This is a genomic window from Pararhizobium sp. (assembly GCF_965279435.1).
In the GTDB taxonomy this organism is placed as follows: Bacteria; Pseudomonadota; Alphaproteobacteria; order Rhizobiales; family Rhizobiaceae; genus Pararhizobium.
This window is the reverse complement of sequence record NZ_CBDIHY010000003.1, coordinates 3,783,041-3,837,143: the sequence shown is the minus strand read 5'-3', so window position 1 is coordinate 3,837,143 and position 54,103 is coordinate 3,783,041. Positions and strand designations below refer to the sequence as shown.

At 59.8% G+C, this 54,103-nt stretch carries 57 protein-coding genes and 2 pseudogenes (2 of these 59 cut by a window edge); 31 read left to right on the top strand and 28 right to left on the bottom strand.

The features are described from left to right. Positions 1-605 carry the 3' portion of a zinc ABC transporter permease subunit ZnuB gene (znuB, locus tag ACQY8Q_RS24445; protein ID WP_426236056.1) on the top strand. 229 nt of this gene lie to the left of the window's left edge, so 605 of the gene's 834 nt are visible here — the last part of the coding sequence; the start codon falls outside the window, past its left edge; it ends in the stop codon at positions 603-605. Continuing rightward, positions 605-1,009 (top strand): Fur family transcriptional regulator, encoded by a 405-nt coding sequence (locus ACQY8Q_RS24440; RefSeq protein WP_428429050.1) that lies wholly within the window; start codon positions 605-607, stop codon positions 1,007-1,009. Before znuB ends, ACQY8Q_RS24440 begins: the two co-directional genes overlap by 1 nt. An 80-nt stretch (positions 1,010-1,089) precedes the next feature. On the opposite strand, the gene ACQY8Q_RS24435 is transcribed toward ACQY8Q_RS24440, so the two are convergent. The 3 genes from ACQY8Q_RS24435 to ACQY8Q_RS24425 form a co-directional block, all read right to left on the bottom strand. Further along, positions 1,090-1,620, bottom strand: coding sequence for a gamma carbonic anhydrase family protein (locus ACQY8Q_RS24435; RefSeq protein ID WP_428429049.1), 531 nt, complete (start codon positions 1,618-1,620; stop codon positions 1,090-1,092). Positions 1,621-1,630: 10 nt separating this feature from the next. Next, entirely contained in the window at positions 1,631-2,314 is a 684-nt protein-coding gene (locus ACQY8Q_RS24430; RefSeq protein WP_428429047.1) for a fumarylacetoacetate hydrolase family protein, read from the bottom strand. 67 nt (positions 2,315-2,381) lie between these two features. Beyond that, positions 2,382-2,585 (bottom strand): hypothetical protein, encoded by a 204-nt coding sequence (locus tag ACQY8Q_RS24425; RefSeq protein ID WP_428429046.1) that lies wholly within the window; start codon positions 2,583-2,585, stop codon positions 2,382-2,384. A 259-nt stretch (positions 2,586-2,844) separates the two neighbouring features. On the opposite strand from ACQY8Q_RS24425, the gene ACQY8Q_RS24420 reads away from it, so the two are divergent. The 3 genes from ACQY8Q_RS24420 (at position 2,845) to dusA (ending at position 5,017) form a co-directional block, all read left to right on the top strand. Beyond that, positions 2,845-3,093 (top strand): hypothetical protein, encoded by a 249-nt coding sequence (locus ACQY8Q_RS24420; protein WP_428429044.1) that lies wholly within the window; start codon positions 2,845-2,847, stop codon positions 3,091-3,093. A 252-nt stretch (positions 3,094-3,345) separates the two neighbouring features. Beyond that, a complete protein-coding gene (locus ACQY8Q_RS24415) occupies positions 3,346-3,588 on the top strand; it encodes a DUF982 domain-containing protein (RefSeq protein WP_428429043.1) in 243 nt (80 codons plus the stop codon). A 322-nt stretch (positions 3,589-3,910) separates the two neighbouring features. Further along, entirely contained in the window at positions 3,911-5,017 is a 1,107-nt protein-coding gene (dusA, locus tag ACQY8Q_RS24410) for a tRNA dihydrouridine(20/20a) synthase DusA (protein ID WP_428429042.1), read from the top strand. A 142-nt stretch (positions 5,018-5,159) separates the two neighbouring features. Here the strand turns inward: dusA and ACQY8Q_RS24405 are convergent, their stop codons facing one another. Continuing rightward, complete coding sequence (locus tag ACQY8Q_RS24405) at positions 5,160-5,372, bottom strand: cold-shock protein (RefSeq protein WP_037095903.1); 213 nt, start codon at positions 5,370-5,372, stop codon at positions 5,160-5,162. 491 nt (positions 5,373-5,863) lie between these two features. Here ACQY8Q_RS24405 and ACQY8Q_RS24400 point away from each other — a divergent pair, with 491 nt between their 5' ends. Continuing rightward, complete coding sequence (locus ACQY8Q_RS24400; RefSeq protein WP_428429041.1) at positions 5,864-6,472, top strand: J domain-containing protein; 609 nt, start codon at positions 5,864-5,866, stop codon at positions 6,470-6,472. A 280-nt stretch (positions 6,473-6,752) separates the two neighbouring features. On the opposite strand, the gene ACQY8Q_RS24395 is transcribed toward ACQY8Q_RS24400, so the two are convergent. After that, complete coding sequence (locus ACQY8Q_RS24395; RefSeq protein ID WP_428429040.1) at positions 6,753-7,142, bottom strand: hypothetical protein; 390 nt, start codon at positions 7,140-7,142, stop codon at positions 6,753-6,755. Positions 7,143-8,247: 1,105 nt separating this feature from the next. Here ACQY8Q_RS24395 and ACQY8Q_RS24390 point away from each other — a divergent pair. Continuing rightward, positions 8,248-9,423 carry a hypothetical protein gene (locus ACQY8Q_RS24390; protein ID WP_428429039.1) on the top strand — a complete coding sequence of 392 codons (1,176 nt, stop codon included), beginning with the start codon at positions 8,248-8,250 and terminating at the stop codon, positions 9,421-9,423. Here the strand turns inward: ACQY8Q_RS24390 and ACQY8Q_RS24385 are convergent. The 4 genes from ACQY8Q_RS24385 to ACQY8Q_RS24370 form a co-directional block, all read right to left on the bottom strand. Then, entirely contained in the window at positions 9,396-9,737 is a 342-nt protein-coding gene (locus tag ACQY8Q_RS24385; protein ID WP_428429038.1) for a hypothetical protein, read from the bottom strand. The genes ACQY8Q_RS24390 and ACQY8Q_RS24385 overlap by 28 nt on opposite strands. A gap of 120 nt (positions 9,738-9,857) precedes the next feature. Next, positions 9,858-10,331, bottom strand: a complete 474-nt coding sequence (locus ACQY8Q_RS24380) for a DUF3828 domain-containing protein (RefSeq protein WP_428429037.1) — start codon at positions 10,329-10,331, stop codon at positions 9,858-9,860. Positions 10,332-10,846: 515 nt separating this feature from the next. Next, a complete protein-coding gene (gene uvrB, locus ACQY8Q_RS24375) occupies positions 10,847-14,197 on the bottom strand; it encodes an excinuclease ABC subunit UvrB (protein WP_428429036.1) in 3,351 nt (1,116 codons plus the stop codon). A 106-nt stretch (positions 14,198-14,303) separates the two neighbouring features. After that, on the bottom strand, positions 14,304-15,527 hold the full coding sequence (locus ACQY8Q_RS24370; RefSeq protein ID WP_428429035.1) for an MFS transporter: 1,224 nt from the start codon (positions 15,525-15,527) through the stop codon (positions 14,304-14,306). Between the two features lie 259 nt (positions 15,528-15,786). Between ACQY8Q_RS24370 and ACQY8Q_RS24365 the strand changes: the two genes are divergently transcribed. Next, positions 15,787-16,140 carry a DMT family protein gene (locus tag ACQY8Q_RS24365; protein WP_428429034.1) on the top strand — a complete coding sequence of 118 codons (354 nt, stop codon included), beginning with the start codon at positions 15,787-15,789 and terminating at the stop codon, positions 16,138-16,140. 12 nt (positions 16,141-16,152) lie between these two features. On the opposite strand, the gene ACQY8Q_RS24360 is transcribed toward ACQY8Q_RS24365, so the two are convergent. Then, complete coding sequence (locus tag ACQY8Q_RS24360; protein ID WP_428429032.1) at positions 16,153-17,037, bottom strand: RDD family protein; 885 nt, start codon at positions 17,035-17,037, stop codon at positions 16,153-16,155. Positions 17,038-17,345: 308 nt separating this feature from the next. Between ACQY8Q_RS24360 and ACQY8Q_RS24355 the strand changes: the two genes are divergently transcribed. Then, a complete protein-coding gene (locus ACQY8Q_RS24355; RefSeq protein ID WP_428429031.1) occupies positions 17,346-18,104 on the top strand; it encodes a hypothetical protein in 759 nt (252 codons plus the stop codon). A gap of 74 nt (positions 18,105-18,178) precedes the next feature. Here ACQY8Q_RS24355 and ACQY8Q_RS24350 read toward each other — a convergent pair whose 3' ends face one another. The 5 genes from ACQY8Q_RS24350 to ACQY8Q_RS24330 form a co-directional block, all read right to left on the bottom strand. Further along, positions 18,179-19,021: an N-acetylmuramoyl-L-alanine amidase gene (locus ACQY8Q_RS24350; protein ID WP_428429030.1), complete on the bottom strand. Its 843-nt coding sequence runs from the start codon at positions 19,019-19,021 to the stop codon at positions 18,179-18,181. A 234-nt stretch (positions 19,022-19,255) separates the two neighbouring features. After that, positions 19,256-20,122 carry an ATP-binding cassette domain-containing protein gene (locus ACQY8Q_RS24345; RefSeq protein WP_428429029.1) on the bottom strand — a complete coding sequence of 289 codons (867 nt, stop codon included), beginning with the start codon at positions 20,120-20,122 and terminating at the stop codon, positions 19,256-19,258. 32 nt (positions 20,123-20,154) lie between these two features. Next, positions 20,155-20,934, bottom strand: a complete 780-nt coding sequence (locus ACQY8Q_RS24340) for an ABC transporter permease subunit (RefSeq protein ID WP_428429028.1) — start codon at positions 20,932-20,934, stop codon at positions 20,155-20,157. A gap of 169 nt (positions 20,935-21,103) precedes the next feature. Continuing rightward, entirely contained in the window at positions 21,104-22,072 is a 969-nt protein-coding gene (locus tag ACQY8Q_RS24335) for a sulfonate ABC transporter substrate-binding protein (RefSeq protein ID WP_428429027.1), read from the bottom strand. Between the two features lie 159 nt (positions 22,073-22,231). Beyond that, a complete protein-coding gene (locus tag ACQY8Q_RS24330) occupies positions 22,232-23,149 on the bottom strand; it encodes an AraC family transcriptional regulator (RefSeq protein WP_428429026.1) in 918 nt (305 codons plus the stop codon). 90 nt (positions 23,150-23,239) lie between these two features. Here ACQY8Q_RS24330 and ACQY8Q_RS24325 point away from each other — a divergent pair, with 90 nt between their 5' ends. Beyond that, positions 23,240-24,070: an SDR family oxidoreductase gene (locus ACQY8Q_RS24325; RefSeq protein ID WP_428429025.1), complete on the top strand. Its 831-nt coding sequence runs from the start codon at positions 23,240-23,242 to the stop codon at positions 24,068-24,070. A gap of 38 nt (positions 24,071-24,108) precedes the next feature. Here ACQY8Q_RS24325 and ACQY8Q_RS24320 read toward each other — a convergent pair whose 3' ends face one another. Both ACQY8Q_RS24320 and ACQY8Q_RS24315 read right to left on the bottom strand, forming a co-directional pair. After that, positions 24,109-24,696, bottom strand: a complete 588-nt coding sequence (locus tag ACQY8Q_RS24320; protein WP_428429024.1) for a hypothetical protein — start codon at positions 24,694-24,696, stop codon at positions 24,109-24,111. Between the two features lie 34 nt (positions 24,697-24,730). Then, complete coding sequence (locus ACQY8Q_RS24315) at positions 24,731-25,117, bottom strand: acyl-CoA thioesterase (protein ID WP_428429023.1); 387 nt, start codon at positions 25,115-25,117, stop codon at positions 24,731-24,733. Positions 25,118-25,322: 205 nt separating this feature from the next. On the opposite strand from ACQY8Q_RS24315, the gene ACQY8Q_RS24310 reads away from it, so the two are divergent. From ACQY8Q_RS24310 to ACQY8Q_RS24260, 11 genes are all read left to right on the top strand, one after another. Then, positions 25,323-27,137 carry a methyl-accepting chemotaxis protein gene (locus ACQY8Q_RS24310; RefSeq protein WP_428429022.1) on the top strand — a complete coding sequence of 605 codons (1,815 nt, stop codon included), beginning with the start codon at positions 25,323-25,325 and terminating at the stop codon, positions 27,135-27,137. Between the two features lie 248 nt (positions 27,138-27,385). Beyond that, positions 27,386-27,985 carry a Kazal-type serine protease inhibitor domain-containing protein gene (locus ACQY8Q_RS24305; protein ID WP_428429021.1) on the top strand — a complete coding sequence of 200 codons (600 nt, stop codon included), beginning with the start codon at positions 27,386-27,388 and terminating at the stop codon, positions 27,983-27,985. A 70-nt stretch (positions 27,986-28,055) separates the two neighbouring features. Next, on the top strand, positions 28,056-28,859 hold the full coding sequence (locus tag ACQY8Q_RS24300; RefSeq protein ID WP_428429861.1) for an endonuclease/exonuclease/phosphatase family protein: 804 nt from the start codon (positions 28,056-28,058) through the stop codon (positions 28,857-28,859). Positions 28,860-28,996: 137 nt separating this feature from the next. Further along, positions 28,997-29,398 (top strand): VOC family protein, encoded by a 402-nt coding sequence (locus ACQY8Q_RS24295; protein ID WP_428429020.1) that lies wholly within the window; start codon positions 28,997-28,999, stop codon positions 29,396-29,398. Positions 29,399-29,439: 41 nt separating this feature from the next. Next, the gene (locus ACQY8Q_RS24290) at positions 29,440-29,883 is read left to right on the top strand and encodes a DUF488 family protein (protein WP_428429019.1); all 444 of its coding nucleotides are present in this window, start codon (positions 29,440-29,442) and stop codon (positions 29,881-29,883) included. Between the two features lie 218 nt (positions 29,884-30,101). Further along, on the top strand, positions 30,102-31,412 hold the full coding sequence (locus ACQY8Q_RS24285; RefSeq protein ID WP_428429018.1) for an extensin family protein: 1,311 nt from the start codon (positions 30,102-30,104) through the stop codon (positions 31,410-31,412). 107 nt (positions 31,413-31,519) lie between these two features. After that, on the top strand, positions 31,520-31,906 hold the full coding sequence (locus ACQY8Q_RS24280; RefSeq protein WP_428429017.1) for a GFA family protein: 387 nt from the start codon (positions 31,520-31,522) through the stop codon (positions 31,904-31,906). Positions 31,907-32,310: 404 nt separating this feature from the next. After that, the gene (locus tag ACQY8Q_RS24275; RefSeq protein ID WP_428429015.1) at positions 32,311-33,174 is read left to right on the top strand and encodes a hypothetical protein; all 864 of its coding nucleotides are present in this window, start codon (positions 32,311-32,313) and stop codon (positions 33,172-33,174) included. A 168-nt stretch (positions 33,175-33,342) separates the two neighbouring features. Next, the gene (locus ACQY8Q_RS24270) at positions 33,343-34,269 is read left to right on the top strand and encodes an ATP-binding cassette domain-containing protein (protein ID WP_428429014.1); all 927 of its coding nucleotides are present in this window, start codon (positions 33,343-33,345) and stop codon (positions 34,267-34,269) included. Next, positions 34,266-35,027: an ABC transporter permease gene (locus ACQY8Q_RS24265; RefSeq protein WP_428429013.1), complete on the top strand. Its 762-nt coding sequence runs from the start codon at positions 34,266-34,268 to the stop codon at positions 35,025-35,027. Before ACQY8Q_RS24270 ends, ACQY8Q_RS24265 begins: the two co-directional genes overlap by 4 nt. Positions 35,028-35,040: 13 nt before the next feature. Further along, entirely contained in the window at positions 35,041-35,493 is a 453-nt protein-coding gene (locus ACQY8Q_RS24260) for a hypothetical protein (RefSeq protein ID WP_428429012.1), read from the top strand. A gap of 133 nt (positions 35,494-35,626) precedes the next feature. On the opposite strand, the gene ACQY8Q_RS24255 is transcribed toward ACQY8Q_RS24260, so the two are convergent. The 3 genes from ACQY8Q_RS24255 to ACQY8Q_RS24245 are packed head-to-tail and all read right to left on the bottom strand — an operon-like array spanning position 35,627 to position 37,387. Beyond that, positions 35,627-36,328 (bottom strand): retropepsin-like aspartic protease family protein, encoded by a 702-nt coding sequence (locus tag ACQY8Q_RS24255; protein WP_428429011.1) that lies wholly within the window; start codon positions 36,326-36,328, stop codon positions 35,627-35,629. Beyond that, positions 36,325-36,549 carry a DUF1289 domain-containing protein gene (locus ACQY8Q_RS24250; RefSeq protein WP_428429010.1) on the bottom strand — a complete coding sequence of 75 codons (225 nt, stop codon included), beginning with the start codon at positions 36,547-36,549 and terminating at the stop codon, positions 36,325-36,327. The genes ACQY8Q_RS24255 and ACQY8Q_RS24250 overlap by 4 nt, the downstream gene beginning before the upstream one ends. Positions 36,550-36,598: 49 nt before the next feature. Then, positions 36,599-37,387, bottom strand: a complete 789-nt coding sequence (locus ACQY8Q_RS24245; RefSeq protein ID WP_428429008.1) for an adenosylcobinamide-GDP ribazoletransferase — start codon at positions 37,385-37,387, stop codon at positions 36,599-36,601. A 176-nt stretch (positions 37,388-37,563) separates the two neighbouring features. Between ACQY8Q_RS24245 and cobT the strand changes: the two genes are divergently transcribed. From cobT to ACQY8Q_RS24220, 5 genes are all read left to right on the top strand, one after another. Further along, positions 37,564-38,580: a nicotinate-nucleotide--dimethylbenzimidazole phosphoribosyltransferase gene (cobT, locus tag ACQY8Q_RS24240; RefSeq protein WP_428429007.1), complete on the top strand. Its 1,017-nt coding sequence runs from the start codon at positions 37,564-37,566 to the stop codon at positions 38,578-38,580. 274 nt (positions 38,581-38,854) lie between these two features. Continuing rightward, positions 38,855-39,271, top strand: a complete 417-nt coding sequence (locus ACQY8Q_RS24235; RefSeq protein WP_428429006.1) for a diacylglycerol kinase — start codon at positions 38,855-38,857, stop codon at positions 39,269-39,271. Positions 39,272-39,434: 163 nt separating this feature from the next. Then, complete coding sequence (locus tag ACQY8Q_RS24230; RefSeq protein WP_428429005.1) at positions 39,435-40,454, top strand: iron ABC transporter substrate-binding protein; 1,020 nt, start codon at positions 39,435-39,437, stop codon at positions 40,452-40,454. Positions 40,455-40,627: 173 nt separating this feature from the next. Then, complete coding sequence (locus tag ACQY8Q_RS24225) at positions 40,628-42,169, top strand: ABC transporter permease (RefSeq protein ID WP_428429860.1); 1,542 nt, start codon at positions 40,628-40,630, stop codon at positions 42,167-42,169. Further along, complete coding sequence (locus ACQY8Q_RS24220; RefSeq protein WP_428429004.1) at positions 42,166-43,224, top strand: ABC transporter ATP-binding protein; 1,059 nt, start codon at positions 42,166-42,168, stop codon at positions 43,222-43,224. The genes ACQY8Q_RS24225 and ACQY8Q_RS24220 overlap by 4 nt, the downstream gene beginning before the upstream one ends. A gap of 63 nt (positions 43,225-43,287) precedes the next feature. Here ACQY8Q_RS24220 and ACQY8Q_RS24215 read toward each other — a convergent pair whose 3' ends face one another. Then, positions 43,288-44,823, bottom strand: coding sequence for a sensor histidine kinase (locus ACQY8Q_RS24215; RefSeq protein ID WP_428429003.1), 1,536 nt, complete (start codon positions 44,821-44,823; stop codon positions 43,288-43,290). Positions 44,824-44,953: 130 nt separating this feature from the next. On the opposite strand from ACQY8Q_RS24215, the gene ACQY8Q_RS24210 reads away from it, so the two are divergent. The 3 genes from ACQY8Q_RS24210 (at position 44,954) to ACQY8Q_RS24200 (ending at position 46,735) form a co-directional block, all read left to right on the top strand. After that, positions 44,954-45,550 (top strand): thermonuclease family protein, encoded by a 597-nt coding sequence (locus ACQY8Q_RS24210; RefSeq protein ID WP_428429002.1) that lies wholly within the window; start codon positions 44,954-44,956, stop codon positions 45,548-45,550. After that, on the top strand, positions 45,543-46,181 hold the full coding sequence (locus ACQY8Q_RS24205) for a uracil-DNA glycosylase family protein (RefSeq protein WP_428429001.1): 639 nt from the start codon (positions 45,543-45,545) through the stop codon (positions 46,179-46,181). The genes ACQY8Q_RS24210 and ACQY8Q_RS24205 overlap by 8 nt, the downstream gene beginning before the upstream one ends. Positions 46,182-46,246: 65 nt before the next feature. Next, positions 46,247-46,735 (top strand): Lrp/AsnC family transcriptional regulator, encoded by a 489-nt coding sequence (locus tag ACQY8Q_RS24200; RefSeq protein WP_318411440.1) that lies wholly within the window; start codon positions 46,247-46,249, stop codon positions 46,733-46,735. 1 nt (position 46,736) lies between these two features. Here ACQY8Q_RS24200 and ACQY8Q_RS24195 read toward each other — a convergent pair whose 3' ends face one another. Both ACQY8Q_RS24195 and ACQY8Q_RS24190 read right to left on the bottom strand, forming a co-directional pair. Further along, complete coding sequence (locus ACQY8Q_RS24195; RefSeq protein WP_428429000.1) at positions 46,737-47,441, bottom strand: DNA alkylation repair protein; 705 nt, start codon at positions 47,439-47,441, stop codon at positions 46,737-46,739. After that, positions 47,441-48,319, bottom strand: a pseudogene (locus ACQY8Q_RS24190) (NAD(P)-dependent oxidoreductase); the annotation flags it as partial. The pseudogene ACQY8Q_RS24190 and the gene ACQY8Q_RS24195, both read right to left, overlap by 1 nt. Positions 48,320-48,566: 247 nt before the next feature. Between ACQY8Q_RS24190 and ACQY8Q_RS24185 the strand changes: the two are divergent. Next, on the top strand, positions 48,567-49,538 hold the full coding sequence (locus ACQY8Q_RS24185; protein ID WP_428428999.1) for an aliphatic sulfonate ABC transporter substrate-binding protein: 972 nt from the start codon (positions 48,567-48,569) through the stop codon (positions 49,536-49,538). A 54-nt stretch (positions 49,539-49,592) separates the two neighbouring features. Here the strand turns inward: ACQY8Q_RS24185 and ACQY8Q_RS24180 are convergent, their stop codons facing one another. Continuing rightward, positions 49,593-51,236: a hypothetical protein gene (locus tag ACQY8Q_RS24180; protein WP_428428998.1), complete on the bottom strand. Its 1,644-nt coding sequence runs from the start codon at positions 51,234-51,236 to the stop codon at positions 49,593-49,595. A gap of 249 nt (positions 51,237-51,485) precedes the next feature. On the opposite strand from ACQY8Q_RS24180, the gene ACQY8Q_RS24175 reads away from it, so the two are divergent. Next, positions 51,486-51,866: a GFA family protein gene (locus ACQY8Q_RS24175; RefSeq protein ID WP_428428997.1), complete on the top strand. Its 381-nt coding sequence runs from the start codon at positions 51,486-51,488 to the stop codon at positions 51,864-51,866. 9 nt (positions 51,867-51,875) lie between these two features. Here ACQY8Q_RS24175 and ACQY8Q_RS24170 read toward each other — a convergent pair whose 3' ends face one another. From ACQY8Q_RS24170 to ACQY8Q_RS24155, 4 genes and pseudogenes are all read right to left on the bottom strand, one after another. Further along, on the bottom strand, positions 51,876-52,688 hold the full coding sequence (locus tag ACQY8Q_RS24170) for a methyltransferase domain-containing protein (protein WP_428428996.1): 813 nt from the start codon (positions 52,686-52,688) through the stop codon (positions 51,876-51,878). A gap of 142 nt (positions 52,689-52,830) precedes the next feature. After that, positions 52,831-53,094: pseudogene (locus ACQY8Q_RS24165) on the bottom strand (usg protein); the annotation flags it as partial. A gap of 152 nt (positions 53,095-53,246) precedes the next feature. Further along, positions 53,247-54,077, bottom strand: a complete 831-nt coding sequence (locus ACQY8Q_RS24160; protein WP_428428995.1) for an ABC transporter permease — start codon at positions 54,075-54,077, stop codon at positions 53,247-53,249. After that, on the bottom strand, positions 54,074-54,103 hold the end of the coding sequence (locus ACQY8Q_RS24155; protein WP_428428994.1) for an ABC transporter permease. It continues 774 nt past the right edge of the window; 30 of the gene's 804 nt are visible here — the last part of the coding sequence; the start codon falls outside the window, past its right edge; its stop codon occupies positions 54,074-54,076. Before ACQY8Q_RS24155 ends, ACQY8Q_RS24160 begins: the two co-directional genes overlap by 4 nt.

The following is a 54,103-nucleotide window of genomic DNA, read 5'->3' as shown; positions in this document are numbered from 1 at the left end:
AGCGCGGCGCGCTGTCGACCGATGCGCTGCTCGGTATTCTCTCGCATTCGTCGCTATCGATTGGCCTCGTCATCGTCGCCTTCATGACATGGGTGCGGATTGATCTGGTCGGATTCCTGTTCGGCGATATTCTCGCTGTCTCCGAAGCCGATATCGATCTGGTCTGGGGCGGCGGCATTCTGGTGCTGGCGGCGATCGTTTATCTCTGGCGGCCGCTGCTTGCCTCCACTGTCAATCCGGAACTGGCCGAAGCCGAAGGCCTGCAGCCGGAGCGGGCGCGGCTCTATTTCATGCTGCTGATGGCGCTGGTGATTGCGATTGCCATGAAGATCGTTGGCATCCTGCTGATCACATCGCTGCTGATCATTCCGGCTGCTACCGCCCGGCGCTTTGCCACATCGCCGGAGATCATGGCCGTGCTTGCGTCGGTGATCGGCGCTCTGGCGGTCACCGGCGGCCTATTCGGCTCGCTGCATTTCGATACGCCGTCCGGCCCCTCGATCGTGGTTGCGGCGATGGGGCTTTTCGTGCTCAGTCTGCTGCCGTTCGGCCGCAACAAACAGGCAGAGACGGCGATACACTCGACGCATGGAGGACATCACTGATGGCGGCACAACAACTCACCAAGAACCAGTCGCTGGTCCTCGACACGCTCCACCATGCGGAAGGGCCGCTCAGCGCCTACACGATCCTCGACAAGCTGCGCGATCACGGGTTTCGTGCGCCGCTGCAGGTTTACCGGGCGCTCGACAAGCTGTTGGAATTCGGCCTCATCCACCGGCTCGAAAGCATGAATTCCTTCGTCGCTTGCGCCCATCCGGATCATCACCATCACCATGATCACGGCGTCACGGCCTTTGCTATCTGCGAGGATTGCGGTCAGGTCACCGAAATGCACGACGAGGCGATGGAAGAACGTTTGTCGGTGCTGGCCGGCAATCAGCATTTCAAGACCGAGAAGACCACGATCGAGATCCGCGGCCACTGCCAGAACTGCACGGCTGAATAGACGGGGCGGGCGCCTGATCCGGTTCCCCGTCGAGATATGGCAAGGACACCCGGTTCCGGATGCTTTGGCTTCGGCGTCGCCTATCCGATAACGGCAAGGCTGGTTGCAAACACCTGCCATTTTTTCACATAGCTGTCTGCCGATTTGCTCAATCCAGCGACCGCCGCCTCATCCAGCAACCGGATGGCCTTTGCCGGTGCCCCGACGATCAGCGAGTTGTCTGGAAAGACCTTGCCTTCTGTCACCAGCGCATTGGCACCCACCAGGCAATTGTTGCCGATCACGGCCCCATTGAGCACCGTCGCCCCCATGCCGATAAGCGAATTATCGCCGATGGTGCAGCCGTGCACGATGGCGCGGTGACCGATGGTGCAGCCTTGGCCGATCGTTACGGGCAGGCCGGGATCGACATGAATGACCACGCCCTCCTGGATATTGGTGCGGGCGCCAATACGGATCGGCTCGTTGTCGCCGCGCAGCACTGCGCCAAACCAGATGCCGACATCGTCGCCCAGTTCGACTTGGCCGATGACATGCGCGTCGGGAGCCACCCAATAGCGGCCTTCAGGCGGCACGGCTGGCCGGGTAGCGCCAAGAGCATAGAGCGGCATGGTTTCTCCCTCAAATGACCGTGACGGCCATCGTCGCGACGCCATCGATGCCGCACGACACCGCGTCACCGCGCAATACCGGTCCGACACCTGACGGTGTGCCGGTCATGATGATATCGCCGGGGGCGAGCGTAAACAGTTTTGACAGTTCAGCGATGATTTCCGGGATTTTCCAGATCATCTGGTTGAGATCGCCCTGCTGCTTGGTCTCGCCGTTGATCTTCAGCCAGATATTGCCGTCTGTCGGATGTCCGATAACCTCTGCCGGAACGATCTGTGATAGCGGCGCCGAATGTTCAAAGGCTTTTGCCGCCGCCCAGGGTTTGCCGGCGGCCTTCGCCTCTGCCTGCAGGTCGCGGCGGGTGAAGTCGATGCCGACGGCGTAGCCGTAGACGCAATCGAGTGCGTCTGCAGCCTCAATGGCATCGCCACCCTGTTTCAACGCGATCACCAGCTCAACCTCGTGGTGCACGTCGGTCGAAAGCGGCGGGTAGGGGAACGCGTCGCCATGGACAAGATTGTCTGGGTTTTTTTGGAAAAAGAAAGGCGGTTCGCGATCGGGATCGTGGCCCATCTCGATGGCGTGGGCGGCATAATTGCGCCCAACGCAATAGACGCGGCGGACCGGGAAAGTTTGCCCGGAATTGATCACCGGCAAAAGCACCGGTGCGGGAAGGGGGATTACAGTTGTCATCGACGTCCAGACATTCGATTGCGAATGCCGGACGATAGCACCCCATTGCGGGGCGGGGAAAGTGGCTTCAGCTGCAGACGTAGGCCTGAAGCTGGTCGCGTGTCAGAAAACCGCTGTCCGCCCGGGAATTGTATTCCGGATGGGTATATTCCAGGCTCGGGACATCTGGAAGTTCCAGCGCCTGACGGACTGTCATGATGCCGACGTCGCGGCGGTCGCTGCCGTGCTTCAAGCTGACTTCAACGATCCGATACAGATTTTCCTCTACCATGTGTTCTCTCCCGTCTCTTATTTTTTGATTCTGGGTTGTAGTAGCTACTCCGAAATTGGTTTTTATGAGGCACCTCATCTATTAGCATGCCACACATGAAGAAATCGCAACAGTGATTTTTTAGCATCTGCTTGGATTTGTGCCGGAATGAAACGCGTTACCGCAGAGCACTCCCTATCCGGTATTTGCAGACGTCATCCCCCACTTGGAACAATCTTGCAGTTCGGGTGTTTTGCAGGCAGCAGCAAAGGAGCTTGAGATGGCGAATATCAAGAATTTGCGGGCCGGCTTTACCGGCGAACTCGATGAAAGCAGCGGCGTGACGGCCAAAGCGAAACAGGCAGCCAGCTATGTCCGGGACGAGGCTTCCGCCGTCGCGAAAAGCGCTCAGGATCATCCTTCCGCCACCAGCACCGCCTTGCTGGTTTTTGGTGCAGCCGCTTTTGTCGCGGGCTATCTGATCGGCAGCGCATCCAATGGCCAGCAAACACAAAGACGTTACTGGTAACGGTTGCGTTGCATCAGATTTTATTTGATTTTTGTGCATCGCAGCATTATAGTCATATTTATCGCAGCGATTCACCTCCTCCCGAAGAGCTGCGACCGATCAGCGGTCACCTCCTCCCGACCGTGGGTCATTTTCAGAAGCCTGCCGCACCTCCTCCCGCGGCAGGCTTTTTTCGTTTTGTGCTCTGCCCAACGGGAACTAAATCGGCTATTGTGCTGTTATGGTCTGGCAAGACATTCGGAGGAGACGCTCATGCCAAATACCAAATGGTCCAATCCAGTCGAAGTGGGATTTGCACACAAGGGTTCTCAGGTGGTTCTGGGGCCGTTCGACGCACTCATTTGCCTGATGGATACCTGGCCGGATCTTCGTGGTCCGCGCTACGTTGCAGCCAGAAGCTTCTGCCGCGCCGCCATTGACGGCCGCAAGTCACTAGAGGAGGCCCGAGAGGTCTTCATTGCGGCGGCAGAGGAGGCCAAACTGCAGGCGCACTGACGCGCTCGGCAGATATAATCGATTACCAGCTGCGCATCCGCCGGCGCAGAGTGGATATGTATTTCAGTCAAAGTATCGCCGTCGTCTCCATTTGCAGACGTTGCTCCGTGTTGTTGGACTTACAGCGTCTGTTGGATACGTCACCAAATCTCCTTCTGACGACCCTTCCAAAGTTCGATCTCGCTTTCAAAACTGCTCCGCTGTATAAGGCCGAAATTGTTTAGGCCGCTTGAGCCGCGAGATATGCTTCTCCACTTGCGCGCCTGTTTCTCCAGAACATTGTACCGCCTGCAATGCGTGCGGGGATGAAAGTATTTTTTCGATGGGCAACGCAGCGATTTCGGCATCGGGTAGCACCGCTTCGGCATATTTCGGAGCGCCGGTCTTTGCCGTGGCCCCGATGATCGACTGGACCGACAGGCACTACCGCTTTTTTGCCCGGCAACTGTCCAAGCATGCTTTGCTCTATACCGAGATGATCGTCTCCGAGGCGATCCTGCGGGGTGATCGTCAGAGGCTGCTGGGGTTCGATACGGTCGAGCAGCCGGTGGCACTGCAGCTTGGTGGCAATGATCCGCGCAAGATGGCGGAAGCGGCACGTATCGGCGAGCAGTTCGGCTATGCCGAGATCAACATGAATGTCGGCTGTCCCTCCGACCGCGTGCAATCCGGCACGTTTGGCGCCTGCCTGATGCGGGAGCCTTCGGTTGTGGCGGACTGTGTCGCGGCGATGAAGGCGGCAGTGTCCATTCCTGTCACAGTCAAGTGCCGGATCGGTGTCGATGACCAAGACCCCGAAATCGCGCTTCGCGATCTGGTGTCGCGGGTGGTGGAGGCCGGGACGGATGCCGTCTGGGTTCATGCGCGAAAAGCCTGGCTGCAGGGGCTGTCGCCGAAGGAGAACCGCGATATTCCGCCGCTGGACTATGCTCTGGTTCATCGGGTCAAGGCGGAAAATCCCAGTCTTTTCATTGGCATAAATGGCGGTCTTGGCAGTTTGAATCAGGCTGTTGACGAGCTGAATCACGAAACGGTGCTGGATGGCGTCATGCTCGGACGGGCGCCTTATCATGATAGTGCGATGCTGACGGCCGTGGACGCGGCTTTTCCGCATCCGGTGACGGGAGCGGCTGCAGCCGATTTCTCGGGCGAGGCCTTTACTGCCAATGGCCACCGGCAGTCTGTGGAGTTCTGGGCCGGGGTGCGCGATGCGATGATGGGCTATGCGGCCGGGCATATCGCTACGGGCGGACGGCTGATCCATGTCACCCGCCACATGGTCGGACTGTTCCAGGGCTGGCCGGGTGCGCGGCGGTTCCGGCAGATCCTGTCGGCCGATGCGACGCGGGCAGGGGCCGGGCCAGAGGTGATCGCGGCGGCATTCGACGCCATCTTTCTGGCTGCCGAGGCAAAGCAGGCGGCGGAGTAAAAACCTTCGGCTTGCCACAGTCCCGATCGATCCATTTGATTATTGCACGGATTTTCGGCCCGGGGATAATCGACGGCCACAAAAAAAACGGCGCCCCGGGGGACGCCGTTCAATAAGTCATCGCAAGCAGTCAGATCGAGGCTTAGTCAGCCTGGATGTTGACGGCCTTCGGGCCCTTGCCCATGCGATCCGGCTCGGTGTCGAAGGTGACCTGCTGGCCGTCCTTCAAAGTCTGGAGACCAGCGGCCTGCAGCGCGGAGATGTGTACGAACACGTCCTTTGCGCCGCCTTCCGGCGTGATGAAACCAAAACCCTTGTCCTGGTTGAAGAATTTTACGGTGCCCTTGGTGGCCATGGGAGAAGTCCTTTTTCCCTTAATGATGTGTCCTCACCCCTGCCAGGGTGGAGACGTTTTTCTTTCCGGTTTTGTCTTTATTCCGGAAAGCCAGTCGGAGAAGTCGATAACGGGGAAAGAACGTCTACAGTGCCTTTCGGCACGCCCGGATTTTTCCGGGACCATACAGCCAGTCCAGTCTCCGGGATGCTAACGCCCGAACGCGGAAATATTTGCAGCAAAAAAAGAAAATAGCAAGCGTTTAATCCTTTGCACTCAACCGCCTGTCGGTACGGGCTTTGCGATGCACCACAACGGGCCATTTGCCGGTTTTCACCGGGCAGGCGATGCCGCAACCGCGCGGACCGGGGAAAACCACGCCCCGTCCCGATCTCACCACAATTTGGTCCCGCCGATGTCCGATTAAAGGGCGTTCGCGCAGCATCCGCTTTTGGGTTGAAGCGGGCTTTTAGGTTGATGCGCGCTGGGCGAACGGTTAGGTCAGGGGTGAAATGACGAATGCTGGACTGCGAGGTGGCGCTGTGATCGACCCCTATGAAACGCTTGGAATTGCCCGCGATGCCGACGAGCAGGCGATCAAGGTGGCCTATCGCAAGGTGGTCAAGGCGGCGCATCCCGACAGCGGCGGCGATACCGAGGCGTTCGGGCGGCTGCAGGCCTGCTACGATCTGTTGAAGGATCCGGTGCGCCGCAAGGTCTATGACAATACCGGCTATGATCCGCAGCTGGCCGACCCGCGCGACCTGCAGGGTATTCTGAAGCTCGAAACGCTGGTCAACGATTTCATTCTCGACGAGCGCGAGCCCGGCAGTTTCGATCCGGTCGCCGCCATGCGCCGCAAACTGTCCGACGATATCGTCAAGAGCCGTTTTCACATTCTCGAGCTGGAGCGCCACCGCGCCCGCGTGCGCCAGCATCTCGATCGCCTCGGCCGCCGCCCTGCCGCCGATATTCTCGGCTCTATGCTGCGCACCCGCTCGCAATCGATCGCCGACGCCATCCGCAGCGCCGAGGCGCAGATCGAGGCGACCGAGCAGGCCTACACGATTCTGGAGGGCTATTCGTACGAGCTGGAACAGCTGGAGGCTGCGGCGGAATAAAGCGGGTTCGGATTTTGGGTGCGTCTTGCCGCTCGTTGTTTCACGCTGGCGGCTCCCCCACACTCCGTCATTCCTGTGCTTGTCACAGGAATCCAGTGCGCCGCGTCGGCGGCGCGCAAGACCCTCTTGTGGCGGTGCGGTTGAAAGAGTCCTTTCACGGCGCGGACGCGCCGTGGCTGGATTCCTGTGACATCCCTCGGGTCAAGCCCGAGGACAGGAATGACGGAGGGTGAGGGAGGCTCTGTGGCATACGGCAAAGGCCGGGCCGGGTCGTCCTTATTCATTTCGCCACCGGCGGCGTGCGCGCCGGGATGTTTTCGCGGTCGCGGCGGAAGGCGTCGAAGCGGCGTTTGTCGTGGGGTGGGACGGCGGTGCGGGCGAGTTCGACGCAGGTGTCAAAAAAGGCCCGCTGCTCGGGATTGCCCCAGGTGTATGTCAGGCCCTGATGGCCGCCGTGTTCGAGGATGATCTGGGCCTGGCCGTAAAATTCATCAAAAATCTGGCGCTGTGCTGCGGTCAGGTTGCGCAGGCAGCAGGGTTCGCCGCTGTTTTTGAAATGCCAGTCGCAGGCGTTCTTGCGGCGGCAGTCGCGGCGGCGGCAGGCCAGATGCGGCACTGCCAGCATCTCGGCGGTGCGGGCCATCAGCCATGTCTGGAGGGAAAGGGGCATGTCTCATCTCCGTTGCCTTGTCGCGTGACTGCGGCGTGCGCCGCCATTCACGCGCGAAAAATGGTCACGCGCGAAAAATCTCGCCGTGGTTGAACGTCAGGTGGACGGGGCGCTGAAAGCTGCCGCGTTTGATAGTAGAAAGTGACACCTCTCAGCGCCCCGTTCGGCGGTTTTTGCCCGCGACTTGGGTCTCACTGAGGTCGCTAGGCGGACGGTGTTCGTCTGACCCGATGGACCCCGGCCGAACCAATTTATCGGCAACGATCCACCCGGCCGCCGCCGGATTTTTTTAACCCGGCGAAACCATCCGCTGTGCCACCCTGTGTGCCGCACAGGCACGCCCGGCGCGCTCTTTCGGGCTTCAAGAGACAAGGGCAAAACCCCCGTCTCTCCCCGTGTCGCCGGAGGGAGACCATTTTCCGCAAGCCCCGGAGGTGAGGACGTCCGTCCTGTCCTCAAACCCGGCACCGGCCCCGCCTCGCTGCCACGGCTGGCAGTGTATCCGTGGCGGGACAGGAGAAGTATGGCATGGGTTTTGGGGGCGGGGATTTTGGGGGAAACTGGGGAGGGGATCGGCGACGGGATTGAGCACGTAGCCTTTGGTTAAGGTGTTGATTTTGGGTCCTCTGCCGCAAGGGCGGATATGAAGGCGGCGCACCTTGCAAGCAAGAATGCATCCCCGCTGTAGCTCTTGAAATCAGCGCGACATCCTTAGCCTCCGTCATTCCTGTGCTTGTCACAGGAATCCAGCCACGGCGCGTCTGCGCCGTGAGAGAACTCTTTTGTTCGCGTTGTGGAAGTGGTCTTGAGCGCCGTGGACACGGCGCACTCGATTCCTGTGACAGGCACAGGAATGACGGAAGGTGAGGTGGTTTTTATGGTCAAAATCGCTCCGTATTTCCGAGCGCGGACTTGCTCACAGCCAAGCACTTATGCCATGTTTTCTTCTTCAATCGCAGGGTGTGATGTGACCAAGATTATGGGTCAATGAGGTGTGCACTGTGTTTTTGCAGGACAGTTATCTAAAGACTGCTACTTCGACATCTTTAGCATAATTATGAGGCTCCACACGGCGGCTGTCTCGTTGTTAAGAAAGTCATTTATTATGAAGATGAAGATACATTTTAAAGTTAGGTCAATTATCCGCGCCTTTGAAGAGTGGCCAATTAATGTCGGGGATTTTGTCGTTAATTATCAAATAGAAGATCATATTATTACAGGAATTAGTATAGATTTCGCGATAGCGGACGCCGATTTTCCGCAGGTAGTCGAGGACCTAAATCCATTCTCCAGAATCGCGGCCTCAATCACAATTCCAGAGGTCGCAAAGTTGAAGGAAGCGCGAGCTTTTCTTAGGCGTATCCAATCTTTTTTGAGTTCTGTTGCCCCTACCACAATAGATTTCAATTCTGAACGTTTGGAGTGGATACCTGAAAATCAAGAAGAAAAGGAACGCTTAAAATTGTATGGTTTCTCCGTATCGTCTGAAGGAACCATGTATGATGACGCGCGAGAATTGACTTTCGATTTTGTCGCAGCACTCACTTACAACTCGTATAGCGCTTCACAACAAGAGATTGCGTTGTCATTTGTTCATAAAGGAAACGCAGATTATAATGACGGAAAATATATTTCTGCCTTTTATAATTATTTTTTATCCCTAGAAACCCAATTTTTTGCGGGATATTCGGACCCCAAAAAAGTCAAAATTAAAATCAAAGCAAATGATCGTATTGCGGAAGCGCTGTCAGATCTCCGTGACGCTATTTCTTTTCAACGCCAAAACTACAAAAAACAATTTACTAAATTGAATGGAATGACCAACAATATGATTGTTGATCATATTGTCGATACTAGGGGAAATCTGCATCACCATTCTTCCCGTGGGCCCGCTTCGTGGCATCCCGACGAACCCGAGGTTTTTGAAGAGGAAGCGTTTGCATTGAAGGTGCTGTCAGGGTCTATTGCGAACACTATTGTGCTGTCCTCAACATTCTCCACAGAGCGTAGTAGTGATTTTTTTGAAATGTGCAAGAAGGCCGGTGCAGTGGTCAGTTTGATCGCTCGGGGAACTGAAATAACCTACAAAGGTGAAGCTAGAAAATTCGAATCAAAAATGAATATTCCTGGAATAAAGCCTCATGCAGCGCTTGTCGAAAGGCTTAATAATGAATTAAGGGTTCAAATAGGTCGTAGAAAAAGCTTTCCAAAGGAGTACGTTATTTCTGATTTAAACGGTGTACTTGTTGCGTCTTACAGGAGATCGGAATTGGCATCCTGAATGTTGGTTTCATAAGTGCTTATCGAATTTTCCATCGAATCTTGTAAATATATATTCCAAGATTTCAATATTCCATCGGGATAATATTTTAAATCAATTTTCTCTATTATTTTTTCTTCGGCAATGGTGACTGCGTGCCAAGGAACGCGGCCATCAAGAAGAAAATCATCCAGCGGTATGTCTTCGACATTTATATCGAATTTTTCCGTTTTAATAATTACGTCTCTTTTCCCTCCATTATGTTTGTAAAGTCTCACCTCAGCTACTGCATAGAATCTAATGCTCTTCGATTTTATCCGAGTTTCTGCTGACATATCTCTTCCATGTAAAAATTTAGTAATGTCTGTGCAGTGTATAAACTTCTAGTTTTATCTTGGATTTTCGTCAATTTAGCTAATGTCGGTCGATATGATTTTCGCCGATGAAAGATTTGGCTACCGCGCCCCATCAAACAACGCACTCAGGCTCCACGGATATTCCCCCTGCTGGTTGGCGATGTCGTCGACTTTCCAGCCGCCGTGTTCCTTGACCAAGGTGTAGTAGAGCGTCACCGGTTCGGAATTCTTAAACGTTACCTCGACCTCGGCGGTGTCGTCGAGGACGATCGGCTGGCCGACTTCGACATTGGTGGCAGCGCCATCCTGGCCGGAAATCACCGGGTCGAAATCGATGGTGCCGCTGTCGCCGGGTTCGGTGGTGTCGGCATCGTCCTGGAAGCGGGCGTTCAGCTGGTCGGAGAAGAACGGCGAATAGAGCGAAGGGGCGCTTTCGGCGGTCTGGCTGGTGTCGTAGCTGTAAAGCGCTTCGAGTAGCGCTTCCGGGGTCTTGTAGGTCTGGGCGGCGGCGGGCAGGGCCGAGAGTGCTGACAGGGCGCAGAAGGCGGACAGGAAGAGGGCGGGCAGGCGCATGGCGGGTCCTTTGGCGGCGGGTGTTGCTTGAGGAGTAGCCGATGGGCGCTGGTCTGGCCATGCAGCATTTTTGGGGATGTGGGCGGGGGCAGGCCGGATGAAAGCTCTTGGTTGACTTGCCCCTCACCCCGGCCCTCTCCCCGCGGGCGGGGAGAGGGGATGACGGAGAGTGCCGCGTCTCTGTTGGTCACAGGGCCACTTTTCAGATTGGGAGAAAGGGAGAGTTTGCCGCTTGTCCCTTCTCCCCGTTTCGACAGGGAGAAGGTGCCCGGCAGGGCGGATGAGGGGCGGCGTAGTTGAGGTGCCTTCGGCCCCTCATCCGGCGCTGTGCGCCACCTTCTCCCCGCTGGGGAGAAGAGGGAGCGGGCGGAGTTTGAGGAGGGCGCGGCACTCTGTCGGCTTTGCCGGCATCTCCCGTATAAGGGAGAGATTGGGTCCATGGGTGTGGTGGTCACCCCACCCCGGCGCTGTGCGCCGACCCTCCCCCTCAAGGGGAGGGTGTTACCGGGAGGGTATCATTGGCCGGGGCGGCCGGTCTTGCCTTTGGTTTTCTTCTGGCGCTTCAGGTCGCCGGCGTCCTCGTAGGAGCCGGCGCCGGATTTGGCGCGGATGAAGGGTTTGGGGTCGTCGGCCCCCCTCACCACGTTCGCCGAACCAATCGGCTTTGCCTCTTGGGGATCCGCTCCCCGCTGGGGCGAGGAAGGACTCTGCTTTTCCGGCTGGCCTTCGAGCAGCGGCGAGACGCGTTGTCCGGGTTCCGTCTTCGGCTTTTCCGGCAGTTTGCCCGTGGTGTTCAGTGGCTTTTCGGTGCGGCCGACGGTCATTTCGTCGAGGCTGTTCTTGCGGAACAGGCTGGTTTCCGGTCGGGCGGGGACGGCGATGTTGTGGCCGATGTCTTCCAGCGTGGGTTTGCGGAAGCCGGATTGCCCCTCGGTCGCCGTTGGGGCGATGGAGCCGTCCGATGCCGCCGGTTTGCGCGCCGGGCGGGTCATGTCGGTGCCTGGGCCCATGTCGTCGAGGGTGGGTTTGGCGAAGAGGCTTTTTCCCTCCCCCTTGTGGGGAGGGTGGCCTCCCCGGGATTTGCCTTCGGCAAACCCGAGGACAGGCTGCGGGCCGGGAGGGGGGGGGGCGACGGTCTCGGAGGATGGGGTCTGCCCCTCCCCAACCCTCCCCACGAGGGGGAGGGAGTCGAGTGAGGATGCCGGGCCCTTCCTTTTCGAGCCGGTAGGCTTGCCGCCACCTTCCATCGCCCGCGCTTCCTGGCGGGCCATCGGGTCGTCCATGACGGCGAGTTCGGCGGCCTTGAGGCGTTTGATTTCGTCGCGCAGACGGGCGGCGGTTTCGAAATCGAGGTCGGCGGCGGCGTTGCGCATCTGTTTTTCCAGCGCTTCGAGATGGGCGGCGAGATTGTTGCCGACCATGTCGGTGATACCGCCCTTGCCCCCCCTGATGCCGATATCGGCGCGGACATGGTCCTTTTCGTAGACCGAATCGAGGATGTCGGAAATGCGGGCCTTGACCGATTCCGGGGTGATGCCGTGGGCCGTGTTATAGGCCACCTGCTTTTCGCGGCGGCGCGAGGTTTCCTCCATGGCGCGCTTCATTGAGCCGGTGATGTTGTCGGCATAGAGGATGACCTTGCCATCGACATTACGCGCGGCGCGGCCGATGGTCTGGACCAGCGACGTTTCCGAGCGCAAAAAGCCTTCCTTGTCGGCATCGAGAATGGCGACGAAGCCGCATTCGGGGATGTCGAGGCCTTCGCGCAACAGGTTGATACCGACGAGCACGTCGAAGGCGCCGAGGCGCAGGTCGCGGATGATCTCGATGCGCTCCAGCGTGTCGATATCCGAGTGCATGTAGCGGACGCGAATCCCCTGTTCGTGCAGATATTCGGTGAGGTCCTCGGCCATGCGCTTGGTGAGCACGGTGACCAGCGTGCGGTAGCCGGCCAGCGCCGTCTCGCGGATTTCGCCAAGCACGTCGTCGACCTGGGATTTGGCCGGGCGGACTTCCACCGGCGGATCGATCAGGCCGGTCGGGCGGATGACCTGTTCGGCAAAGACGCCGCCGGCCTGTTCCATCTCCCACGCCGCAGGCGTTGCCGACACGGCGATGGTGTCGGGCCGCATGGCGTCCCATTCCTCGAAGCGCAAGGGACGGTTGTCCATGCAGGACGGCAGGCGGAAACCGTATTCGGCCAGCGTCGCTTTGCGCCGAAAGTCGCCCCGGTACATGCCGCCGATCTGGCTGACGGAGACGTGGCTTTCGTCGATGAACAGCAGGGCGTTGTCGGGGATATATTCGAACAAAGTCGGCGGCGGCTCGCCGGGGCTGCGGCCGGTGAGGTAGCGCGAATAGTTCTCGATGCCGGCGCAGGAGCCGGTGGCTTCCAGCATCTCGATATCGTAGCGGGTGCGCTGCTCCAGCCGCTGGGCTTCGAGCAGGCGGCCGCCCTTTTCCAGCTCGGCGAGGCGGAGCTTCAGCTCTTCCTTGATCGACTTGATCGCCTGGTTGAGTGTTGGGCGTGGCGTTACATAGTGGGAATTGGCGTAGATTTTTACCGACTTCAGGTCGTCGGTCTTCTGGCCGGTGAGCGGATCGAACTCGGTGATCCCGTCGATCTCGTCGCCGAACATCGAGATACGCCAGGCTGCGTCTTCCAGGTGGGCCGGGAAGATCTCGATGGTATCACCGCGGACGCGAAAAGAGCCGCGCTGAAAATCCATGTCGCGGCGCTTGTATTGCTGGGCGACGAGGTCGGCGAGCAATTGGCGCTGGTCGAGCCGGTCGCCGACCGTCATCTGGAAGGTCATGGCGGTATAGGTCTCGACCGAGCCGATACCGTAGATGCAGGAGACCGAGGCGACGATGATGACGTCGTCGCGCTCGATCAGCGAGCGGGTGGCCGAGTGGCGCATACGGTCGATCTGCTCGTTGATCGACGATTCCTTCTCGATGAAGGTATCGGAGCGCGGCACATAGGCTTCCGGCTGGTAATAATCGTAGTAGGAGACGAAATATTCCACCGCGTTGTCGGGAAAGAAATTCTTGAACTCGGAATAGAGCTGCGCGGCCAGGGTCTTGTTCGGCGCCAGGATGACGGCGGGGCGTTGGGTGGCCTCGATCACCTTGGCCATGGTGAAAGTCTTGCCGGAGCCGGTGACGCCGAGCAGAACCTGGGAGCGGTCACCGTTCGACAGGCCCTCGACAAGGTCTTTGATGGCGGTCGGCTGGTCGCCGGCGGGCTCGAAGTCGGATTGCATGCGGATGGCGATGCCACCTTCGGACTTTTCCGGCCGGGCGGGCCGGTGCGGCGTCCACATCTTGCCGTCCTTGAACAGCGGATTGCCCGATTCTATCAGGGCGGAGAGGGCCTCGACGGTGGCGGTGACGGCGGAGGGGGCAAGCGCATCCTCGAGCGCCGTGTCCATGCCGGCCACGGGGTTCAGCCCGGCGGCGGCGCGGGCTTTTGGATCCGAAGTGCCGCCCATCGAGGTGCCACGCGACGAGCGGCTGGCACCGACGCCCTCCTTAGCGCTCACGCTGTCGGCGCTCTGCGCCTTCGCTCCGCGAGGGCCTCGCACGGGCTCGGACGCCCGTTCGGGCTTGCGGCCTGCAGCCGATTGCGCTGCGGCCTCATTTTTCGCCTTTTGCGCCGCGATCTCCACCTTCTTGCGGTGTTTTCCGGCCTTGGAGGCGACGTCGTGGCGGGTCTCGATTGTCTCGGCCTCGGCCATGCGCTGCAGCTCGTTGGCCCAGTCGGCAACGTTTGACGACAGCGGGGCGCCTTCGAACGAGGCCTGGGGAGCTTCCTCGAAGCCGCCAAGGTCGGGATGGGGGGATTTTTTCGGTGCTTTCGACATGGGGGGAATATGGAGAGAGTCCGGGGAAATGTGAAGGGGGCGATGAGTACAAAAAGGCAACGGGGTGGTGGGCTACTGCCAGTTTCTGACAGGATTGTGCGACGGTCTATCCGGAAGCCTGCTGGTGCGGTGCGACGCCGTTGCGCCAGAGGAGAAACGGTACCAGCGCCAGGACGGCAATGCCGCCGTGTACCCAATAGGCCAGCGCAAAGCCATGGTTCTGAACCAGCCAGCCGGCAACTACATTGCTGGTCGAGGCGCCGATGCCCTGGACCGTCATGACGGCGGCCAGGCCGACATTGAAGCGGCCGGAGCCCGACAGGATGCGCTCGGCGGCGATCGGCGTGGCGATGCCGATCAGTCCGGCGCCGAGCCCGTCGAGGATCTGGACGGGATAGACCATCCAGAAATCACCGATACTGCCGGCGATCGCGCCGCGAATGGGCAGGGCGCAGAGCGCGACGATGAAGACGGCGGCAAGGCCGAAGCGGCGGATCAGAAAGGGAGCTGCGACAGCCGCGCCGATCATCGTCAGTTGTGAAACACCGGTGATCAGCGCCGTGGTGCGGAAGGGCGTTCCTAATTCGACAGAGAATTGCTGGGCGACAAGGCGGCTGATCGGCGCATTGCCGAAGTGAAAGACCAGCATGACGACGGCCAGGACCACAAGACCGGGCGTGCCGATCAGCACCGAATAGCCGGACGGGCCGGGCGCACCATCATCATGGCCGAGACCGCGGGCGACCTTGTGGTCGATCCTGGCGGGATCGATCATCAGGGTGGCGGCGACTGCACCGATGGCGGTGATGATCATCAGGGCGATGATACCGCTCATGCCGAAGAACACGGTGGCCGCGTAGACACCGGCCAGCGACACGACATTGCCGGCATGGTTCCAGAACTCGTTGCGCGACACCTGCGCCGGAAAGGCTGCCTCCCCAACGATGCCCAGTGTGAGGCCCATCAGGGCCGGGCCGATAACGGCGCCAACGATGGCTGTGACCGTCTGGCCGCCGACGACCACCGACACGTTCGGTATGGCGAGCGTCAACAGTGCCGCCACGGTGACCAGGATGACCGGCACGATGACGAGCAGGCGCTTGTACACGGTGCCATCGACCAGCGCACCGAACAAAGGTGTCGAGACCATGCCGAGAATGCCACCGAACGTGGCGATCATGCCCAGCGAAAACGGCGACCAGCCGTTCGTCGCCAGATAGGCATCGAGGAAGGGTCCTAGTCCGTCACGGGCATCTGCAAGGAAGAAGTTCAGCGCTGCAAGCGCGACCAGCGGCGTACCCGCCCTAACGGAAGTGGACGATGGCGACAAGCTAGTCTCCCGATGGCGATGAGCGAAGGGCTGGCAAGGGCAGTGTCAAGCTGGCAAGAAAGCCGTCTCTGAGGCAGGCAGGGCCTCAGCGTCCGGCAGAGACGACAATGCCGGACGCGATCAAAAGTTCCACCGTCCCGGACGGGCCTTGACCCGCTTTAAAAACCAGGCAATTGCCGGGAAAATTCTGTCTTGAAGTTGTTTACGGGAACGGTACATGCTTGCCACCGTTTACTATTGTTCTCCCAAGGATTCGAACATGCCTTTTTCACTGAATACGGCGGCTGTCTTGCCGATCGTGCTGCTCGTCCTGTCCAATATTTTCATGACCTTCGCCTGGTACGGTCATCTGAAATTCACCTCCTCGCCGCTCTACATGGCGATTATCGCCAGTTGGGGCATCGCCTTTTTCGAGTATTGCCTGGCGGTTCCGGCCAACCGGATCGGCCATGAGGTCTATTCGGCGGCGCAGTTGAAGACGATGCAGGAAGTGATCACGCTGGTGGTGTTTGCCGTTTTCTCAGTGTTCTGGCTGAAGGAATCGCTGACTTGGAACCACGCCATCGGCTTCTGCATGATCGCGGGCGGCGCGGCGTTCGTGTTCAAAGGCTAGAGTTTGCGGCTGCTAGTACTGGGACGGTGTCGGCTGGTCTTCGGTGGTGTCAGAGCGCAGCACGACACAGCCGGCGAGGCGGTCATAAATCGTCTGGCCGCGCCAGAGGATGAAGGGGCCGAACCACCAGAGGGCACCAAGGAGCCAGGCTCCGGCGCCGACGGCAAACAGTGTGCTGAAGTCTGGCGTCTGCATGTCGCGGGTGGCGTGGATGACGTCGACGAATGCGCCGGAGGCCAGTGTCGACAGTCCCGGCAGGTTTTGGGCGGCATGGATGGTGACGGCGATGCCGAGAAGGCAGGATGGCAGGAACTTCCAGATTTCTCTGGTCCGGCATTGTTTGAATGACGGCACGGTGCGCGCAACATTGAAGATGCGCAGGAACATCAAGGCCTTGCCGGGTGTGCGCCGACCGGTTGCGGTTATTCTGGCTGCGGCCAGAACGAATAGCGCCAGGAAGAAAAGCTGAAGCAGGATGGTTGACGCCGTGCTGGTCCCGGAAATGTCCAGCGGGATGGAATTTCCATCCGGATCGATGCCGATCGACACGAAGCGGCTGGAGGCTATTCCGTTTTCGGTTTTCGTGACCGTCGATATGAAGAACCGCTGCTGCATGCCGATGCTGGAATTGATGCAGATCTGGTGTGTCCGGGTTTCGTCGTCGGCCAGCGGCCATTCTGTTTCGACCTGGCGGATCAGCGGGCTGTCTGTTGTGACCTCGCATGTTGTCGATTGTCCGATATAAAAGCCGAGGTTCCAGCCGGTGACGGCCTGGAGGGGCAGGGCCAGCACCAGCAGGATGCTGTAGAAAACCGCCATATCGACAACGAACGCAACGGCACGCCGCCAGAAAAGGCGCGGTGGTCTTGCTGTGGCCATCGAAACACCAGCGTTCATCGAATTCCCCTTCAACGGCTGCTCATTCTAAGGGTTCATAGGGTGTCTGCCCTACAGCCGGCAATGGCCCAGGCGGCCTTTCGAGTGCGGTTTTTCGCGGATTGACATTTTCCAGCCGTGGCGGCATTGCGCAACATGTCCGGCCTTGGCTGGCGCTTGGCGCTGATCGCGTCCGGTCACTGCAGCAAGGCATACCAAATGCATGTGCTGGCGGCAGTGTCTGCCGTCATGGCGGCCAGGATCGTGAACAGCTTAGAATTCTCCGCTGCAAGCCATCGGCGCCTGCAGGCAGACTGAACGGGACCGGCATGCTTCTCTTGAAACTGACTTTGGTTCCCTTCTTCCTGTTTGCTGTTTCGATGGCGGCCGTACGCTGGGGACCGGGCGTGGCAGGCTGGCTTGCCGGACTGCCGATCGTGGCGGGACCGATCCTCTATCTGCTGGTGCTGGAACAGGGGCCGGTGTTTGGCGTTGGCGCCGCTGCTGCGGCCTTGTCGGCAATCTTTGCATCCGAGGCCTTCAATCTCGCCTACGCCTGGACCTGCCGCTGGTACCATTATTGCATCGCGGCGGTGATGGGGCTTGCCGCGTGGTACGCTGCGGCCATCGGCCTGACGAGCCTGCCGGGAACGCCGGCCGTTGCGCTCGGGGCGGCGCTGCTGGGCGTTGTCTCGGCGCAGACATTTCTGCCGCGCACGAATGCCGCCAGCAAGGTGATATCGATCACCCGCACCGACCTGATGATGCGCATGGTTGCCGGTGCGGTTCTGACGCTGGCCGTGACAATGCTGTCGGCCTCGCTTGGCGCACAATGGAGCGGCGTGCTGACGGTGTTCCCGCTTCTGGGATTGATCCTGTCTGTGTCATCGCAGCGCGCCTACGGGCCGGACTTCGTCGTCCGGCTGCTGCGTGGCATGGTGCTGGGGCGCTTTTCGTTCGCGGCCTTCTGCCTGTGCCTGATCTGGACGCTGCCCAGGCAGAATGCCGAGATCGCGTTTCTGGCCTCGTCGGTCGTCTCCATCACCGTTCAATGGGCGAGCAGGCAAGTGGTTGCCATGACCCGGTGAGGGCTGTCGCCGTACGGTTCGCCGCTTCCGGCTCCTGAAGCGGCGAAGGCGAAACACTGGCGGGGCGCCGTCGATCAGGCCGCGCGCAGCCAGACGCCATGAACCCAACCGGAGAAATCCGGATCACCGTTGTCGTTCAGCACCGACACATAGCGCCAGCTGCCTTCCTGCTCGTGGACAAGCACCGGCGTGCCATCCGACAGGGCGTCCGGCCGCACTTTCGGATGTTCGGCCCCAGGTCCGGAGCGGATGTTGAGGCCGGTGGGCGAGCGTACCCGCCAGATCGCACTGTCCTCGTCGGCATCGCCGACGACCCGGGTTTCGAAATCCGCCATGCTCCACGCCGGGCCTGGATCGGATTTGCGGCCGGGGGAGATGTCGTCGTGGCCTAGGATCTCGTCTATGCCATAGGCAGAGCAGATGGCCTTGGATGCAGCCACGCAGGCGTCGATCTGCGCCTGTGTGAACGTTTCCCATCCGATGACGGGACCGCCGAACTTGTGACGGGCCTGAACGACGAAACCGGGATCGACCGGAATGCCGGTCCAGGACAGCCAGCCGGTTCCTGTCCGGTTCAACGGTCCCCAATTTTCCAGCTCGATGCCGATCGAGGTGCTGTTCAGGGCCGTGTGTTTCTTTCCCGCCTTGTCCGTCCACATGCTTTTGCCGGCGTGCCAGGCCTTGACGTTGAGGGGCACGCATTGGGTAATACGGCCGGCGCGGTCGATGACCAGATGGGCCGAGACTTCGGCACTGGGCTTGGCGAAGTAACGGGCCATGTCGTTGCCAAGCCCCGACGCGGTAAAATGAATGATCAGAAACTGCGGCTCAATCTCTCCGCCGATATTGGGAGAGCGGATGAACTCGACATTGCTGCCACCTGACGAAAGCTTATGATTCTTGACGGTGTAATTCATGGTTTTCTCCCAAGTTGCGCATTCTCCGCGCGGCATGAGAGTAACAAAAAAGACGGTTGATACAACTTAATATTGTATTTGTAGTTGAGTAAATTTTAGGTTGTAGTTGGTTGTATAGTCCAACGGTTTTCGTCCAGCAGCCTTCGGGCTGCGTGAAAACAAGGGAACGGGTGGATCCGCAAAGCGCCGTCCGATCCGGCTGAGGCGCTGGGGCAGAGGCGCGGCGGAAAACCGCTATTTGTTTTCGCCAAACAGCGTGTCGAGGATTTTTCCTTCCAGTCGCGCCAGTTCCGGCGAGCCGTGACGGCGGGGACGCTCAAGCGGAATATCGAGGTCGAGCGCGATCCTGCCATGATCGATGACGATGACGCGGTCGGCCAGCGCCACCGCTTCGGCGACATCGTGGGTGACCAGAACGGCGGTGAATGTCTGCTGTTGCCAGATGCTTTCGAGCAGATGCTGCATTTCGATACGCGTCAGCGCGTCGAGCGCCCCGAGTGGTTCATCGAGTGCCAGAATATAGGGGTGGGCGACAAGGGCGCGGGCAAGGGCGACGCGCTGGCGCTGACCGCCGGAAAGGACGGACGGCCATTCTTCGGCACGGTCGGCAAGGCCGACCTCGTTGAGAATGGCGAGCGACTTTTCGCGGGCTTGCGTGCCCTTGGCGATGCCGGTCAGGCCGACCTCGACATTTTTGGCGATCTTGGCCCAGGGCAGAAGACGCGGTTCCTGAAACATGATGCGGGTGCGGTTTTCACCTTGCGCGCCCTTGTTGACGGTCAGCGTACCGGATGTTGGCTTGTCGAGGCCCGTCAGGAGGCGCAGCAACGTGCTCTTGCCGCAGCCGCTCTTGCCGATGACGGCGATGAATTGGCCGGCGGGCACATCCAGATCGATATTGTCGAGCACGGTCTTGTCGCCGAATTTTCGGCTGATGCCACGGAAGGAGAAGGCGATATCGCGGTTGTCGCGCTCGCGCGGCTGGGGGGCGGCGTAGGGAAACCATTGGCCCGGGGCCGTTTCCCGCAGCGCGCGCGCTTCCGCTGTTTCCTTGGCCGAATGAACTGGCTTGATTTTTTGATCGAGGGCGATGACGGACATTTTCGGTACTCCGTATTTCGTTTCGCGAGAAATCAGGCGGTCTGGAAGGCGGGATGCCATTGCAGCGTCAGCCGTTCCAGCAACCGGGCAAAGCTGTCGGCGAGCTTGCCGAGCAGGGCGTAGATCAGGATCGACAGGACGACGACATCGATCAGCAGGAACTCACGGGCCTGCATGGCCATGTAGCCGAGGCCGGAGGAGGCGGCGATGGTTTCGGCGACGATCAGCGTCAGCCACATGATCCCCAGTGCATACCGCAGGCCGACAAAAATGGCGGGCAGGGCGCCGGGCAGGATGACGCGGAAGAACAGCGTGGTGCGCGACATGCCGTAGACGCGGCCCATCTCGACCAGCTGCGGATCGACGCTTTGGATGCCGAGCAGCGTGTTGACATAGATCGGGAAGAACACGCCGAGCGCCACGAGGAAGAGCTTTGCTTCTTCATCGATACCGAACCAGAGGATGACCAGCGGGATCAGCGCCAGATGCGGGATGTTGCGGACCATCTGCAGCGTCGTATCGGTCAGATTGCGCGACAGGCCGGACAGGCCGTTGGCAAGGCCGAAGATCAAGCCGATCGAGCCGCCGATGACGAAGCCGGACAAAGCACGGGCGGTGCTGACGCCGATATTGCGGACAAGCTCGCCCGACAGGAGCAGACGCCAGAACGCTTCGGCTACAGCCGAGGGCGCTGCCATGACATTGGGCGAGATCAGCCCAGTGCGGGCGGCAATTTCCCAGGCAAGAACGATCAAGGCTGGAAGCAGCCAGCCGGTGCCGTTGCGGAGGATCGATTGAGCTGTGGATTTCATCGTCTAACCTTCACTCAAGCATTTCCGCTTTTCTTCGAAACGCGAAAACGTTTCATCTCTTTGTTTTACGCAATTCCGGACGCAAAACCGCAGTGCACTTTTGCTGGAATTTCTCTTCCGCGTGCCGGCCCGGATCGACCGGCACGCCGCAGCATTTCCTGGGAGGAAATCAGTTCGTCGGTGCCGTCCACACAGCATCGGCAATGGTGATCTGCTTGGGGATCAGCCCCAGCTTGAAGAACCGGTCGGCAGTCTGCTGCTGGCTGGCGATGATCTCCGGGGTGATCGGTTCGATGCCGAACACGGTGCGGTTGGCGGCAATCGTCTGCGCTTCCAGCGGCACGCCGGTGACCTCATGCAGGGCCTCGGCCACCTTTTCGCGGTTGGCATCGGCCCAGGCTGCGGCTTCCTTCAGCGCGGCGATGGTGGTGCTGACCGTTTCCGGATGCTCCTTGGCGAAGTCACGATTGGCAAGGAAGTAGGTCTTGACGTTCAGGGTCTCGGCCGAGGTGGTCAAAATGCGCGGCTTGTAGCGGGTCTCGGCGATGGCGAAGAAGGGATCCCAGACGGCCCAGGCGTCGATCTTGTCGCTGGCAAAGGCTGCGGCCGCATCGGCAGGGCTCAGATAGACCGGGGTGATATCCTTGAAATCGATGCCGGCCTTTTCCAGCGCCGCAACGACAAGATTATGGGCCGAGGTGCCTTTGCCGACGCCGATCGTTTTGCCCTTTAGGTCGGCCAGCGACTGGATCGGCGATTCCGGCTTGACGAAGATGGCTTCGCCGGCGCCGTTGGAGGGAAGAGCGGCGACATAGGTGATGGCGGAGCCTGCGGCCTGGCCGAAGATTGGCGGCGCATCGCCGGTCCAGCCGACATTGATCGAGCCGACGTTCAGCGCTTCCACCAGCGGCGGGCCGGCGGTGAATTCAACCCAGGAAACGGTGATGCCTTTCGGCTCGAGCGCCTTTTCGATGATCTTCTGCTGGCGGGCGATCACCGGCAGGCCGGTCTTCTGATAACCGATCTTGAACTCGGTCAATTCGGCGGCCGACACGCCGGTGGCAGATAGGCCGGAGGCGGCGAACAGGCTGGTGGCCAGCAGGCCAGCGCCGAACAGGCGTCTTGTCAGTGTGAACATCGATCCCTCTATGGTTGGCGGACGCTGTCCGCTTGACGTGGGATCATGCTAGTTAAATCGACTGAGATTATAGAGTTTATTTATTTTGTAGATTGAACGCGCAGGGAAACGCTTTTCCGTGACGGGAGGGCAATCGGCGGGATTTTTCCGTTGCGGTTGTCATCTGGCTTGTGGGGTATCGACGCGAGAGCGTGCAAAAGCCCCGGGCGGACAGCCGACGCGGCGGCGAAATGCGGTGCTGAAGGCGCTGGCGGATTCGTAGCCGATGTCTTCGGCCAGGCGATCGAGTGACGTGCCGCCACGGCTGAGCGTGTCCTTGGCCAGCGTCATGCGCCAGCGCGCCAGATATTCCATCGGGGCGCAACCGATCACGGCGCTGAAACGCGCGGCGAAAGCCGACCGCGACATGCCTGCCAGTTTTGCCAAATCCGCCACGGTCCATCCGGCGCTGATTTCGGCATGCATCGCATTGAGTGCACGGGCAAGTGCTGCATCCTGCATTCCGGCGAGCAGGCCGGTGGGCAGGGTAGTGGCCGCAGCGCCAGGCCAGCGCAGGCATTCCATCAGCAGTACCTCAAGCAGTCGTTCGAGGATCATGTCACGGCCGGGCCGGCTGGCTGCGCATTCTTCCATGATCAGATCGATGACTACGGCGAGCCGCCCCGTGCTGCCATTGGCGGCGCTGATGCGGATGATCTTCGGCAGAAGGGCGACGAGAAGCGGTGCATTGACCGGATTGAGCCGAAAACTGCCACCGAGCATGCGGAAATCGGGCTCGCCGTCGGGATCACCATGGCGGATGTCAGTAGCGGACGGCTGGCCGGCGACGCATCGCGCACCCGGCCGGCTGAGCATGTCGAAGGCGGGCGAGGCTGGCAGCAGGACAAAGTCGCTACGTGCGAGCAACACCGGATCGTCCTTTTCGACCGCCAGCCAGCACTGGCCGGACAGAACGATGGCAAAACCCGGAGCCCCATAGGCCGGATAGCGGACGCCCCATTCTCCCTTGCCGGTGATCGGCTTTGAGAAGACGGCATGTGGGCGAAGCAGGCTGATGATATCGCTGAAAGGGTCCATTTGGACGATCCGTAATGAATTGTGGATTTATGATTATATATCGTCTCACCGTTTTGTCTATCTTGAGGACAACAGATTATGGAGACCTGAATGACCAAGACCATCCTCATCACCGGCACCTCGTCGGGCTACGGCAAGGCGATTGCCGAACTTTTTCTGGCGCGTGGCTGGAATGTCATCGCTACCATGCGGCAACCGGACGCCAGCTTGTTTGCGGCGACCTCGGAGCGCCTGCTGGTCCTGCCGCTCGATGTGACAAAGGCGGAAACGATCGACAAGGCCATTGCCGATGGTGTTGCGGCCTTCGGGACAATCGATGTGCTGGTCAACAATGCCGGCATCGGCATGGCCTCGGTCGTCGAAGTCACGCCGGACAGCACAATCCAGGAGATCTTCCAGACCAACACGTTTGGGGTGTTTTCCGTTTGTCGGGCGATCATTCCACAGATGCGCGCTCAAGGGCGCGGCACCATCGTCAATGTTACGTCGAGCGTCACGCTCGGCGTCATGCCGCTGGTGGCGATCTATGCCGCCAGCAAATGCGCAGTCGAGGGGTATACAGAGTCCCTGTCCTACGAACTGGAACTGTTCAACATCAAGGCGCGGCTGGTGGAGCCGGGACTGGGGCCAACCACCGGCTTTGCCGCCAATGGCGGCGAGCGTATGCAGGGGCTGATTCCGCAGGATTACGCCGCCTTTGCGCAGGCCTATTTCGGCATCATGGGAAATTATCCCACAGCCTATTGCACTGAGGCCGAGGTTGCCGAGGCGACGTTTGCAGCGGCGACGGAAGACGGCGATGCGATCCGTTTTCCGGCCGGTGCCGACAGCAAGATGCTGGCGAAACTGCGCTGGTCGACCTCGGAAGAGCATTATCTGTCGAAAATGCGGGAGATGTTCCGGCCGGTCATCCCGGCGTAGACAAAAGATCATGGCGGGGCAGGGAGCTGTCCCGCCGTTCAATCCAAAAGGTCGAACGCGCGAAAAATCCAGATGATCTGGTAGCTCAGGCCCGCGATCAGGAAAGTTGCGTGGAAACGCCGGTTAGCGGTGAGTGCAGCGATGATGCACAGGACAATATAGGTCGCGTTTCTGAGAGGGTATTCCAGTCCGTAGGACAGGAAATAGGTCTTTCCCTTGACGGCGGTGTCGATGAGATCGACGGCGTAGGCCAGCGCCAGGAAGCCGAAGAACCAGGCGCGGCGCGACATGAAATAGTGTTCGTAGCCGCTGTAATCCTCCATCGAGGTGGGAAACAAGAGGACGCAGAGAAAGAAGAAGATGCAGCAATAGGAGATGACGAAGAGATAGACGCTGAAATCGATCACCGGTACGGAATGTAGCCGGTATTCCCACCACCAGAAGTAAATCAGGAAGAGGAACATGAAGAGCACCCAGCCGAGGTGCAGCCAGTAGATTTTCGTCTTGCCGGGGTGCTGGACGAACAGCGCCAAGCCGGTCAGCAGACGGGCCATCGACAGGCTGATGACCATGCCCATGACGACGCGGATATGCGAGAAAATCTGCGGATCGACGGGCTGGTCCATGGCTCACGCCTCTGTGGTTGTCATGCCTCTTGCATCAGGCTTCCGGCGGCACCGGCTTCGGGTGGCCGGCCTCGTCCAGCGCCACCATGACAAACAGCGCATCGGTGACCTTGTCCATCCGGTCGGAGAGATAGCGCTGCGCCCAGACCTCGACCTTGAGCGTCATCGACGTGCGGCCGACCTTGACGACATCGGTATAGATGCACAGCGTATCGCCGATCTTCACCGGCATTTCAAAGGCCATTTCCTTGACGGCGGCGGTGACGACGCGGCCACGGGCGCGCTCGGCAGCGCGGATGCCGCAGGACAGGTCCATCTGCGCCATGACCCAGCCGCCAAAGATATCGCCCGCCGCATTGGCGTCGGCCGGCATGGCCAGCGTGCGCAGGGTGAGGTCGCCGTTCGGTTTGGCCATGGTCATCGCTCTCCGTTTGGTTCGATGTAACCCGATGAGGCGCAATCGGAAAAGACCCTTTTGGGAAATATCGTCCAGCACGGCTGTGCGGGGTGTACGGTGTGAACAAAGGGTAAATTCAGTATTGTCAATTTTAGGGGTACCTTGTTAGGAAGTTCGAAAATTCCGACCCGTATCGTGCGGCCATAAAAATCTGAGGGGATTTGGCTGTATGAAACATTTCCGTATTTCCGTGCGTCTGTATGCGCTGGTGGGGCTGGCGCTTCTGACCATGGCCGCCGTCATGACGCTTGGGCTGTTCCAGGAGCAGGACAAGTTGGTGGCGCAGCGCAAGGCCATGCTGGAGGCGATGAACGAGAACGCGGTGACCGTGTTCGATGCCTATCACAAGCAGGAACAGGCCGGTACGCTCAGCCAGAAGGACGCGCAGGCGCGCGCCATCGAGGCGATCCGGGCGATGCGCTATCAGGACAGCGGCTATTTCTTCATCACCGACATGAAAAGCATGATGATCATGCACCCGATCAAACCGGCGCTTGATGGCACCGACCAGACGGACAACAAGGACCCGACCGGCAAGCACATTTTCGTCGAGTTTGCCAAGAAGGTGGCTGCGGAAGGCAAGGGTTTCGTCGATTATTACTGGCCGAAGCCCGGTGCCGAAGAGCCGGTGCTGAAATATTCGCATGTGGCCGGTTTTGCGCCCTGGGGCTGGATCGTCGGCACCGGCGTCTACGCCGACGACCTCGCTGCCATGTTCAAGGACGGCCTGATCCAGGTGGCCGTGATCTGCGGTCTGGCAGCACTGGTCATTCTGTTGGCCGCCTTCTCGATCGTGCGCAGCGTTGTCGGCCCGATCGAGCGTCTGAAGACGTCTATGCGGGCGATTGCCGACGAGGATGTTTCGTCTGCCATTCCGGAAACCGACCGCAAGGACGAGATCGGCCAGATGGCCGGTGTGCTGGCGGTGCTTCGGGATTCGGTCAAGGAACGCATCGGCTTGCGGCAACGTGAAGCCGAGCAGCAGAGCCTGATCGATGACGAGCGGCGCAGCAACGAACATCGGGCGCAATCCGACGCGCAGACGCAGGCCGATGCCATGGGGGCCATCGGCAGTGCGCTGGAAAAGCTGGCAGGCGGCGACCTGACGGCGGAAATCGTCCGGATCGCCCCGGAATATTCCAAGCTGCGCGATGATTTCAATACCGCTGTCACGGCACTGCGCGGCGTCATCCAGTCGATCGCGCATTCGACCGAGGTGGTCTATGAAAGCGCCGGTGACATTTCCGAAGCTGCCAACAACCTGTCGCGCCGCACCGAACAGCAGGCGGCGGCTCTTGAGGAAACCGCAGCGGCGCTGGACGAGATCACCTCGACGGTCAAAAGCGCCTCCGACCGCGCTGCGGAGGCGCGTGAAATGGTCAACGAGACGAAGGGCAGTGCCGCGAAGTCCGGCGATATCGTCCGCAACGCCATTGCTGCGATGACCCGGATCGAAGGCTCCTCCACCAAGATCAGCCAGATCATCGGCGTTATCGACGAGATCGCCTTCCAGACCAATCTGCTGGCGCTGAATGCCGGCGTCGAGGCCGCAAGGGCAGGTGAAGCCGGTCGTGGCTTTGCCGTTGTTGCGCAGGAAGTGCGTGAACTGGCACAGCGTTCGGCCGGTGCCGCCAAGGAGATCAAGGAGCTGATCCGCAACTCGGCCACCGAAGTCGAGACCGGCGTGACGCTGGTGCGCTCCACCGGCGAGGCACTGACGGAAATCGAAAGCCTGGTCAACCAGGTGAACGAGCATGTGGCCTCGATCGCCACAGCCGCCCGCGAGCAGGCAACCGGGCTTGCCGAAGTCAACACGGCCGTCAACAGCATGGACCAGATGACCCAACAGAACGCTGCCATGGTCGAGGAGACGACGGCGGCCAGCCAGACATTGGCGCAGGAAAGCCGCGAGCTGAAGAGCCTGCTGCAGACTTTTCGCCTTTCGACGGGTAACAGACAGGGCAGCTACAGCCGCGCTGCCTGATCCCATTCAAAAAGACGGAAACGCCGATTGCCCGCGTTCGAATGGACGCGGGCTTTTTCGTGTACTGGAATGATTGTAGGGCGTGGCCACGTACCATCACCGGTTTTGAGTGTTACTGGCAGCTCGTTTGATCGGTGTGCTTGACCCGAACGGATTTCCCATCAGAATGCGGCTGTGATTCAAGGAGTTACAGTATCCTGCCGTATGGGCGGGGACATGTGACCCCACAAGGAGGGGGAGGACTGCAAATGACGCTGTTTCAACGTGTTGTGATCCGTGTGGCCGCGCTGATGGCGCTTGGGGTGCTCTCCGCATGCACCGTTGTGGTCGATGAGCCCGGTGGGCGGCCGTATCCGCGGCCGGAACCGTCGAACCCGCAAATGTGCACGATGCAATATGATCCGGTCTGCGGCGAGCGCGGCAACAACCGCCGGACTTTTGGTAATGCTTGCCAGGCGCGGGTGGAAGGATTTCGGATTACCGGCCGTGGCGAATGCCGTCCGCAAAGGCCCGATTTCGGCGGCGACCGGCCACAGGTCTGCACGCGTGAATATGCACCGGTCTGCGCCCGCCAGGGACGGCGCGAGCAGACATTTGCAAACGGCTGCATGGCCGAAGCGCAAGGGTTTCGCGTGATTGGCCGTGGCGAATGCGAGCGCGGAAACGGCAGGCCCGGTGATGGCTCGGGCATGCGCCCGCCGCGCGAGCCGGATCGCCGGCCGCAGGCTTGCACCCGCGAGTTCGCCCCGGTCTGCGCCCGTCAGGGCCGCCGCGAGCAGACATTCCAGAATGCCTGCACGGCGCAGGCGCAAGGGTTCCGTGTGGTCGGCAACGGAGATTGCCGCTGAACTGAAAAAAAACGGACCGCTCCGGTTGGCGCGGTTCGTTTTGCGTTGATGACGACTGGAGTTGATCGTGTTGCGCATTCTTTCCTTGAACGCCTGGGGTGGGCGAATTCACGCGCCGCTGATGCGCTATCTGGTTGATGTGGATGCCGATGTGATCTGCCTGCAGGAGGTGGCGCGCACGCCTTCTGCACCATCCGACTGGCTGATCTATCGGGACCATGGCGTCGAGTTGCCGCAACGCGCCAATCTGTTCGATGAAATCCGTGCAGCTCTGCCGAAGCACGACGCCTTCTTCGCTCCGACGGCGCGGGGGGATCTGTTCGATGGTGACCGGGCTATCCCGTCCGAATTCGGACTGGCCACGTTCGTGCGTACGTCGCTGACCGTGATCGCCCAAGCACAGAATTTTGTGCACGGTGCGTTTTCGCCTGACGGATGGGGGCCGCATCCACGAGCCCGCAATGCCCACTGCCTGCGCTTGTTCGATAACGAAGACGGGTTTTCGATCACCATCGCGCAGATGCACGGTCTGAGGGACATCGCCGGCAAGGGCGACACACCGGCGCGCGATGCGCAGACACAGGCGCTGGTCGAACTGATCGGGCGGGTCTGGCACGGCGACGAGCGGCTGGTGGTCTGCGGCGATTTCAATGTTTTGCCAGACAGCCGGATGTTCGGAGCTTTGGCAGAGCTTGGCTTGACGGACCTGATCACATCGCGCGGTCATACTGACACCCGCACCTCCTATTACGAAAAGCCGGGGCGTTTTGCCGACTACATGCTGGTGACGCCGGATGTCGAGATCATTCGCTTCGATGCGGCCGCTGAACCGGAGGTTTCCGACCACCGCGCTTTGCTTTTGGAGATGCGTTAGGCGATCGGGTTGCCGTGATGAAAAAAATCGAGTGGCCAGCATTTTTTCGTGGTGCGTGTCGATCGCCGCCGAGACCGTTCGTCGTAGAGGTACGGGCATGAGCCCGCGTGACGACCGGACCTTCAAGGAGAACCGCAATGCCCAAGATGATTTTCGTCAATCTGCCTGTTGCCGACCTGGCCAAAGCCACCCGCTTCTATCAGGTGATTGGATGCGAAAAGAACGAGCAGTTTAGCGACCACAGCTCGGCCAGCATGGTCTGGTCGGAAACGATCACCTTCCAGCTGGCGAGCCCGGATTATTTCGCGACCTATACGCCAAAGCGGATTGCCGACGCGCATGCAACGACGGAAGTGCTGCTGGCCTTGTCGATCGACAGCCGGAAGGAGGTGGACAGACTGGCCGAAGCAGGCGCTGCTCATGGAGGCAAAGCCGATATTCGCGAGCGTCAGGATAGCGGCTTCATGTATAACCGTGCCGTCGAAGATCCTGATGGCCACATATTCGAACTGATGTGGATGGACATGAGCGCAGTCTGACCGGGCGGGCAGGTTGTGAGGGAATGGAGGAACTGCTGCAGATGCCAATCGATGTGACCACGATCGGGTTCACCCAAAGCACTGCGGCGGATTTCTTCGGCCGTATCCGGCAGGCCGGCGTCAAGCGAGTCTTCGATATCCGGCTGCACAATACCTCGCAGCTTGCCGGTTTCGCCAAGGCTGCGGACCTGCCGTATTTCCTCAAAGAGCTTTGTGGCGCCGATTATGTGCTTCAGCCGCTTCTGGCGCCGACGGAGGAGATCCTGACGTCTTTCAAGAAAGAGAAAGGCGACTGGAACACGCTGCGCCACCGGTTCATGAACCTGATGGAAGAGCGGCAGATCGAAACGCGGCTTGAGCCTTCAGCGTTTGAAGGGAGCTGCCTGCTCTGTTCCGAGGCGCTGCCGCATCACTGCCACCGTCAACTGGTCTGCGAATATCTGGATAGGAAATGGGGCGGCAGGCTCACCGTCCGCCATCTCTGAGCGGGCGGCGTTCCGCCATTCCGCACCGCCATACCCAGAACCGGTGAAGCCTTCGAAAGGCTTCGTTTACCCTGTTTGCATAAAATCCGCTTCAATTCCGGCCTTTCCCATCCTGCGCCTGCCTTTCGACACAGGCGGCCCGCAGGTTTTCAAGCGGGACAGGGCGGGTGCAGATGGTGCGTTTCGAGGCATCGTCACGGTAGAGGCGGCAAGTGAGTATGGCGTATGTTTCCCTTTTCCGCAGGCCGGTGGCCGTTTTCGTCCTGTCATTGTCTCTGGCGGCCTGTTCGACGGATGATCTCACGCCGCCGGGCCGTATCGATCAATCCGCGCGGGTGAGTGCCATCAAACCTGTGAACGGCCATGCGCGCGGCTCGCGCGAAAATCCCTATCCTGCAGCCAGCACGCCGGTCAGCACTTTTTCTGAAAACTCCGATGATGCCGTACCTGCCGATCCGCGCCTGCAGGCGTCCAGCCAGCGGCTGCCGATGATCGACAGCGAGGCAGCGCCGCAACCGCTTGCCGTTGCCAGCGCGCAGTCGATGACCGTGCCTTCCGAGGGTGTCAACATGGACGCGATGATGGGGGTCGAAACCGGCTCGACACCGGTTGTCGGTCTGGCTGAGGAACAGAACCGCGATTATGGCCGGGGCAATGCGAGCGCCAGAGGCAATGAGATTGCCGAAGGCAATGCCAGCCAGCCGGTGGTCGGTGGCATCGGTGGCGACAGCGTGCAACAGCTTGGCGGGCCACAGGCCATGCAGGCGGCATCCGCTGACCCGGGCTACGACCCCGACCTGCCGCCGCTTAACGCTGAAAAGCAGGCCGCCGAGGACGGGCGCAAGGCGCAGTTTCTTGATCAGCAGCAGCGTGTGATGCTGCGCAAGCAACAGGTCCAGGAAGAACAGCAGGTGGCTTTCCTGCCGCGTGCGGGCAATCCTCTGTCGGAATCCGAGCCTGATTTCACCGGGCGGATGCCGGCCGCGGAAGTCGCCTGCCGCCAGCGGCTGAGGAAGCTGCGGGTCGAATTCACCGATATTCCGCGCATTTCCAACGGCAAGGCCTGCGGTATCGATTATCCGATCCAGCTGACCGGTCTTTCCGGTGGTATCGATATCAAACCGGCCGTCAAGCTCAACTGCGAGGTGACGGAAGCCTTTGCCAAATGGGTGAAGAACGAACTGGCGCCCTCGGCCCGCTACCGCTATCTCTCCGGCATCAAGACAATCAAGCCGCTGGGCGGTTATTCCTGCCGGACGATGAATTCCAAACGCGGCAATCCGATGTCGGAGCACGCGCATGGCAATGCCATCGATGTTGGCAAGTTCGTGTTGAATTCCGGCAAGGAGATCGATGTGCGCAAGCCCGGCTTCTTCGCCTTCCGCGAAAAAGGCCTGCTGAAGGCGGTGCGCAGCGACAGTTGCAAATATTTCAACACGGTGCTTGGTCCCGGCAGCGATCCGCAGCACAAGGATCATTTCCATTTTGATCTGAGAGAACGCAAGTCCGGCTACCGGCACTGCGATTGATCGGAGGGCGTGCAATCGCGAGTCCACCCGGTTTACGGTAATCGTCTTGCTATGCCGGGTTGAAGGCGATTATTGCGGCTTCGCGTGGACGAAAACGGGGATTTGCAATGGACACCAGAACCTATCTCGGCGGCTGCCTGTGCCGGCATATCCGCTTCCGGGCAACAGGCACACCCGGCAATCCCCACTCCTGCTCGTGTGAAAACTGCCAGCGGCATTCCGGCGCACAGACACTCTGCTGGGTGGAGTTTTCAAGCGACGCCGTCGAATGGACCGGCGAGGGCGGAATGCCATCGGTCTATCGTTCGTCCGATTATTCCAGCCGTTCCTTCTGCCCTAAATGCGGCAGTACATTGGGCGCGGTCGATGATGAGCCGGTGATTGCGCTGGTCACCGGCAGTTTCGATGTGCAGGACGTTGAGGAATTGCGCCCGCTATCGCATTCGTTCGAGGATGTGCGCCCCGGCTGGTGGAAAATCCCGGCTGCGGGTTAAGTCAGGCCGAACCAGTTCGAGCTGCTGCGCGCAAAAAAATGGCCGGTGAAAACCGGCCTAAAATGAACCTTACCGAAGAGGGGACTGCCGGAGGTTCTTGCAAATCACGGGAGAGTCTGTGTCCCACGGTGCGACCATGGCCGGTGACCATCACCGTTTGATGACAGGATGGGGAAAACATTGCTGGCTGTCTCCGCAGTGATTTCTCAGTCGCCTGCGGCTCTGCTGCGCCGTTCGCGTGCCGTCCGGCGGATGATCTCGGCGATCTCCGGGCTGCCGCACATCATCACCAGATCAATCGTATATGTAGCCGCGAATTTCTGCCGCTACGGGCAGAACCTCTTCATTTCCTTGCAATCGGTGGTCTATATCGTGATTGCCGACGTCGAACAGAAGGTTGTCTGGTGCGTAAGGTTTTTATCTTTTCGGCGATCCTGTTTGCTGTCACCGCACTCAGTTTAATGTGGTTCGCATATCGCCTGTCTACGGCCGCACAGGAGGTGGCGGAAGGAAGCTCATTCTGCCTTCAAGTCCCTAAAAATAGCCCGTTCAGGATAGGGACGGAATATCAAGCGGCGAGCAGTTGGCTCGACCTCACTCCGTTGACCATGAGGGGGGAAAACGTGCTGTATCACGCTGTACTGGTCGTAGATGAAGGTTCACGTTTCGCCCTTTATAACTGGTCTTACTGGTCGATGAGCTTTCGGAACGATGTCCGCGGAGGACGAGACACTGCTCGTTGGCCGATTTTATGTAGGGCTGGCAATAGTCTGCGCGGCGGACCATTGGGAGACAGAAGCCAGTTTGTTTTCCTTCGCGATGGCATTCGCTGGGTCGTCGGCAACGAATATGAACCGAGTGCGGCTTACGGGGACTACCTTTTGGACTTCCGTGCAGTCGAGCCTGACTTCAGTCCACTATCCGCCAAAGAGATCAGTCTATATGGGAATGCCTATTGGGGCATACTTATCGGGACAGGCGACAATGGAATTTTGCGGACGCGGAAATCGTTGGAAGGCTTGCTGACATCCGAGATCTTTCGCAAACCCAATTACCAAGCCGTTGCTGAGCGAGATCAAGAAGGAACTCTGATCGCGGTTGTGGCGTGTATGCCGCCCACCACTAAAAACCCGCGATCTTGCCAAAATCATTTCATACGCGACGGAATGACCTTTTCCTTCAGGCATGAACCTATGCCGAAAGAACAGTGGATCAAGCTCCAGCAAGCTCTCTCCGAGCGCGTGCGTTCGTTCGAGCATTCGCGCTGACAACTGCCTGCGTCAGGCTACCATCACCGTTCAATCAAGGTGCGACCGAAACATGGCCCACGCAGGACAAACTGTTTTCGCCTTTTCTCGATTTTGCAGCTGAAATTTTCGAAAGAACACCCCATATAGAGCATCTCCTTCCGCCTCACATTCCCCGGAACATATTTCATGGCGCCCATCGTTTCCGTTTCCAATCTGGTGAAAACCTATGCGTCCGGCTTTCAGGCGCTGAAAGATGTCAGTCTCGATATAGAGGAAGGCGAAATTCTTGCCCTGCTGGGGCCGAACGGTGCTGGCAAGACGACGCTGATCTCGATCATCTGCGGCATCGTCAATCCGACCGGCGGCACGGTGCTGGTCGGCGGCCATGATGTGGTCAAGGATTTTCGCGCCACCCGTTCGATGATCGGGCTGGTGCCGCAGGAACTGACCACCGACCAGTTCGAGACGGTGTGGAACACGGTGTCGTTTTCGCGCGGGCTGCACGGCAAGAAGCCAAACCCTGCCCATATCGAGAAGGTGCTCAAAGACCTGTCGCTGTTCGACAAGAAGGACAACATGCTGCGCGAGCTTTCCGGCGGCATGAAGCGCCGGGTGCTGATTGCCAAGGCGCTGTCGCACGAGCCGCGCGTGCTTTTCCTTGACGAGCCGACCGCCGGTGTCGATGTCAATCTGCGCAAGGACATGTGGAAGGTGGTTGCGGCGCTGCGGGAAACCGGCGTGACGATCATCCTGACCACGCATTACATTGAAGAGGCGGAAGAAATCGCCGACCGCGTCGGCGTCATCAATGGCGGAAAAATCCTTTTGATCGAGCAGAAAAAGGACCTGATGAAGAAGCTCGGCCGCAAGCAGTTGCGGATCGACCTGCAGGAGCCGCTTCCGGCTATTCCTGAAACGCTGTCGTCCTACGACCTGAAGATCGAGGATGACGGCCATTCGCTGATCTATGACTACGACACATCCGGCGAGCGTACCGGCATCACCACGCTTTTGACGGCGCTGGCGGAGGCGGGCATCCGGCTCAAGGACATCTCGACGCGGCAAAGCTCGCTCGAGGACATTTTCGTTGAACTGGTGGGAGCACGGGCATGAACCTCGAAGCGGTCAAGTCGATCTATTTCTTCGAGATGGCGCGCACGCGCCGTACGCTTTTGCAGAGCGTCGTCTCGCCTGTCATCTCCACCTCGCTCTATTTCATCGTTTTTGGCGCGGCCGTTGGGTCGCGTATCCAGGAGATCGACGGGGTGTCCTATGGCGCCTTCATCACGCCGGGGCTGATCATGCTGACATTGCTGACGCAGTGTATCGGTAACGGCTCCTTCGGCATCTATTTCCCGAAATTCACCGGCACGATCTATGAGCTTCTATCCTCGCCGGTGTCGATGACGGAGATCGTGCTCGGCTATGTCGGGGCGGCGGCGACCAAGGGCATGATGATCGGGCTGATCATCCTTGCGACCGCCTGGATGTTCGTCGATCTCTCGATCGCCCATCCCTTCGTCATGCTGCTGTTCTTCGTACTCACCGCCGTCACCTTCAGCCTGTTCGGCTTCATCATCGGTATCTGGGCCAAGGATTTCGAACAGTTGAACCTGATCCCGATGCTGGTCATCCCGCCGCTGGTCTTCCTTGGCGGCAGCTTCTACTCGGTCAACATGCTGCCGCCCTTCTGGCAGGCGGTCAGCCATTTTAACCCGGTGCTCTACCTGATCAGCGGCTTCCGCTGGAGCTTCTTCGAGATCGCCGACGTCAATCCTGTGGTGAGCTTTACGATCATCATCGCGTTTCTGGCGGTGTTGATGGGCTTGCTGACGTGGATCTTCAAGACGGGGTACCGGCTGCGAAATTAGGAAAGCTCTTCCCATGATCAAGGGAATTTTGCAGTTGTTCGGTTCTGACGGAGAAAACGAACTGTCTTCGCTCAAGCCAGTACCCAATGATGCCGTTACGAGCATTGCAGCGCGTCATCCGGGTATTTCCGCACAATACCTTGATTTCATTCGGACTGTCGGGACGGGTACCACCACACGTGGCTTCTATATCTACGAACCTGAACCCGCATCGAGCGTGGAACAGCACCCATCGTTTCAGATTTACCAGTCTGCTTCCTACCTTAAACTCCGTGGCCAGCGACCTGAAGTCCACGCTATTCCAGCTGATGCCGTTCTCATTGCCGACAGCGGTGCCGCATGGCGATACTGTCTTTGCCCGTCTCTCGGCGACGGCGTTTTCTGCCTGGATATGGCTGGGCCGACATTCGATGAGGAAGCCGAAGACTTCTTTTCGTTTGTAGCAAGTACTGTGATTTTGGGTTAGGCCAAGGTACGGCGGGGGCGCGCGCAACTCAGTTGAGAAGAAAGTTTTGTTCCGTTGGTCGAGCCGAGCCGCGTCAATCAGCATATCAACAAATAAGCTTGACCATTTAGCTTAATGGTCGGGTCTCAATCCCTCAATCCCTCAAGCGTAGCTCATCCGTCTGCATCTGCAACAAATCCAGGGTCGACAGAAAACTCATGCCGAGCAGGCTCTGGTCGAGCTTGCCTTCTTCCGTGACCATGGCCTGGATGTTGTTGCGCACGATCGGGCCGATTGCGACTTCGGCGAGCGTTACCGGGGCTGCGCGTGCTTCGCCATTGGCGGTCGAGACCCTCTGGGTGAAGGCGAGATTGGCGGGATCAAGTCCGAGCGTTTCGGCGTCTTCATAGGACAGCGCAACCCGGCTGGCGCCGGTATCGACCAGCATCTGGACGGTGGCGCCGTTGATGGTGACCGGGGTTTCGAAATGGCCGTTCATCACCTTGTGCAGCACGACTTCCTGAATGCCCTCGTTGTCGGTGAAAACAGCGGCGCGGCCGGGAATAAGGCCGGCGACCAGGCGATTGCCGAACGACTGCAGGTCGTTGCGATAGAGATAGCCTGACACCAGAACAAGGATGATCAGCACCCAGATGCCGAACTGGCGCAGGCTCTGGCCGATATGGTGGCGGCTTTGCACGATGCCGGTGGCAAACAGCGCAGCGATAGCGCCAAGCGTGACCAGCCTGCCGAAATCGTCGTTCATGATGCCGAAGGTGCGGCCGCTGTCATGGTTGAGGATCAGAAAGACAAGGCCGACGGCAAGGATACCCAGAAGAATGGTCAGCCTGGTCATTCGCCGCTTACCCTTTCTCGCGCCATGCGGGTGCGTCTTGTTTCGCGGCGCGGCTTGCGCTCAAGCGTTTCCAGCCGGGCGGGCAGGCTATCCATGATGTCGCGGCGTTCCTGTGGGGTGTAAAGTGACCAGGCACCAACCTCGTCGCGCGTGCGGCCGCAACCGAAGCAAAATCCGGTTTTCATGTCGATCGAACAGATGAGAATGCAGGGTGTTTCCATAGAGGCGCGACAATCCGGACAAGCAGTGGTTCAAACTTATATCGTCGTTTCAAATTGTCAGCGCAAGGGCTGCAAAAACAGCGATTTCAGTCAATTGTTGTGTGGCACCGATTGTGTCGCCGGTATGGCCACCGATCTTGCCATTGACGATTTCGCTGAAGGCGGGAACCGTGGCGGCAAAGGCGGCGATGGCGAGGACTGCAGCCAGCAGCGAAGCGCCGGATAACAGCAGCAAAAGCACTGCCGCGACGACACCGAAAATCAGCGCAAAGGTGACGGCCGATGCCTGTGGTTCGCCAGCAGATGCAGCAATGCCGTCCTGGCGGGCAGGCGGCAGTTTCGACCAATGCCAGACTATGGCGGTGCGGCTAAGGGCTGCTGCAGCAAGCACCAGCAGGCCGGCGCCTGTCGGCGACACCCGCGGCATCACAGCAGCAAGTGCTGACGCCCTGAGACCGAATGACAGGATGAGGGCAACGGCACCATAGGAGCCGATACGGCTGTCCTTCATGATGATCAGTGCCTTTTCCTTGGTCTTGCCACCGCCAAGGCCGTCCGCCGTGTCGCTGAGGCCGTCCTCGTGCAGGGCGCCCGTGATCAGGGCCTGGATTGCCACGGCGACGAAGGCGGTGAACAGCGGCGAGACCTGAAGGCCGCAGAAGACCGAAACGATGGCGGCGGACGGCAGCACGATCAGCAGACCGGCGAGTGGAAAGGCGCGCACGGCACGGCTGAGGCGGCCATCGAAATTGACGAAATGACGCTGCGGCATGTGGATGCGGCTGAGAAACGCCACCGAGCGTGCCGTGTCGTCGACGAAATCGCGGATATCGAACATCAAATCGTTCCCCCAAGCCGATCCGCCCCCAGCGAATCGGTGTTTTCACGCCGATCATGCGACGGCGACACGAACCGGCGCAAACCCCGTTGCCGGATTTGTCACCGCGCTTTATGAGGAAGCACCTTTGCGGAGCCATGCTTCGCTGACGACGAGACGATACAAGGATTTTCTTCATGAGTGCCAGCGGCCTGCCGTTCGACGATTTCCGTGAATTGCTGCGTAACCTGCCAGGCCCCGACGGTGCGGCACTGGTGGCAGCGCGCGAGCGCGATGCGCAGCTGACCAAGCCGCCCGGCGCGCTTGGCCGCCTCGAAGAGATCGCGTTCTGGCTTGCCGCCTGGACGGGCAGGGCGCCTGCGGTCAACCGGCCGCTGGTGGCGATCTTTGCCGGCAATCACGGCGTCACGAGGCAGGGCGTCACGCCGTTTCCGCCATCGGTAACAGCGCAGATGGTCGAGAATTTTGCAGCTGGCGGCGCTGCCATCAACCAGATCTGCGTCAGCCACGATCTCGGGCTAAAAGTGTTCGATCTGGCGCTGGAATATCCGACGGGTGATATCACCGAAGAGGCTGCCCTGTCGGAGCGCGATTGCGCGGCCACGATGGCTTTCGGCATGGAAGCGGTTGCCGGTGGCACGGATTTGCTCTGCATCGGCGAAATGGGTATCGGCAACACGACGATCGCTGCGGCGATCAACCTGGCGCTTTATGGTGGTACTGCCGAAGAGTGGGTCGGTCCTGGCACGGGATCGCAAGGTGCGGTTCTTGCCCGCAAGATCGCTGCCGTCGAAAAGGCAGTGGCCCTGCATTCTGACCACTTGTCCGATCCTCTCGAAGTGCTGCGGCGCCTCGGCGGCCGCGAGATCGCCGCGATGGCAGGCGCCATCCTCGCCGCGCGCATGCAGAAAATCCCTGTCATCATCGATGGTTATGTTGCAACGACGGCTGCGGCGATCCTCAGGGCTGCCAATCCGGCAGCGCTCGATCACTGCCTGATCGGCCATGTCTCGGCAGAGCCCGGCCATATGAAGGCGATCGAGATGCTCGGCAAGACGCCGCTTCTGGCGCTTGGCATGCGGCTTGGCGAAGGCACTGGCGCAGCGCTCGCTGCCGGCATCGTCAAGGCTGCGGCCGCCTGCCATTCCGGCATGGCGACGTTTGCGCAGGCCGGTGTCAGCAACAAGAGCTGATTGTTCGCCTTCGCAATGTGCCCGTTATAGAAACACTGTTTTGCAGCGTCGCAAGGACGGGCGCCCAATGCGGATTTTTGGGTATTACCGTTAATTGCGCTTCTTGCGGGTCCTCGCCAGTCGGGCGAGGGCTTGATAGCCTGCGGCTTCTCACCTATTCGGGAGCGGCGATCCATTTGACGGTTGCGGCGTGTATCGCCCGTATTCACGGCGCATTCAGGCTGATGTCAGTATCGCGTGTTCCTTGCGGCATTTTGCAGAGCACGGAGCGAGCATGTATCTGAACGAGGACTATCGTCGAATGGCCAATGAGAAGCCGGTAAAAAAACTGACGGGAATCCGGCATTTCTTTGCAGCCGCGACCTATTCTTTCGGCGGCGCCAAGCGTTTGCTCGGCGAGGCGGCATTTCGCCATGAACTCGGTGCCTTCGCTGTGGCGATGATCGCGTTCGCCATTACCGGCGCCACCTTCTTCCAATATGTCGCGGCCTTCGTTCTGTTTCTGCTGATGATTGCGTTCGAGGCGCTGAACACGGCCATCGAGGAAATCGTCGATCGGGTCTCGCCGGAAATTTCCGATATGGGCAAGAATGCCAAGGATCTGGGCTCGCTCGCCTGCCTGTGCATCATCCTCGCCAATGCGGGCTATGTCGCCTATGTCGTTGTCCTGTCCCATGTTTTCGGCATTTGAGACCTGAAACGCCACATCGCGATTTTATTCCCTCTTCAACAGTCAAATTTAATTGAGCAGTTTCTTTCTGTCTGAGCGCTTATTTAAAGTTGACGCGAAAGATCAGGATTATATACCGGGGCCGCCGGACAAAATGGTCCGCAGAAAACTCGGAGAGGTTTCCATGACAATTTCCTTCTCAGGCTCGGTGAGCGCGCTGGCGTTTGCAGCTATTTTCGCCAGCACGGGCGCGACCGTGGCCTTGGCTCAGGAAGATATCGGCATCGTCGTCTATAACGCCCAGCACGAGAGCCTCGGCGTTGCCTGGGCCGAAGCCTTCACCAAGGAAACCGGTATCAAGGTGACGCTGCGCAAGGGCAGCGACATGGAATTCGCCAACCAGATCGTCCAGGAAGGGGCAGCATCCCCCGCCGACGTGTTCCTGACGGAAAATTCGCCTGCCATGTCGCTGGTCGATGGTGCCGGGCTGTTTGAGCCGGTCGCTGCCGAGACGCTGGCGCAGGTGCCTGAGAATTTCCGTCCGTCGAACGGTCACTGGATCGGCGTGGCCGCGCGCTCGACCGTGTTTGCCTATGACAAGACCAAGCTGACCGAAGACAAGCTGCCGAAGTCGATGCTGGATCTCGCCGATCCGAGCTGGAAGGGCCGTTGGGCCGCATCGCCGTCGGGTGCCGACTTCCAGGCGATCGTCAGCGCGCTTCTGTCGCTGAAGGGCGAGGAGGCTACGGCGTCCTGGCTGAGGGCGATGAAGGAGAACTTTACCGCCTACAAGGGCAACTCGACCGCGATGAAGGCCGTCAATGCCGGTGAAGTCGAAGGTGCGGTGATCTATCACTACTACTATTTCGGCGATCAGGCGAAGACCGGCGAGAACAGTAAGAACGTTGCGCTGCACTTCTTCAAGAACGAGGATCCGGGCGCTTTTGTCAGCATTTCCGGTGGCGGCGTGCTTGCTTCCAGCCAGCACAAGGAAAATGCCCAGAAATTCCTAGCCTGGATCACCGGCAAGGGCGGACAGGGCATCCTGCGTGACGGCACCTCGTTCGAATATGCCGTCGGCAACGGCGAAGCATCGAACAAGGCACTGCCGGCTCTTTCCGAGCTGCAATACCCGAAGGTCGATCCGGCCACGCTGAACAGCGCAAAAGTCACAGACCTGATGACGGACGCCGGTCTGCTGTGATAGGCAGAACCTAAACCTGAACGGAACGCTCCGGTTAGGTATCATCATTCCGGACTACCGGTGACATTCGCAGCCGCTCAAAAAGCTGCTGCGAATGTTGTTTTGGTTTGAAAGCAGAGATTTTGAGCGCCACCGCGTTTCCTGCCGAATCAGCCTCCGCTCTGCGCCGGTTGATGATTGCCGCCAAAGGGCGGTCCCGGGTTCCCTATCTCTGGGTCACCATCGTTGCGGCTTTCGTCTCCTTCATCAGCCTCGTGCCGCTCGGCTTCATTGCCTGGATTTCGGTGCAGACCGGCTGGGAAACCGCATCAAGGCTGATTTTTCGCGGCCGTGTCGGTGAACTGCTGATCAATACGGCCCTGCTTGAATTTTTCACATTGCCGCTGACGATCGCGCTATCGATCGCGCTCGCCTGGCTGACCGAGCGCACCGATCTGCCCGGAGCGCGGTTGTGGTCGCTGCTGGCCGTCGCGCCGCTTGCCGTTCCGGCCTTCGTGCACAGTTATGCCTGGATCAGCCTGGTTCCCGGGCTGCATGGCCTGACCGGCGGCGTGCTGGTTTCGGTGCTGGCCTATTTCCCGTTTCTCTATCTGCCGGTCGCGGCCCAACTGCGCCGCCTCGATCCGGCCATCGAGGATGCGGCCGCTTCGCTTGGTCTTAATCCACGGCAGGTGTTTTTTCGCGCCGTTCTGCCACAGTTGCGGCTGGCGATCTGCGGCGGTTCGCTTTTGGTCGGCCTGCATCTTCTCGCCGAATACGGGCTCTACGTGATGATCCGGTTCGATACGTTTTCCACCGCCATCGTCGATCAGTTCCAATCGGCCTTCAATGGCCCGGCGGCCAACATGCTGGCCGGTGTGCTGGTGTCGTGCTGCCTGCTGCTTTTGGTCATCGAGGCGGTGTTGCGCGGCGGTGAGCGCTATGCGCGCGTGGGCTCCGGGGCTGCCCGGCCCGCTGACCGGCGCAGGCTAGGACGGCTGGTGATCCCGGCGCTGGCGTTGAACACCGTGACGGCGGCGCTGGCGATCGGCGTGCCGTTCGTGACCCTGACACGCTGGCTCTATATCGGCGGCGCCGAAATCTGGCGGATCGATCTTGTCGGCGGCGCTTTCGCTCAAACCGTGGTTCTGGCTATCGCTGGCGGCATTCTGGCGACGATTGCCGCAGCACCCATGGCATGGCTGTCGGTGCGCGCGCCCGGGCGGTTGCAGCGGGTTCTCGAAGCCTGCCATTATTATGTCGGCTCGCTGCCCGGTGTCGTGGTGGCACTGGCGCTGGTGACGATTACTGTGCGACTGGTGCTGCCGCTCTACCAGACGTTTGCCACCTTGTTCCTCGCCTATATCATGCTGTTTCTGCCACGTGCCATGGTCGGGTTGCGCACCAGTATCGCCCAGGCCCCGGTCGAGCTCGAGCGTGCCGCGATGGCGCTCGGCCGTACACCGTTTCAGGCGGTGCGCCAGACCACAATGCGGCTCGCGGCACCCGGCATTGCGGCGAGTACCGCGCTGGTGGCGCTCGGCATTACCAACGAACTGACGGCCACCCTGATGCTGTCGCCGACCGGCGTCGAGACGCTGGCGACGAAATTCTGGTCGCTGACCAGCGAGATCGACTATGTCGCGGCGGCCCCCTATGCGGTGATGATGGTGTTGCTGTCGCTGCCGCTGACCTTCCTTCTTTACGTGCAATCCAGACGGGCAACCGGACAATGACGTTTCTGACAATCGATGCCATCAGCAAATCCTACGGCCCGACGGTGGCGCTCGACGCCATCGACATGAGCATTGCGGCGGGCGGCCGCACGGCGATCGTCGGGCCTTCCGGGTCCGGCAAGACGACGCTGTTGCGCATCATTGCCGGTTTCGAGACGCCGGACAGCGGTTCGCTGGTTCTGGATGGAAAGACGCTTGCAGGCGCGGGCGTGCTCGTGCCGGCGCACCGGCGCGGTATCGGCATCGTCTCGCAGGATGGCGCGTTGTTTCCGCATCTGACCGTCGCCGACAATATCGGTTTCGGCTTGCCGAAAAAAGCATCCGATCGCAGCCGGCGGATCGCCGAGCTGATGGAAATGGTCGAGCTTGACGAGGTCATGGCGGCGCGGCGCCCGCACCAGCTTTCCGGCGGCCAGCAGCAGCGTGTGGCGCTGGCCCGCGCTCTGGCGCTCAAACCACGGCTGATGCTGCTGGACGAACCGTTCTCGGCGCTGGATACGGGATTGCGTGACACGCTGCGGCGCACGGTGGCCCGTGTCCTGCGGGCTTCCGGCACGACCGCGATCCTGGTGACGCATGATCAGGCGGAGGCCTTGTCGTTTGCCGATCAGGTGGCGGTACTGCGGCAGGGGCGGCTGGTCCAGTTCGGCTCGCCGCGTGCGCTTTATGGCAAACCCCGGGATCGCGAGACTGCGACGTTTCTGGGCGAGGCCATCCTGCTCGACGCCAGTATCACGTCCGGCCGGGCGCAATGCGCGCTTGGATCTCTGGTCGTCGAAGCTGGTCTGAGAACAGGGCAGGCGACCGTCATGCTGCGCCCCGAGCAGATCCGGCTGACGACGGCAGTGGCCGGAGTCAAGATCGACGGTCCGTTCGGGCGCGTCGATGATGTCGAGTTCGGCGGCGGCAATTGCATGGTGCTGGTGCGTATCGATCGCAGCGACCGGGCGATGCCGGATTTCCTGTCGATCAAATGCGTCGGCGCCGATATTCCAGAGCCCGGCGACCTGGTCGGCATCAGCGTCCACGGCACGGCGCACGTTCTACCCGAATGAAAACGGCGCTGCGCGTCATTTATGACGCGCAAAGGTCACTGTACATCTTAAAGTCTTTGGCGGTTAGGCGAAGCTTTTCCGGCGGCGCTCGACGGCCGGGGCGTCTTCGATCGCCGGAATGCTTTGCAGCACGCGCTTTGACGGCAGGATGGCGATGGCTTCGGTGCCTTCGCGCAGTTTCGAGCGCAGGATGAATTCGCCATTGTGCTTGGCGAGAATTGCCTGAACGATTGGCAGTCCGAGCCCGGTTCCCTGTTCGGCGCTCTTGATGGCGATCGAGCCCTGGCCGAACGCCGATAGGACGACCGGAATCTCTTCCTCGGGGATGCCGGGGCCATTGTCTTTGATCGACAGGTACTGGCCGCCGCCGGCCGTCCAGCCGACCTTGACCGACACTTCGCCGCCGGACGGTGTAAATTTCACCGCGTTCGACAGCAAATTCAGGATCACCTGCCGCATTGCCTTTTCATCGACCCATACCGAAGGCATGCCGTACTCGAACTGTTCGGTGATGCTGATATTCTTGGTGCGGGCGCGCAGCTGCACCATGCCGATGCAATCCTCGGTGATCTCGACCAGATGGATGGCTTCTTCGTTGAGGTCGTACTTGCCGGCCTCGATGCGCGAGAGATCGAGGATCTCGTTGATCAGATCGAGCAGGTGCTGGCCGGAGCGATGGATGTCGCCAGTATATTCCTTGTAGATCGGATTGTTGAGCGGCCCGAGCACTTCCGTCGACATGACTTCGGAGAAGCCGAGGATGGCGTTAAGCGGCGTGCGCAATTCGTGCGACATCGAGGCAAGGAAGCGCGACTTCGCCATATTGGCTTCCTCGGCGCGGCGGCGGGCCTCGTCCGACATCGATTTGGCGACTTCGAGCTCGGCAATCAGATCGTCCTTCTCCGCTTGAACCGAGAGGATGTGCACATTGCCGCGGTGCATCCGGTTGGTCATGAAGACGAGGAAGATCAACGACGTGGACATGATGACGGTGAGCGCCAGATAACCGGGATTGCCGGTTTTCAGCGTCAGGGTGCTAAGCGCAACAACCACCGGCACAAAGGTGAAGAGCAGTGCGTTGCGCAGCAGGAACGTGCCCATCGCGGTGGCGGCCAGCGCAATGAGCAGGACGGCCGCCTTGTAGAAGCCAAAATTGACTTCGCCGCAGGTGTTGCAATCCTGCAGGATGAACGCTGCCCAGCAAACGCCTAGAACGATCTGGACGAACAGAAAGCGGCCCCGCCAATAGGACACCTTGTCCGCCGGGATATCCATGGCTTTTGCCCGCCGCGCCAGCAGAATGCCGATGGCATTGACGCAGAGTGCCGTGACGCCCCAGGCGACGAGATCGAGCTGTTGTGACAGGTATACGCCGATTGCGGTGACCAGAATGATGAACAGCGGCATAGCGATGGCGCCCTGCAGCATCGTATCGACGTGAAGGCCGAGCAGCTCCTTGTCGAAGCCGGATGCATTCGAAGGGCCGGCCTGCAGGCGCTCGCGGGTCGTGCGCACGGCTTTCGACACAGCCGTGTTGCGGTGGCTGCGCGATTTGTCGACGATATTCTTGTCGGTCGAGGTGCTGACGCCCTTACTCATGATCTCATACGCGTTAACGGAATCCGTTGAACTTTAAGGGGGAATCCTTAAGAAGTTGCTGCAATTTCCTGTTTTTTCGCTTGGCATGCCGTAGCGTGAGCCAGCAGACAGACGGTTTTCAAGGATGGCAATGAAACAGATGCTCCGGCTCATGCGCGACCTCCTGCTGACGGCGCTGATCCTGCTGTTTCTGGGGCTTGTCGTGGTGCGCCTCGAGGGGCCGCAAGAGGCGATGTCGGGCCGGGCGCGGATTGTCGACGGTGACACGCTGGTGCTGGACGGCAAGCGCATTCGCCTTGTCGGCATCGATGCGCCGGAGTTACGTCAGGTTTGTCAGCGGGACGGCCGGGACTGGCCCTGTGGTACCGAGGCCAAGGGTTATCTGGCTGCCTTGATCGGTGATGCCAAAGCCATGTGCGATGCGGATGGTAGCGATAAATATGGGCGGCTTCTCGCCGTCTGCAGGGTGGCAAATCGTGATCTGAACGCGGCGATGGTCGATGGCGGTTATGCCATCGCGTTTGGAGATTATGAGACCGAGGAGGCCGTTGCCAGGCAAAAGCGGCTAGGCCTGTGGGCCGGCACGTTCGATGTGCCCCGCCAATGGCGGCAGACCCATGGCGGAATGGACGAGATGCCCCATATACCGGAGGGCAGGCTGGACACGGCGATGTCACGGATCGGCGGCTGGGTTGAGAATGCAAAGTCAAGGGTATGGAATGACTGAAGGGCAGGCGGACGGGCTGGAGGATTTGCGCGCGGCTATCGCGGCCTGCCGGATCTGTCGTGATGCGCCAACGCGCGGTCCGGACGACCGGTTGCCGCACGAGCCACGCCCGGTCGCGGTGATTTCATCTTCAGCGCGGATCCTGATCTCCGGTCAGGCGCCGGGGCTTCGCGTCCATGAAAGCGGTCTGCCGTTCAACGACGCGTCCGGTGACCGGCTTCGGCAGTGGCTCGGCGTGACGCGCGACCAGTTCTACGATCCCAATCTCTTTGCTATCGTGCCGATGGGGTTCTGTTTTCCGGGTTATGACGCCCATGGCAGCGACCTGCCACCGCGCCGGGAATGCGCGCCGCGATGGCGCCAAGAGGTGATGGATGCGATGCCGCAGATCGAGCTTGTGCTGGCCATTGGTCAATATGCCCAATCCTGGCATCTGGGCGACAGGCGGGCTTCGACGATGACCGAAACCGTGCGCAACTGGCGCACGCATCTGGGTTCCAATATCGGGCCGCCGGTACTGGCACTGCCACATCCGAGCTGGCGCAATACCGGCTGGCTGAAAAAAAACCCATGGTTTGCGGAGGACGTGCTGCCTGTCCTGCAGGAGCGGATATCAAAATTGATTAACTGAAACAATTTTCTTTCTTTTGTCCAAATTGGCGCTATAGAGAGAATAATATTCGAAGGAGACAGCTCATGGATCGTCTTGACCGCAAAATCCTGCGCCTGTTGCAGGAGGATTCCACACTCGCCGTTGCCGATCTGGCTAAAAAAGTCGGGCTGTCCACCACGCCTTGCTGGCGCCGCATCCAGAAGATGGAAGAGGACGGCGTGATCCGTGGCCGGGTGGCGCTGCTTGATCCGGTCAAGGTCAACACCAAGGTGACGGTGTTCGTCTCGATCCGCACCAATACCCATTCGATCGAATGGCTGAAGCGCTTTTCCGAGGTTGTTGGCGAGTTTCCGGAAGTGGTCGAATTCTACCGCATGAGCGGCGATGTCGATTATCTCTTACGCGTCGTCGTTCCCGATATCGCCGCCTATGACGCCTTCTACAAGCGGCTGATCACCAAGATCGAAATCCGCGATGTGTCGTCGGTCTTCGCGATGGAGCAGATCAAATACACGACGCAGCTGCCACTCGACTACATGATGATCGACCAGGCGAAGTCCAGCGAGGACTGAGTTAGCGGGGCAAAGGCTGCAAGCCAATCCTCGTCAAAACGGCGCTGCTCGTGAGTTCACGGACAGCGTCCTTGCCGATCCATCGGGCCGTGCGGTCCTGCCGTTCAGCCAGCGTCTGCGCCAGTGACAGCGCCTGGCCATGGCAGCGGGCGTTGCGTTTGCCCGTCTGGCGCAGTGACCAGTTCACCGCCTTTTTCACGAAATTGCGGTCATCGCCTGCATGGGCCTCAACCAGCGGCAACCAGGCGAGGATTGTTTCGTACGGCTCCGTCTTCAGGTGAACGGCGGCAACGGCGATCATGCTGAAAGCCGTCCGGCGGACGAATTCCCGCTCGTCTGCTGCGAATTCCGGGATGAGGGTGGCTTCCAGCCGGGCTTTGACAAACAGGTCGGCAACGCTGTCGACGATTTCCCAGGAATTGAAATCACCGGCCCATTGCCTGGCCCTGTCGAGCGTCAGTTTTTGCGGTTCTGCGGTCAGCGCTGCCAGCAGCCTGGCTTCGCGGATATTGCTGTCCCACAGGGTGAGGGCGCGGCCGTGATCGCGCTTTATCTGCCGGGCAATTCGATTGAGCGCCGGGTTGTTTATCCCGAGCGCTGTCTCCGTTTCGATGCCGAACCGTGCCATGCCGGCAAGGTTGTTTTCCGCCGCCAGCGTTTTCAGATGTGCGATCACGGCATCTGCGGGCGAGGATGGCGTCAGCATTATTTTTCGAGCCGCGCCAGAAGCGACGACGTATCCCAGCGCTTTCCGCCCATGTCCTGGACATCGGCATAGAATTGATCGACGAGCGCCGTTACCGGCAGTTTCGCACCATTGTTGCGGGCCTCAGTCAGCACGATGTCGAGATCCTTGCGCATCCAGTCGACGGCGAATCCGAAATCGTATTTTTCAGCATTCATCGTCTTGTGACGATTTTCCATCTGCCACGAGCCGGCGGCGCCCTTGGAAATCACCTCGATGACTTTCTCTATATCGAGACCAGCCTTCTTGCCGAAATGGATGCCTTCGGCGAGCCCCTGGACGAGACCGGCAATACAGATCTGGTTGACCATCTTGGTCAGCTGGCCGGACCCGGCCGGACCCATCAGACCGACCATGCGGGCATAGGCCTCGATCACGGGTCTGGCGCGCTCGAATACGGCGGCATCGCCGCCGCACATTACCGTCAGTACGCCGTTTTCGGCACCGGCCTGGCCACCGGAGACCGGCGCGTCAATGAAGTGGGCGCCACGGGCGGTGGCGGCTGCATCGAGTTCACGGGCGACCTCGGCCGAAGCGGTGGTGTTGTCGATGAAGATGGCGCCGGCTTTCAGGGTTTCGAAAGCGCCGTCCTTGCCAGTCGTCACCGAGCGCAGGTCCTCGTCATTGCCGACGCAGCAGAAAACGAAGTCGGCGCCCTCGGCTGCTAGCGCCGGCGTCGCCACCGCGCGTCCGCCAAACTCGGCTGCCCATTTTTCGGCTTTCGCGGCCGTGCGGTTGTAGACCGTCAGGTCGTGACCACCCTTGACCTTGAGGTGACCGGCCATCGGATATCCCATGACGCCAAGACCAATGAACGCGACTTTAGCCATTCGAAAACTCCTGAAATTCCCTTTCGTCGAGACTTAGCCGATGCGGATGGGGCGGGGAAGACCTGTGATGATCGCATCGCGCTAAAACCCGTTGCGAAACCGTTTTCCGGCAAAAGCTTCTCCAGCGCCGCAAATTTTGCCGGAATGCCTCCGTTTTAGATATTTATAATGTCGATAGAATTTATCGATTTATCCATTGTTGTTTCCGCAGGCCGTGCCGGACAGCCGGGCAGGCACAACAGGAGAGGTGAAATTCATGTTTACCCGCAGACAGACATTGTCGCTTTTGGGGGCGGCCGCAGCGGTGGCGATCCTGCCCGCGACCCGCAGTGCCTCGGCATCCGAGCCGCTCAAGGAATTGCGCCTCGGATGGCAGAAGAACGGCGTCCTGGCGCTGGCCAAGGGAACGGGTGCGCTGGAAAAGCGCTTTGCCGATCGCGGTATCACGATTACCTGGGCGGAGTTTTCCTCCGGCCCGCCGATGCTTGAGGCGCTTGGCGCCGGTGCCATCGACTTCGGTCCCACTGGCGACGTGCCGCCGCTGTTTGCCCAGGCTGCGGGCGGCAACCTGCTCTATGCCGGAACCTACAAGGGATCGTCGGCAGGATCGGCCATTCTGGTGCACAAGGATTCGCCCTTTCAGACGGTCGCCGACCTGAAGGGCAAGCGTGTCGCCTTCAAGCGTGGATCGAGCGCTCATAATTTTACCGTCAAGGCGCTGCGCAAGGCCGGCCTCGGCATCACCGATATCGAGGCTGCCGATCTGTCGCCATCGGATGCAGCGGCCGCTTTTGCGAGCAAGCAGATCGATGCCTGGTCGATCTGGGATCCGTATTTTGCCGTCGCCGAAAAGGATCCGGGCACGCGCGTCCTGACCACGGCGGAAGGGATCGTCGATTCCTGGAGCTATTTCCTCAGCAATGGCGATTTTACCGCAGCGCATGGCGACGTGCTGGGGGACATCCTTGATGAGTTGGGCAAGGTGGGCGCCGCCGCGCAAAACGATCTCGACGGCACGGTTTCGGCGCTGTCGAAGATCACCGGTGTGCCGGAGGATATCCAGCGGGTTGTCCTGACGCGCAAGGATTTCAGCCTGGCCAATGTTTCGACGCTCGGGTCGGACGCGATTGCCTACCAGCAGGCACTGGCCGACGAGTTCTTCCAGCTGCAGATCATTCCCAAACAATTGACGGTCAGCGACATCGTCTGGAAAGGCCGCGCGAGCTAGGCACGTCATCGTCCAAGAAAACGGCGCTTCCGTGCGCCGTTTTCGCTTGACGTTTTACTGAGCCGGAACCGGTACGACGGGCGGTGTTGGGACGCGGACTTTCGCGTCGATACCATCCTCCAGAGCCATGGCCTCCTCACCGAGGCTTTCGGAAATGTCGAACCACAGACGGCGCAGGCGGCGCACATGCAGATCGTCTGCAATCCATCTAAGGACGTGTTCTGTCGACTTGGAATCGTCGTCACGCTGCATTCTCTTGCGCGCCCAGATGCAAAAGGCGTCTGCATCGACGGCCGCGGTCATGTCCGTATCTATGGTGATCGGCTTGGTCGCGCTGATCCGCACCGTCTCTCTGAGGCTGCTCGTCGAGGCCAGCAGGACGCCGGCGCAAATCTCGTCGAAGGCCTTGACCGAGTGCTTGCTGCTGATCGCCCGCTCCAGGTCGAAGATCGTGCGGATGTTCAGCTCGCGGAAAATGAGGAATTTTTCCGGGCCGATGATATGGCAGAGCTGCGCCTGCGCAACCCAGTCGATGACCTGATAGATACCATAGGGCGATTCGATATGCAGCATGATCGGATTGTAGGTGGCGAGATTTTGCACATCGTATATGCCGCATTCCTCCAGGCGGAACCGGGTCTCGTAGTCGATGCCGTCGATAATATCGAGCGAGACGATTTTTGTGACGCCGATGAACCGGTCGTCCGTGGTCTTGATCCAGCTGATCAGGTTCTGGAATTTCATCAGCAGGAATTTCGTCGCACTTTGCGGCAAAAGCCCGAGCAGCGGCGCAAGGCCGAACCAGATGGGCTGGATGTGACCGCCGGCTACAGGGGCAACTGGCGGCGCTCCCACCGGCGCGACAGGCTGTGGGGCGTCGGGCAGGATCTCGGCCACCAGACCGGTGATGCCGCTGATCGGGTCGCGAAAAACGGCGAACAGGATAATGGTGAAAATCACCGAAGCGACGATTTCGGCTGTGTGGCGCAGGAACGTGTAGGGCGACAGGTCGAAGACGACGACCGCGCGGACAAAGTTGCGGATTGCGGCGATAAAGGCGCCGGCAAAGGCCAGTGAGCCGATCACGGTCAACTGCTGCCAATTGCCGTAGCTGCCGGCTGGTTCGGCGCAGGCAATCGCACCCGGCGCACAGCATGTGGTTGCGCCCAGACCGCACGAGAGCGTGCTGAAGAGCGCGGAAAAGCCGAAATAGCTTAAAAGGATGAACCCGATCGAGGACAGAAAAATCCTCCAGTCGCTGCGTGAGCCGAAATTTCCGATGCTTTTGATGATCCAGTCGATCTGGTCGATGTCGTTCATCTCGTTGAATGGTTTACCCTCGGGCGGATCCTGGACCTGCAGGTCGGAAATATATTTCGATTTAACGAATTCGAAGGAGGGATTGTTGGTCAGCCGGACATTGGCATCGGGTTTGGCAGCGTCGGCCGGAAGCGGAGCCGGGTCGGCGTTGTCTGCGCCATGGCTTCTTTCCTTGTCGGTGCCAAACGAGATCAGAAAATCCTTGATCGAGCGCAGGCGGCGAAGCCTGACCTCGTGCCTGCCGTAAAGCAGCAGGCTCGGGGTCAAAAGTGCAAATAACAAAGCGAGCGGGTCAAGCCCGAGACCATTTTTTATCGCGGTAATCAGAAGGCCAAAAATGCCGCCCGCGCTGGTGAGCCAGGTTAAAAAAATCTCCATCAATATTTCCCCCTTAGGTTGTATCGATAACGTAAGGTGGCGAACGGTCTGGCGTCCATAAACCGTATACATCTAAAGATTGCATAATCAATTTAAGATTGCATTTTTCGGTAATAAATTAGACGGAACTGTTTTTGATGGGGCAGGTTGTGCCGTAGCGACGCTTGAAGCCCGGGCTTTGCGCCGTATGTCCCTTTGCGGAAGCCGTGCTTTGGCTTCCGTCCTGTTTATCTTCGGAAGGAAAAATCCATGGCCGATCGACTGAACGCTTCGTGCCGCTGCGGCGGCGTCAAATTTTCAATCCCGGTGGAATCCGCCGGGGTGTTCTGCTGTCATTGTGGCGACTGCCGCAAGGCGCATGGCAACTACATGGCGGTGATCGGCGCGCCGCGTGACGACGTGCGGTTCGAGGCGGACGGCACTTTGCAATGGTATGGTTATTCGGACAAAGCCCGGCGCGGGTTCTGTTCGACCTGCGGCAGCCGTCTGTTGAAGGACAATATCGGCACCGATCTGCTGATGGTCTCGGCCGGCGTGATCGATGGCGATACCGGCAAGCAGATCGTCAAGAACATCCTGACGGAATTCAAGGGCGACTGGTACGACCTGCCGGAAGTTCACGGCGCCTGAACGCCGTACTCAGCGCAGTTTTGCGATCACCAGATGGCCGGCGATCGGCTCGCCTTCTTCCTTGCGCACCGTGATGTCGGTGAGCTCGACGACATCGAAGCCGATGGCGTCGAGCCGCTCGCGGACATAGGTTTCGGCGTGGGCAAAGCGCTGGTTCGGGCCGACCATGAAGGACCGGCCGGCAAAGGTGTCTGCAGGCAGGGTTTCGCTTGAGAAGATGAACAGGCCGCCGGCATTGATATTTTCCGCGGCGCCGAAAAACAGGGCTTCGAGCGCACCGAGATAGGGCAGGACGTCGGTCGCGGTGATCAGATCGAACGGCTCGTCGTCATTGTCCTCGAGGAAATCGACGACTTCGGCGACATAGAGCGTTTCGTAGAGGTCTTTTTCGTGGGCGATCTCGACCATGTTTTCCGACAGGTCGATACCGGTGATATCGTCGGCCATGTCGCGCAGGGCGCCGCCGGTCAGGCCCGTGCCGCAGCCAAGGTCAAGTACGCGGGCAAACGGGCCGAGTTTCAACGCCTGCAGCCGCTGACGCACCAGCATCGGCACGTGGTAATCGAGCTGCTCGACAAGCACATCTTCAAAGACATCGGCGTGCTGATCGAACAGGGTGGTGACATAGGCGTCCGGCGCCTTGTCGGGCGTCTCGCCGTGCCCCATCGAGGCGATGCGGACGGCAGCACCGCCGTGATCGTCGGGATCGATCGCCAGAACTTCCAGATAGGCTTTGACAGCCGCCTCGACGTCGCCGGATTTCTCCAGGGCAAGCGCGCGGTTATAGGCTTCGGCGAGGGCTTCTTCATCGATCTTCTGCATGGCGGCGTCTTTACGGCGTGGATGGACGTTTGGCAATGCGAAAACCCGCACCTGCAGGGATTTGCGCCCGGAAAGTCATTCGCGACCGCCGCGACCGGCGCTTGTCACGCCCGCAATACGAAAGCGAAAGCAGCCGGCACCAGTTGATGATGAACTCGCCCTTGAGTGCCCGCCAGTCCGTTGCGGAGATCAGTCTGCGGTGGACGTAGCGCACCGAATGCAGCGGGCCTTCCAGCGTTTCCTGCCAGAATTTCAGAAAACTCTTCATTTCCGGAAATTCCGGCGCCAGATCGTAGTGCTGCCAGATATAGGTCTGCAGGAAAGCCGGATGATCGGGCATCCGGTAAAGAATCTGGGCCGTGGTCAGACCATATCCCTTGAGCTGCAGTTCCATTTCGTTCGTCATAGCGGACCTCATTGTTCAATGATGGTCCCTACGATTGAAGCACGGAATTGGTTAATCCGATATGAACAATGTTTCACGGAAAAACAAAATAGTGTTCTAAAACAAGTGTTTGGCAGCAGGCTTTATCGAGTGCTGCCAAACCTTTTCGCAGATCAGCGTTTCAGGTGGCGGGTCAGACGGGTTTCGATCCAGGCCCACAGATTGCGCAGTATTTCGACCATGATCAGGTAGAGAATGGCTGCCCAGAGATACATCTGGAAATCATAGGTGCGCGAGAAGGCGCGGCGCGTTTCGCCCATCAGGTCGAACACGGTGACGATCGCGACGATGGCCGAGCCCTTGATCATCAGGATGATTTCGTTGCCGTAGGGGCGAAGGGCGACAATCATCGCCTGCGGCAGGATGATCTTGAAGAATGCCACGCCCTTGGGCAGGCCAAGGGCGGCCGCACCTTCGTGCTGGCCACGCGGCACGCTCTCGATGGCACCACGCAGGATTTCCGCCTGATAGGCGGCCGTATTCAGCGTGAAGGTGAAGAGCGCGCAGAACCAGGCATCCTTGAACAGCGACCAGAGCCCCACCGCCTCGAGATAAGGCCGGAAACTGCCGAGGCCATAATAGACCAGGAAAAGCTGGGTGATCAGCGGCGTGCCACGGAAGAAATAGACGTAGCAGTAGGCAATCCAGGAAAGCACCTTGTTCTTGGTCATCCGGCCATAGGCGATCGGCAGGGACAGAATGCTGCCGAGTATGACCGAGATGGCGACCAATGTCAGGGTGACGCGCAGGCCCGACAGGAAGCTCGGGCCGTATTTGGCAAATTTCTCGGGGCTCCAGGAATCGACGATGAACAGGAAGATGCCGACGGATACGGCCAGCCAGACGCCGAGCAGGGCACGGCCGATCAGACGGGAAATTGTGTAGCGCTTGACGGATTCCGGCGGCGGCGGCAATGCGGGAAGCATGGTTTCGGCGTGGCTCATCGGGCACCCTCCGCACGTTTGGTCCA

Excerpts from the sequence above, each read along its gene's own strand:
- ACQY8Q_RS24440 (WP_428429050.1), top strand. The coding sequence starts at position 605 with ATGGCGGCACAACAACTCACCAAGAACCAGTCGCTGGTCCTCGACACG.
- ACQY8Q_RS24435 (WP_428429049.1), bottom strand. The coding sequence starts at position 1,620 with ATGCCGCTCTATGCTCTTGGCGCTACCCGGCCAGCCGTGCCGCCTGAA.
- ACQY8Q_RS24430 (WP_428429047.1), bottom strand. The coding sequence starts at position 2,314 with ATGACAACTGTAATCCCCCTTCCCGCACCGGTGCTTTTGCCGGTGATC.
- ACQY8Q_RS24425 (WP_428429046.1), bottom strand. The coding sequence starts at position 2,585 with ATGGTAGAGGAAAATCTGTATCGGATCGTTGAAGTCAGCTTGAAGCAC.
- ACQY8Q_RS24420 (WP_428429044.1), top strand. The coding sequence starts at position 2,845 with ATGGCGAATATCAAGAATTTGCGGGCCGGCTTTACCGGCGAACTCGAT.
- ACQY8Q_RS24415 (WP_428429043.1), top strand. The coding sequence starts at position 3,346 with ATGCCAAATACCAAATGGTCCAATCCAGTCGAAGTGGGATTTGCACAC.
- dusA (WP_428429042.1), top strand. The coding sequence starts at position 3,911 with ATGGGCAACGCAGCGATTTCGGCATCGGGTAGCACCGCTTCGGCATAT.
- ACQY8Q_RS24405 (WP_037095903.1), bottom strand. The coding sequence starts at position 5,372 with ATGGCCACCAAGGGCACCGTAAAATTCTTCAACCAGGACAAGGGTTTT.
- ACQY8Q_RS24400 (WP_428429041.1), top strand. The coding sequence starts at position 5,864 with ATGACGAATGCTGGACTGCGAGGTGGCGCTGTGATCGACCCCTATGAA.
- ACQY8Q_RS24395 (WP_428429040.1), bottom strand. The coding sequence starts at position 7,142 with ATGCCCCTTTCCCTCCAGACATGGCTGATGGCCCGCACCGCCGAGATG.
- ACQY8Q_RS24390 (WP_428429039.1), top strand. The coding sequence starts at position 8,248 with ATGAAGATGAAGATACATTTTAAAGTTAGGTCAATTATCCGCGCCTTT.
- ACQY8Q_RS24385 (WP_428429038.1), bottom strand. The coding sequence starts at position 9,737 with ATGTCAGCAGAAACTCGGATAAAATCGAAGAGCATTAGATTCTATGCA.
- ACQY8Q_RS24380 (WP_428429037.1), bottom strand. The coding sequence starts at position 10,331 with ATGCGCCTGCCCGCCCTCTTCCTGTCCGCCTTCTGCGCCCTGTCAGCA.
- uvrB (WP_428429036.1), bottom strand. The coding sequence starts at position 14,197 with ATGTCGAAAGCACCGAAAAAATCCCCCCATCCCGACCTTGGCGGCTTC.
- ACQY8Q_RS24365 (WP_428429034.1), top strand. The coding sequence starts at position 15,787 with ATGCCTTTTTCACTGAATACGGCGGCTGTCTTGCCGATCGTGCTGCTC.
- ACQY8Q_RS24360 (WP_428429032.1), bottom strand. The coding sequence starts at position 17,037 with ATGAACGCTGGTGTTTCGATGGCCACAGCAAGACCACCGCGCCTTTTC.
- ACQY8Q_RS24355 (WP_428429031.1), top strand. The coding sequence starts at position 17,346 with ATGCTTCTCTTGAAACTGACTTTGGTTCCCTTCTTCCTGTTTGCTGTT.
- ACQY8Q_RS24350 (WP_428429030.1), bottom strand. The coding sequence starts at position 19,021 with ATGAATTACACCGTCAAGAATCATAAGCTTTCGTCAGGTGGCAGCAAT.
- ACQY8Q_RS24345 (WP_428429029.1), bottom strand. The coding sequence starts at position 20,122 with ATGTCCGTCATCGCCCTCGATCAAAAAATCAAGCCAGTTCATTCGGCC.
- ACQY8Q_RS24340 (WP_428429028.1), bottom strand. The coding sequence starts at position 20,934 with ATGAAATCCACAGCTCAATCGATCCTCCGCAACGGCACCGGCTGGCTG.
- ACQY8Q_RS24335 (WP_428429027.1), bottom strand. The coding sequence starts at position 22,072 with ATGTTCACACTGACAAGACGCCTGTTCGGCGCTGGCCTGCTGGCCACC.
- ACQY8Q_RS24330 (WP_428429026.1), bottom strand. The coding sequence starts at position 23,149 with ATGGACCCTTTCAGCGATATCATCAGCCTGCTTCGCCCACATGCCGTC.
- ACQY8Q_RS24325 (WP_428429025.1), top strand. The coding sequence starts at position 23,240 with ATGACCAAGACCATCCTCATCACCGGCACCTCGTCGGGCTACGGCAAG.
- ACQY8Q_RS24320 (WP_428429024.1), bottom strand. The coding sequence starts at position 24,696 with ATGGACCAGCCCGTCGATCCGCAGATTTTCTCGCATATCCGCGTCGTC.
- ACQY8Q_RS24315 (WP_428429023.1), bottom strand. The coding sequence starts at position 25,117 with ATGACCATGGCCAAACCGAACGGCGACCTCACCCTGCGCACGCTGGCC.
- ACQY8Q_RS24310 (WP_428429022.1), top strand. The coding sequence starts at position 25,323 with ATGAAACATTTCCGTATTTCCGTGCGTCTGTATGCGCTGGTGGGGCTG.
- ACQY8Q_RS24305 (WP_428429021.1), top strand. The coding sequence starts at position 27,386 with ATGACGCTGTTTCAACGTGTTGTGATCCGTGTGGCCGCGCTGATGGCG.
- ACQY8Q_RS24295 (WP_428429020.1), top strand. The coding sequence starts at position 28,997 with ATGCCCAAGATGATTTTCGTCAATCTGCCTGTTGCCGACCTGGCCAAA.
- ACQY8Q_RS24290 (WP_428429019.1), top strand. The coding sequence starts at position 29,440 with ATGCCAATCGATGTGACCACGATCGGGTTCACCCAAAGCACTGCGGCG.
- ACQY8Q_RS24285 (WP_428429018.1), top strand. The coding sequence starts at position 30,102 with ATGGCGTATGTTTCCCTTTTCCGCAGGCCGGTGGCCGTTTTCGTCCTG.
- ACQY8Q_RS24280 (WP_428429017.1), top strand. The coding sequence starts at position 31,520 with ATGGACACCAGAACCTATCTCGGCGGCTGCCTGTGCCGGCATATCCGC.
- ACQY8Q_RS24270 (WP_428429014.1), top strand. The coding sequence starts at position 33,343 with ATGGCGCCCATCGTTTCCGTTTCCAATCTGGTGAAAACCTATGCGTCC.
- ACQY8Q_RS24265 (WP_428429013.1), top strand. The coding sequence starts at position 34,266 with ATGAACCTCGAAGCGGTCAAGTCGATCTATTTCTTCGAGATGGCGCGC.
- ACQY8Q_RS24260 (WP_428429012.1), top strand. The coding sequence starts at position 35,041 with ATGATCAAGGGAATTTTGCAGTTGTTCGGTTCTGACGGAGAAAACGAA.
- ACQY8Q_RS24255 (WP_428429011.1), bottom strand. The coding sequence starts at position 36,328 with ATGACCAGGCTGACCATTCTTCTGGGTATCCTTGCCGTCGGCCTTGTC.
- ACQY8Q_RS24250 (WP_428429010.1), bottom strand. The coding sequence starts at position 36,549 with ATGGAAACACCCTGCATTCTCATCTGTTCGATCGACATGAAAACCGGA.
- ACQY8Q_RS24245 (WP_428429008.1), bottom strand. The coding sequence starts at position 37,387 with ATGTTCGATATCCGCGATTTCGTCGACGACACGGCACGCTCGGTGGCG.
- cobT (WP_428429007.1), top strand. The coding sequence starts at position 37,564 with ATGAGTGCCAGCGGCCTGCCGTTCGACGATTTCCGTGAATTGCTGCGT.
- ACQY8Q_RS24235 (WP_428429006.1), top strand. The coding sequence starts at position 38,855 with ATGTATCTGAACGAGGACTATCGTCGAATGGCCAATGAGAAGCCGGTA.
- ACQY8Q_RS24230 (WP_428429005.1), top strand. The coding sequence starts at position 39,435 with ATGACAATTTCCTTCTCAGGCTCGGTGAGCGCGCTGGCGTTTGCAGCT.
- ACQY8Q_RS24225 (WP_428429860.1), top strand. The coding sequence starts at position 40,628 with ATGATTGCCGCCAAAGGGCGGTCCCGGGTTCCCTATCTCTGGGTCACC.
- ACQY8Q_RS24220 (WP_428429004.1), top strand. The coding sequence starts at position 42,166 with ATGACGTTTCTGACAATCGATGCCATCAGCAAATCCTACGGCCCGACG.
- ACQY8Q_RS24215 (WP_428429003.1), bottom strand. The coding sequence starts at position 44,823 with ATGAGTAAGGGCGTCAGCACCTCGACCGACAAGAATATCGTCGACAAA.
- ACQY8Q_RS24210 (WP_428429002.1), top strand. The coding sequence starts at position 44,954 with ATGAAACAGATGCTCCGGCTCATGCGCGACCTCCTGCTGACGGCGCTG.
- ACQY8Q_RS24205 (WP_428429001.1), top strand. The coding sequence starts at position 45,543 with ATGACTGAAGGGCAGGCGGACGGGCTGGAGGATTTGCGCGCGGCTATC.
- ACQY8Q_RS24200 (WP_318411440.1), top strand. The coding sequence starts at position 46,247 with ATGGATCGTCTTGACCGCAAAATCCTGCGCCTGTTGCAGGAGGATTCC.
- ACQY8Q_RS24195 (WP_428429000.1), bottom strand. The coding sequence starts at position 47,441 with ATGCTGACGCCATCCTCGCCCGCAGATGCCGTGATCGCACATCTGAAA.
- ACQY8Q_RS24185 (WP_428428999.1), top strand. The coding sequence starts at position 48,567 with ATGTTTACCCGCAGACAGACATTGTCGCTTTTGGGGGCGGCCGCAGCG.
- ACQY8Q_RS24180 (WP_428428998.1), bottom strand. The coding sequence starts at position 51,236 with ATGGAGATTTTTTTAACCTGGCTCACCAGCGCGGGCGGCATTTTTGGC.
- ACQY8Q_RS24175 (WP_428428997.1), top strand. The coding sequence starts at position 51,486 with ATGGCCGATCGACTGAACGCTTCGTGCCGCTGCGGCGGCGTCAAATTT.
- ACQY8Q_RS24170 (WP_428428996.1), bottom strand. The coding sequence starts at position 52,688 with ATGCAGAAGATCGATGAAGAAGCCCTCGCCGAAGCCTATAACCGCGCG.
- ACQY8Q_RS24160 (WP_428428995.1), bottom strand. The coding sequence starts at position 54,077 with ATGAGCCACGCCGAAACCATGCTTCCCGCATTGCCGCCGCCGCCGGAA.